At 45.8% G+C, this 57,671-nt stretch carries 41 protein-coding genes (1 of these 41 running past the window's edge); 29 read left to right on the top strand and 12 right to left on the bottom strand.

The window, feature by feature from the left end; genetic code table 11:
- The 11 genes from MH215_RS26870 to dnaI form a co-directional block, all read left to right on the top strand.
- On the top strand, positions 1-1,257 hold the 3' portion of the coding sequence (locus MH215_RS26870; protein ID WP_481857491.1) for a sensor histidine kinase. 573 nt of this gene lie to the left of the window's left edge; the window shows 1,257 of its 1,830 coding nt (coding positions 574-1,830); its start codon lies off the left edge, out of view; it ends in the stop codon at positions 1,255-1,257.
- A gap of 1 nt (position 1,258) precedes the next feature.
- A complete protein-coding gene (locus MH215_RS26865; protein WP_239294037.1) occupies positions 1,259-2,779 on the top strand; it encodes a response regulator transcription factor in 1,521 nt (506 codons plus the stop codon).
- 272 nt (positions 2,780-3,051) lie between these two features.
- Positions 3,052-4,524 carry an ABC transporter substrate-binding protein gene (locus MH215_RS26860; RefSeq protein WP_239294036.1) on the top strand — a complete coding sequence of 491 codons (1,473 nt, stop codon included), beginning with the start codon at positions 3,052-3,054 and terminating at the stop codon, positions 4,522-4,524.
- Positions 4,525-4,602: 78 nt separating this feature from the next.
- On the top strand, positions 4,603-5,532 hold the full coding sequence (locus MH215_RS26855; RefSeq protein WP_239294035.1) for an ABC transporter permease: 930 nt from the start codon (positions 4,603-4,605) through the stop codon (positions 5,530-5,532).
- A gap of 23 nt (positions 5,533-5,555) precedes the next feature.
- Positions 5,556-6,476, top strand: a complete 921-nt coding sequence (locus MH215_RS26850) for a carbohydrate ABC transporter permease (RefSeq protein ID WP_239294034.1) — start codon at positions 5,556-5,558, stop codon at positions 6,474-6,476.
- Positions 6,477-6,522: 46 nt separating this feature from the next.
- Entirely contained in the window at positions 6,523-8,925 is a 2,403-nt protein-coding gene (locus MH215_RS26845) for a glycoside hydrolase family 3 N-terminal domain-containing protein (protein ID WP_239294033.1), read from the top strand.
- A gap of 3 nt (positions 8,926-8,928) precedes the next feature.
- Entirely contained in the window at positions 8,929-12,036 is a 3,108-nt protein-coding gene (locus MH215_RS26840) for an alpha-mannosidase (RefSeq protein ID WP_239294032.1), read from the top strand.
- Between the two features lie 82 nt (positions 12,037-12,118).
- The gene (locus tag MH215_RS26835; protein ID WP_239294031.1) at positions 12,119-13,438 is read left to right on the top strand and encodes a glycoside hydrolase family 125 protein; all 1,320 of its coding nucleotides are present in this window, start codon (positions 12,119-12,121) and stop codon (positions 13,436-13,438) included.
- A gap of 11 nt (positions 13,439-13,449) precedes the next feature.
- Positions 13,450-16,608 carry an alpha-amylase family protein gene (locus MH215_RS26830; protein WP_239294030.1) on the top strand — a complete coding sequence of 1,053 codons (3,159 nt, stop codon included), beginning with the start codon at positions 13,450-13,452 and terminating at the stop codon, positions 16,606-16,608.
- 4 nt (positions 16,609-16,612) lie between these two features.
- Complete coding sequence (locus tag MH215_RS26825) at positions 16,613-19,477, top strand: alpha-mannosidase (RefSeq protein ID WP_239294029.1); 2,865 nt, start codon at positions 16,613-16,615, stop codon at positions 19,475-19,477.
- Positions 19,478-19,709: 232 nt separating this feature from the next.
- Complete coding sequence (dnaI, locus tag MH215_RS26820; protein WP_056702437.1) at positions 19,710-20,660, top strand: primosomal protein DnaI; 951 nt, start codon at positions 19,710-19,712, stop codon at positions 20,658-20,660.
- Between the two features lie 149 nt (positions 20,661-20,809).
- On the opposite strand, the gene MH215_RS26815 is transcribed toward dnaI, so the two are convergent.
- Both MH215_RS26815 and MH215_RS26810 read right to left on the bottom strand, forming a co-directional pair.
- Positions 20,810-22,474 carry a fibronectin type III domain-containing protein gene (locus tag MH215_RS26815; protein WP_239294028.1) on the bottom strand — a complete coding sequence of 555 codons (1,665 nt, stop codon included), beginning with the start codon at positions 22,472-22,474 and terminating at the stop codon, positions 20,810-20,812.
- A 205-nt stretch (positions 22,475-22,679) separates the two neighbouring features.
- Entirely contained in the window at positions 22,680-22,835 is a 156-nt protein-coding gene (locus tag MH215_RS26810; protein ID WP_095292061.1) for a YqzM family protein, read from the bottom strand.
- Positions 22,836-23,086: 251 nt separating this feature from the next.
- Between MH215_RS26810 and trxA the strand changes: the two genes are divergently transcribed.
- Entirely contained in the window at positions 23,087-23,404 is a 318-nt protein-coding gene (gene trxA, locus MH215_RS26805) for a thioredoxin (protein WP_056702439.1), read from the top strand.
- Positions 23,405-23,757: 353 nt separating this feature from the next.
- Positions 23,758-25,866, top strand: coding sequence for an excinuclease ABC subunit UvrC (uvrC, locus tag MH215_RS26800; RefSeq protein WP_239294045.1), 2,109 nt, complete (start codon positions 23,758-23,760; stop codon positions 25,864-25,866).
- On the opposite strand, the gene MH215_RS26795 is transcribed toward uvrC, so the two are convergent.
- Complete coding sequence (locus tag MH215_RS26795) at positions 25,835-27,532, bottom strand: CPBP family intramembrane glutamic endopeptidase (RefSeq protein WP_239294027.1); 1,698 nt, start codon at positions 27,530-27,532, stop codon at positions 25,835-25,837. The two genes, uvrC and MH215_RS26795, sit on opposite strands and share 32 nt — an antisense overlap.
- A gap of 398 nt (positions 27,533-27,930) precedes the next feature.
- On the opposite strand from MH215_RS26795, the gene MH215_RS26790 reads away from it, so the two are divergent.
- Together MH215_RS26790 and MH215_RS26785 are read left to right on the top strand one after the other, a co-directional pair.
- Positions 27,931-29,271 (top strand): TrkH family potassium uptake protein, encoded by a 1,341-nt coding sequence (locus MH215_RS26790; RefSeq protein ID WP_239294026.1) that lies wholly within the window; start codon positions 27,931-27,933, stop codon positions 29,269-29,271.
- Between the two features lie 17 nt (positions 29,272-29,288).
- Positions 29,289-29,960, top strand: a complete 672-nt coding sequence (locus tag MH215_RS26785; RefSeq protein WP_056702450.1) for a potassium channel family protein — start codon at positions 29,289-29,291, stop codon at positions 29,958-29,960.
- A gap of 160 nt (positions 29,961-30,120) precedes the next feature.
- Here the strand turns inward: MH215_RS26785 and MH215_RS26780 are convergent, their stop codons facing one another.
- The gene (locus MH215_RS26780; RefSeq protein WP_239294025.1) at positions 30,121-31,044 is read right to left on the bottom strand and encodes a LysR family transcriptional regulator; all 924 of its coding nucleotides are present in this window, start codon (positions 31,042-31,044) and stop codon (positions 30,121-30,123) included.
- Positions 31,045-31,398: 354 nt separating this feature from the next.
- Between MH215_RS26780 and MH215_RS26775 the strand changes: the two genes are divergently transcribed.
- The 6 genes from MH215_RS26775 to MH215_RS26750 all read left to right on the top strand — a co-directional run bounded on the left by MH215_RS26775 (position 31,399) and on the right by MH215_RS26750 (position 37,669).
- Complete coding sequence (locus MH215_RS26775; RefSeq protein WP_239294024.1) at positions 31,399-32,067, top strand: succinate dehydrogenase cytochrome b558 subunit; 669 nt, start codon at positions 31,399-31,401, stop codon at positions 32,065-32,067.
- A 42-nt stretch (positions 32,068-32,109) separates the two neighbouring features.
- Positions 32,110-33,852, top strand: a complete 1,743-nt coding sequence (gene sdhA, locus MH215_RS26770; protein ID WP_128103414.1) for a succinate dehydrogenase flavoprotein subunit — start codon at positions 32,110-32,112, stop codon at positions 33,850-33,852.
- A 336-nt stretch (positions 33,853-34,188) separates the two neighbouring features.
- Positions 34,189-34,953: a succinate dehydrogenase iron-sulfur subunit gene (sdhB, locus tag MH215_RS26765; protein ID WP_056702459.1), complete on the top strand. Its 765-nt coding sequence runs from the start codon at positions 34,189-34,191 to the stop codon at positions 34,951-34,953.
- Positions 34,954-35,125: 172 nt separating this feature from the next.
- Positions 35,126-36,073, top strand: coding sequence for a metallophosphoesterase (locus tag MH215_RS26760; RefSeq protein WP_239294023.1), 948 nt, complete (start codon positions 35,126-35,128; stop codon positions 36,071-36,073).
- 43 nt (positions 36,074-36,116) lie between these two features.
- Positions 36,117-36,866, top strand: coding sequence for a metallophosphoesterase family protein (locus MH215_RS26755; RefSeq protein WP_239294022.1), 750 nt, complete (start codon positions 36,117-36,119; stop codon positions 36,864-36,866).
- A gap of 161 nt (positions 36,867-37,027) precedes the next feature.
- Positions 37,028-37,669 carry a GNAT family N-acetyltransferase gene (locus MH215_RS26750; protein WP_239294021.1) on the top strand — a complete coding sequence of 214 codons (642 nt, stop codon included), beginning with the start codon at positions 37,028-37,030 and terminating at the stop codon, positions 37,667-37,669.
- Positions 37,670-37,932: 263 nt separating this feature from the next.
- Here MH215_RS26750 and MH215_RS26745 read toward each other — a convergent pair whose 3' ends face one another.
- The 3 genes from MH215_RS26745 to MH215_RS26735 all read right to left on the bottom strand — a co-directional run bounded on the left by MH215_RS26745 (position 37,933) and on the right by MH215_RS26735 (position 40,312).
- Positions 37,933-38,742, bottom strand: a complete 810-nt coding sequence (locus MH215_RS26745) for a histidinol-phosphatase (protein ID WP_239294020.1) — start codon at positions 38,740-38,742, stop codon at positions 37,933-37,935.
- A gap of 31 nt (positions 38,743-38,773) precedes the next feature.
- Positions 38,774-39,676, bottom strand: coding sequence for a LysR family transcriptional regulator (locus MH215_RS26740; RefSeq protein WP_056702477.1), 903 nt, complete (start codon positions 39,674-39,676; stop codon positions 38,774-38,776).
- Positions 39,677-39,931: 255 nt separating this feature from the next.
- Positions 39,932-40,312, bottom strand: a complete 381-nt coding sequence (locus MH215_RS26735) for a VOC family protein (RefSeq protein ID WP_239294019.1) — start codon at positions 40,310-40,312, stop codon at positions 39,932-39,934.
- A gap of 511 nt (positions 40,313-40,823) precedes the next feature.
- Between MH215_RS26735 and MH215_RS26730 the strand changes: the two genes are divergently transcribed.
- The 5 genes from MH215_RS26730 to MH215_RS26710 all read left to right on the top strand — a co-directional run bounded on the left by MH215_RS26730 (position 40,824) and on the right by MH215_RS26710 (position 45,694).
- Positions 40,824-41,282, top strand: coding sequence for a chemotaxis protein CheX (locus tag MH215_RS26730; RefSeq protein ID WP_056702483.1), 459 nt, complete (start codon positions 40,824-40,826; stop codon positions 41,280-41,282).
- Positions 41,283-41,338: 56 nt separating this feature from the next.
- On the top strand, positions 41,339-42,112 hold the full coding sequence (locus tag MH215_RS26725) for an SDR family NAD(P)-dependent oxidoreductase (RefSeq protein WP_056702486.1): 774 nt from the start codon (positions 41,339-41,341) through the stop codon (positions 42,110-42,112).
- 211 nt (positions 42,113-42,323) lie between these two features.
- On the top strand, positions 42,324-43,694 hold the full coding sequence (locus tag MH215_RS26720) for a DEAD/DEAH box helicase (protein ID WP_239294018.1): 1,371 nt from the start codon (positions 42,324-42,326) through the stop codon (positions 43,692-43,694).
- A 27-nt stretch (positions 43,695-43,721) separates the two neighbouring features.
- Complete coding sequence (locus MH215_RS26715; RefSeq protein ID WP_056702492.1) at positions 43,722-44,474, top strand: ABC transporter ATP-binding protein; 753 nt, start codon at positions 43,722-43,724, stop codon at positions 44,472-44,474.
- Positions 44,475-44,476: 2 nt separating this feature from the next.
- The gene (locus MH215_RS26710) at positions 44,477-45,694 is read left to right on the top strand and encodes an ABC transporter permease (protein ID WP_239294017.1); all 1,218 of its coding nucleotides are present in this window, start codon (positions 44,477-44,479) and stop codon (positions 45,692-45,694) included.
- A gap of 507 nt (positions 45,695-46,201) precedes the next feature.
- Here the strand turns inward: MH215_RS26710 and MH215_RS26705 are convergent.
- From MH215_RS26705 to MH215_RS26695, 3 genes are all read right to left on the bottom strand, one after another.
- A complete protein-coding gene (locus MH215_RS26705; RefSeq protein WP_217363759.1) occupies positions 46,202-46,324 on the bottom strand; it encodes a YjcZ family sporulation protein in 123 nt (40 codons plus the stop codon).
- Positions 46,325-46,662: 338 nt separating this feature from the next.
- Entirely contained in the window at positions 46,663-47,961 is a 1,299-nt protein-coding gene (locus MH215_RS26700) for an aminotransferase class I/II-fold pyridoxal phosphate-dependent enzyme (RefSeq protein ID WP_056702498.1), read from the bottom strand.
- 136 nt (positions 47,962-48,097) lie between these two features.
- On the bottom strand, positions 48,098-48,712 hold the full coding sequence (locus MH215_RS26695; RefSeq protein WP_239294016.1) for a pyridoxamine 5'-phosphate oxidase family protein: 615 nt from the start codon (positions 48,710-48,712) through the stop codon (positions 48,098-48,100).
- Positions 48,713-48,854: 142 nt separating this feature from the next.
- On the opposite strand from MH215_RS26695, the gene pdxR reads away from it, so the two are divergent.
- Both pdxR and MH215_RS26685 read left to right on the top strand, forming a co-directional pair.
- On the top strand, positions 48,855-50,309 hold the full coding sequence (pdxR, locus tag MH215_RS26690) for a MocR-like pyridoxine biosynthesis transcription factor PdxR (protein WP_343224617.1): 1,455 nt from the start codon (positions 48,855-48,857) through the stop codon (positions 50,307-50,309).
- 200 nt (positions 50,310-50,509) lie between these two features.
- Complete coding sequence (locus tag MH215_RS26685) at positions 50,510-51,295, top strand: helix-turn-helix domain-containing protein (protein WP_056702506.1); 786 nt, start codon at positions 50,510-50,512, stop codon at positions 51,293-51,295.
- Positions 51,296-51,849: 554 nt separating this feature from the next.
- Here MH215_RS26685 and asd read toward each other — a convergent pair.
- Complete coding sequence (gene asd / locus MH215_RS26680; RefSeq protein ID WP_128103402.1) at positions 51,850-52,641, bottom strand: archaetidylserine decarboxylase; 792 nt, start codon at positions 52,639-52,641, stop codon at positions 51,850-51,852.
- A gap of 86 nt (positions 52,642-52,727) precedes the next feature.
- On the bottom strand, positions 52,728-53,858 hold the full coding sequence (locus tag MH215_RS26675; protein ID WP_239294015.1) for a YheC/YheD family endospore coat-associated protein: 1,131 nt from the start codon (positions 53,856-53,858) through the stop codon (positions 52,728-52,730).
- A 278-nt stretch (positions 53,859-54,136) separates the two neighbouring features.
- On the opposite strand from MH215_RS26675, the gene MH215_RS26670 reads away from it, so the two are divergent.
- Positions 54,137-57,671 (top strand): hypothetical protein (locus MH215_RS26670; RefSeq protein ID WP_239294014.1); only part of this gene is annotated, 3,535 nt, incomplete at its 3' end.

Here is a 57,671-nt window from a genome sequence, read left to right as displayed (position 1 = left end):
TGGGACCCTGCTCTGTATGCCATTCGTGTTCCGATTAATGACTCGCATACGCTTCGCAATCTTGGGCAGTTTCTTGTGTTCTTTGATTCAAAAGGAATCGGTAATGCGCTCGATAATTATGACAGCAATCTAAAGGGAGACATCGTGGTGCTATCAGCCAAAGGCACAGTGTTATTTGACTCCAACAATAATTATTACGGAAAGAAGTACCCTTATGTGAATATGGCTGATTCACTGTTTGACCAGACAGATATGGATGAAATGAAAAAAGAGCAGAACATGTATGTCAATAAGTTCGTCTCGGCAGATCAGGGTTATGTCGTTATTGGCACGGTTCCTGTGGAAGAAATGGCTGAAGCCTATGCGGGTATTCGAAATACCATCTTCTCCATTAGTGTCGTATGTCTTTTGTTCGCTGTACTCGTTCCCGCATTTTTCATTATCAACTTTGCGAAGCGTACCCGGCGGATTATTCGCTTCACCCAAAAAGTGAAATACGGGAATTTGCAAGCACGTATTGTTGATGCAAGGGATGATGAGCTTGGGCAAATTTCGCATAGCTTCAACGATATGTTGGACGAGCTCAACCTATACATTGAACGAGTGTACAAAGCGGAGATCAAACAGAAGGAGACAGAGCTCGTCGCGCTACAGGCACGTATTAATCCGCATTTTCTCTATAATACGCTTGAAGTTATTCGAATGAGGGCCATATCTCAGGGGGCTAGAGATGTGGGTGAGATGATCTACAGTCTATCTGTACTGTTCAAGAGCTTGGTACAACAGAAGAAAAATTACACATTGAAAGATGAGATGGAGGCTTGCCGTTTATATTTGGAGTTATTTCGTATCCGCTACAAGGATATATTCATCTATACAATCCAGATGGATTCTATTTTTTATCAGTATCCCGTGGTCAAGCTTTCTCTACAGCCGATTATTGAAAATTATGTCGTTCATGGAATTCGCACAGAACGCTCGGACAATCGGTTATCCATCATTGTGCAAGAGAAGGGCGATATCGTACAGGTAGAGGTTAGAGACAACGGAAAGGGCATTGAGCCTTCACGTTTGACAGAGATTTTGGAAGAGTTAGAACGTCCTGAAGAGTCAGGTCAGATGTTTGGTCTGCGAAGTGTCCATAGTCGGTTGCGCTACTTATATGGGCCCGAGTTCGGAATTACGATAGAGAGCACTTTAGGAGAAGGGACACGAATCACGGTGCGTTATCCACATACAGAAAGGAAGGGTGTGTAACATGTATAAAGTATTTATTGTAGATGATGAGCCATTCATCATTGAAGGGTTATACGATATTGTGGACTGGTCTTCATTTGGGTTAGAGATCGTGAATCATGCGGGTAATGGGCAAGCAGCCCTCGAAGCACTATCTTCTCAATCTGTGGATATTCTCATTACGGATATATCGATGCCCATGATGAATGGCTTAGATCTAATTCGCGAAGCAAGACGACTGCAACCTGAGGTTAAAGTGATTATTCTAAGTGGTTTCAATGAATTCGAATACTTAAAAGAAGGCATGAAACTTGGCATTGAGAATTATCTACTTAAACCGATTAATGTGGAAGAATTGGAATCGACGCTGGCCAATACGGCTTCCAAACTAGATCGTGCCGTTTCACCTAAATTAAATAATGACGCCTATGGTATCCAGATTCTGAAGGACAATATTCTGCACCGCTGGTTAACAGGACAGATTGCAGATACTGAATTTGAGGAACGTGCTCGGTTTATGAACATTTCGCTAGGAGCGTCATATGTTGCCGTTGCCATCCTGCGCAATAAGGATCAAGAGCCCACCTCAGACGTCGTATTTGAACAAGTGGAGCAGTTGCTAAGGAACAAGCCTAATTTCAGCGTGTTTCATGATATCGATGGAGATATTGTCATTGTTGCCAATGTTGATGGAGATGATGAACAGAGGTTGATGGAGAGGATAAAGGGATTATATGAAGCAATCTCGGTAACACATCCTGCACTGCGGATCGGGATGGGACGATTGATGCAAGGATTATATCATGCACCGTCCAGTTATGCAGATGCCAAGACAGCACTTCAGTATGTCATGATCTATCCCGATCTGAAAATTATTGATTATGCCGTGTTAGACAAATGTGGAAATCAGGCAGCTACGTTCTTTATTGATTGGAGGGATTATGCCAAGCTTATTCTGTCCCGCAATGGCGAACAGCTTGCTAACCGCATTCGCACAGATTTTGAACAACACCGTGATGGACTCACGCCAGGGGAGCTTCAGAATACCGCACTGGAAGTTGTTATTCGTTTCAAAATGGAGCTAGAAGCGATTAAACATTCGGATGAAACGGCGATGTATCAAGAGGGGCTTCGTCTTGTATTAGATAGCATTACCTTTGATGAACTGGTGTTAGCCATTCAGCAGGTTGGTCTAAAGACCATTCAATCCTTGTTACAGGATTTGAAAAATCCGATCGTGAATCAGGTGCTTCAGCATATCGACAAACATTACGCAGACGAGCTCTCCCTGAAGCTGCTAGGAGCCCATTATCATTTGCATCCAGTATATCTAGGGCAATTATTTCATAAGGAGACAGGTGAGACTTTTGCTGAATACCTCAATAAATACCGGATTGAACGTGCGAAGGAGCAGTTACGCAATTCCAATCTGAAGGTTCATGAGATCGCCCGGAATGTAGGGTATTGGGAGACCGGATATTTCTACAAACAATTCCGCAAGTATGTGGGTATTTCGCCGACTGATTTTAAAGTGTTTGGATGATGTAGGATTGAAGAGCGAAGTGACAGAATAAAAAAGACATTCAGATAAACAGTGGCATGAAAAGAATTAGGTGCCATATGTTACCTGGCATGTCTCTTTTTTTGTAAGCGTTTTATTAAAAAAAGAAAAAATTGAATGATATAGTCTGTTTCTCTTTAATTTGTACCTCGAAACCTTAAGTTTATCTTCTTTTTGTAAATGCTTTCATTCGATAAGGTTAATGTAGTTAGTTTGTAATGCTGAAGGGAACACGAAAAGGGAGGGTCATAAAAATGAGTAAATCAAAAAAACGTTTCTCACTCGTTCTTGCATTGTTAATGGCTGTTACGCTTGTTCTTAGTGCATGCGGGGGGAGCAACGAGACATCAGAATCCGGAGGAGCGGGAGATGACTCGGTCGAGTTGATCTGGTACACCATTGGTACACCGCAAAAGGATGTTAATAAAGTGATGGAGGAAGTTAGCAAGTACACCAAAGAAAAGATTAATGCCACAGTGACAATGAAGATGGTTGACTGGGGTGATTATCCACAGAAGATGCAGGTTAACGTAGCGTCTGGTGAACCAATGGATATCTTGTTTACTGCTTCTGGCGGATTCGATTATGTCCTAAATGCGAGAAAAGGTGCGTTCATGGAACTAGATGAACTGCTTCCTGAATTCGGTAAGGAGCTTACGGATACAATCGATCCAGCCTTCCTTAGTGGCTCCAAGGTAGACGGACACAATTACGGTATTCCAGCCAACAAAGAGCTGCCGCAGCAAGAGGTATGGCGTTTCAACAAAACGCTGTTAGATAAATACAAGCTGGATATGTCCGGTATTCGTACGTTAGACAGTTTAGAGCCTCTGCTCAAAACGATTAAGGAAAATGAGCCAAGTGTTACACCGTTTGGCATGGATAAGAACTACGTTCCATATGTGCCATATGATTATGTTATTCAGAACCTTCCAATGGCAATCAAACTGGATACAACCGACTACAAACTTGTGAATATCTTAGAAACACCTGAGATGCAAGAGGCACTTACTACCATGAATAAATATTATAAGGCAGGTTATGTATCGCCAGAAGCGGCAACAACTGGCTCCACGAACGACCTTACCACATCAGGCAACTGGTTCCTAGATCGTGCACAGACACAACCGATGGCAGATAATCAATGGTCTGCAAGCTATGGATATCCGGTTGTTTCCACACCAGCAAGTGATGCAATTATTACGAATACATCGGTACAAGGATCGATTATGGCCATCTCAGCGAACTCGGAATATCCAGAGAAAGCAATGGAATTCTTGAACCTGCTGAATACAGATCCGGTTCTCCGCAATATGGTTGACTCCGGGATTGAGGGCACTCATTACAAAAAAGTAGATGACACCCACATGGAGAATCTGCCTGAATCGAAAAACTACGATATGCCTTCATACTCCCTCGGGAATAACATGCTGCTGTATCTGAACAGCAATGACCCGGATAACAAATGGGATGAGTTCAAAAAGTTTAATGCTGAAGGTGTGAATTCTCCAATCCTCAGCTTCAACTTTGATGCAAGCAATGTATCCGCCGAACTTACGGCTGTACAGAACGTGAAAGAGCAATATTGGGCAGCTTTGATGACAGGCACACTAGACCCGGCAACCAATCTAGATCAGGTGATTGAGAAATTCAATCAAGCCGGACTGGAGAAGGTAATGGCTGAAGCCCAAAGCCAACTGGATGCCTGGAGAGCGGAAAACAAGTAAACGTAATTCGTAAGGATCGGGCGGCTGCTAATTGCGTCCGATCTTTTTTTATTCAGAGCTTGAAGGAGGATATCCACAATGACTACATTTTTAAAAAATCTGATTAAAAACCGAGTCATGCTGTTCATGGTACTGCCTGGTGCCATCTGGTTTTTCTTCTTCTCTTATCTGCCACTCGTGGGCACGGTGGCTGCTTTCAAGGAATATCGAGTCAGTCGCGAAGGCTTCTGGGCAAGTCTGATGAAGAGTGAATGGGTAGGCTGGGACAATTTCAAATTTCTATTCAGTACAAATGACGCATGGCTGATTACGCGAAATACCCTCTTTTATAATATCGCCATTATTTTTTTAGGGCTGGTTTTTGCAGTAGGGTTAGCCATTCTACTCTCGGAGCTCGTTAACAAACGGTTAGCTAAGTTATATCAAACAGGGATGTTCCTTCCCTACTTTTTGTCCTGGGTTATCGTTGGTTACTTCGTCTTCAGCTTCCTGAGCATGGATCGAGGCATGTTGAATCAGATTATTGGTTGGTTTGGCATGGAGCCGATTCAGTGGTACTCCGAGGCGAAGTATTGGCCGTATATTCTGGTTTTTGTCGCATTATGGAAAACCATTGGTTACAACAGCATCGTGTATCTGGCATCTATTCTGGGGATTGATCGTTCGCTGTATGAAGCAGCCATGATTGATGGAGCGAACAAATGGCAGCAGATTCGCAACATTACGATCCCATTGCTGTCACCGATCATTACCATTATGACCTTGCTGGCCGTAGGTCGCATCTTCTATGCCGACTTTGGACTGTTCTATCAGGTGCCAAGGGACTCGGGTACACTCTTCTCGGTTACGAATGTTATTGATACGTATGTCTATCGCGGCTTGAAAACAAGCGGAGAGATTGGAATGAGTACAGCAGCGGGATTGTATCAGTCGGTTGTGGGCTTTGTGCTTGTCATCATCTCCAACTATGTCGTTCGCAAAATCGATAAAGACAGCAGTTTATTCTAGGACGAGGAAAGGAGTGAACCATTATGGCTCAAGCTCAACTTGTAAAAAAACGCGACTTCCACCATGTATCCAGTGGCTGGAACGTGATGATGAACCTCATTGCCGGTCTATTCGCTCTGATCTGTGTATTTCCATTTATTTTTGTCGTTATTATCTCGTTTACGGACGAGAAGGTGCTGGCTCGTGACGGGTATCGACTGATTCCTGCAGAATGGAGCCTTGCGGCCTATCAGTTTGTCTGGCAGAGTGGCGACACATTGCTACGTGCTTATGGTGTGACTATTTTGGTGACCGTGCTTGGTACGATCATCAGTCTAATTCTCATGTCTCTGTACGCTTATGCGATCTCACGTAAGAGCTTCCGTTATCGGAGATTCTTCTCCATTTTTGCTATTCTGACGATGTTGTTTAACGGCGGGATGATCCCGACCTATATGGTTGTATCCCAATTGCTTGGACTAAAGGATACCGTATGGGCACTTATACTGCCGCTTGCGATGAATGCCTTCTATATTATGATTCTTCGTACATTCTACTCTACGAGTGTGCCGGATGCCGTTATTGAGTCAGCACGAATTGATGGTGCTGGTGAATTCTATACGTTTTTGAAAATTGTTATCCCGTTATCCTTGCCAGGTCTGGCGACCATTGGACTGTTTAGTACACTGGGCTACTGGAACGATTGGTTTAATGCGCTCTTATACATTGATAACCCCAATCTGGTTCCTCTGCAATCGATGCTGATGCGGATTGAATCAAGCATTCAGTTTATCCAGCAAAACTCGGCCAACAGTTCAATGAGTCTAGCGGCGATGCAGTCTATTCCACAGGATACGTCGCGGATGGCGATGGTTGTGCTTGCAACGTTGCCGATTATATTCGCTTATCCATTCTTCCAGCGTTATTTCGTGCAAGGATTGACGGTGGGAGCAGTCAAAGAGTAGTCAAAACAGTAGTTGAATGACTCGATTGGATTGGAGAGATTACAGAATGATGATATATAAGGATACCAGCAAATCTGCAGCTGAACGGGTAGAGCACTTACTAAGCATAATGACGATTGAGGAAAAGGTAGGACAGCTTGTTCAACCCTTCGGCTGGCAGACCTACACGAATAATGAGGGAAACATCGAGCTGACTGAGTCATTCAAAAAGCAAGTGAAACAAGGGGGCATTGGTTCCCTTTATGGTGTACTTCGAGCAGACCCGTGGACTGGCGTGACCCTAGAGAACGGATTATCTGCGAAAGAAGGAGCAGAAGCGGTTAATCTGATTCAACGTTATGCTATCGAGCAATCTAGACTAGGCATTCCCATCCTCATCGGTGAAGAATGCTCCCATGGGCATATGGCGATTGATGGAACCGTTTATCCCGTTCCTCTTCTGCTGGGGAGCACTTGGAACGTAGATCTGTATCGAGAGATGTGCCGTGCAGTGGCACGAGAGACTCGTGCTCAGGGTGGTGCAGTCACGTACTCACCGGTACTGGATGTCGTGCGTGATCCACGCTGGGGACGAACTGAGGAATGTTTCGGTGAAGATCCGTATCTCATCGGGGAATTGGCCGTTGCTTCGGTACAGGGGCTTCAGGGTGAGAGCCTTGCCCGCGAAGATGCGGTAGCTGCGACGTTGAAGCATTTTGTTGGTTATGGTAGCTCAGAAGGCGGGCGTAATGCAGGACCTGTGCATATGGGCTGGCGCGAGCTGCTGGAAGTCGATCTGTATCCTTTTCGTAAAGCGGTGGAGGCTGGTGCGGCCTCTATTATGCCTGCTTACAACGAAATTGATGGTATACCTTGTACGGTAAATAGCGAATTACTCGATCGCATATTGCGTAGAGATTGGGGCTTTGAGGGTCTGGTCATTACAGACTGTGGGGCAATTAACATGCTGGCAAGTGGGCATGATGTTGCGTCCGACGGATTGCATGCATCGGTTCAAGCGATTGAGGCTGGCATTGATATGGAAATGTCTGGCGAGATGTTTGGACAGTATCTGGTGCAGGCTGTGACCGAAGGGAAGCTTGAAGTAAACGTTCTGAATCAGGCTGTACGTCGTGTACTGGCACTGAAGTTCAGATTAGGACTGTTTGAGCAGCCTTATGTGGATGCGGATCAAGCGGCTGAAGTGATTGGAAATGAGCAGCATATCAAGCTTGCTCGTCAATTAGCCGCGGAAGGGGTTGTATTACTCAAAAATGAAGCCGCTACACTCCCGTTATCTACAGCAACGGTGGGACGGATTGCCGTTATTGGACCCAATGCGGATCAAGCATACAATCAGCTTGGCGATTACACATCGCCCCAACCGAAGTCCAAAGTGGCGACGGTGTTGGATGGTATTCGGAGTAAGCTAAGTGGCAGAGCGAACAACTCCGGCGAAACAGACGTCAAGGGACATATGCATACTCAACAGAAGCTAGCGCAACATGCCGTGCGCTCGAACGCTTTGCAAGATACGGATACAGAGCAAGTGCTCTATGCACCAGGGTGCCGTATTCGAGGGGATTCAAGAGAAGGATTTGAACGAGCAATCGCAGTGGCAAGTGAAGCAGATACGGTCATTATGGTCGTGGGTGGATCGAGCGCTCGTGATTTTGGAGAGGGCACGATAGACCTGAAGACAGGCGCTTCGAAGGTGTCTGATAACACATGGAATGATATGGAGTGCGGCGAAGGCATTGACCGTATGACTTTAGGGCTTGCCGGTGTACAACTGGAACTCATTCAGGAGATCCATAAGCTTGGCAAAACACTGGTTGTGGTCTACATCAATGGTCGCCCGATCGCAGAGCCGTGGGTTGATGAACATGCCGATGCCATACTGGAGGCTTGGTACCCAGGCCAAGAGGGAGGACATGCAATTGCTGACATTCTGTTTGGTGACGTGAATCCTTCAGGTCGTTTGACAATCTCTATCCCCAAGCATGTAGGTCAGCTTCCGGTCTATTATAACGGTAAACGGTCTCGTGGCAAGCGTTATCTAGAAGAGGATTTGCAGCCACGTTACTCCTTCGGATATGGCCTCAGCTACACGACCTTTGAATACAGCGAGCCGCAGCTTAGTGCGAAGTCAATGACTACGGGTGAATCAGTTACTGTATCGGTGCATGTGACCAACACAGGCAATTATGCAGGAGCCGAGGTAGTCCAACTGTACATTTCCGATGTCATAAGCTCCATTACCCGGCCAGCGAAGGAACTTAAGGGGTTTGTCAAAGTGAATTTGAAGCCGAGTGAGACACGAAATATTGAATTTTCTATCGAGGCAGAGCAGCTTCAATATATTGGACGCGAGCTGAAGCATGTTGTTGAAGCGGGACAATTCCACATTCATATCGGTCGCAACGTAAACGATACCCAGATGGTCGAGCTGACCGTAGAGGAGGCGTAAATCTTGGAACGTATCAGACGATTTATTCGTGAGTTATCCGAACAGCAGTGGCTGGAGCAATTGCAGTTGCGCAGTTGGGACATTCACCGTGCTTATTATAATGTACCGGGGGACTACAAGGATCAGGGTGTGTATCTGGAAGGGCAGGATTTCGAACGGTTTCCGAGCAAGCAGGGAACAACCTATTTCTTCAGAACACGTATAGAGATTCCTAACTCTTGGCGGGATGCGCCGTACGGACTGGTCTTTGAAACTGGAGGAGAAGGTTTGTTACGGGTAAATGGACGCTCATATCAAGGGCTGGATCGCAATCATACCTACGTTACGCTTGATCCGTCCCAAGTCGGAATCTCCCCTGAACTGGAAATTGAGATGTTCGATCCAGTTCCTGAACCTGTAGATCCCTTGAATCAACAGGCAGTCATTCAACCACCGATAACTTCGATTACCAGCTTGCTGGTGAGACCGAATGAAGCGGTTCGTAGTCTGATGTACACAGTCACTATTGTACGTGATTCGGCTACATTGCTGCCGGAGAGTGACTTTCGACGGGTACGGTTGCTGGAAGCATTGTATCAGTCCATGGATCAATTCGTTGGTTTGACGGATGAAGAGATTAGACAGGGAGAACACATTCGTGAGATTGAGAAGAACTTGAGGCATCAAGTTCATCAGATCGGCGGTAATGCGGAAGGGCTGGAGCATATGGTGGGACAGTCACACATTGATATCGCTTGGCTGTGGCCTGTACGCGAGACGGTACGCAAAACAAGTCGGACCTTCTCCACTGTGGATGCACTAATGAATGAATACCCTGGATATGTCTATTCCCAGAGTCAGCCTTTGCTGTATGCCTTCCTGAAAGAGCATGACCCTGAACTATATGAACGGGTGAAGCAGCGGATTGCGGAGGATCGGTGGGAGTTAGTTGGTGGCATGTGGGTTGAGCCGGATCTGAACATTCCAAGCGGTGAATCATTGATTCGTCAGATGTTATATGGTCAACGTTTTTATATGGAGGAGTTTGGCAAGACATCGAATATTGAGTGGCTGCCGGATACGTTTGGATACTGTGCTTCTCTTCCCCAGATTCTGAAGCATGGGAATGTCAATTATTTCATGACCACGAAGCTGGGCTGGAACGACACGAATGTATTCCCCTATGATCTCTTTCACTGGGTTGGTATAGACGGTACAGCGATTTTGTCCTACCTCAATCATGGAGTTAATGAACATACCTTGCCGAAGGATATCCACGACCACTGGCAGTCATACCGGGAGAAAGCAGCACATCCCGAGCAAATGCTCTTATACGGACATGGTGATGGTGGTGGCGGGGTAACACGCGAGATGCTGGAGTACGTGGATCGTGCGAGTCTTATGGTAGGCCAACCTGCAAGTCGATATAGCACAGCCGGAGCCTTTTTTGCTGGGATTGAACAGGAACAGCCCGTTCTTCCAAAGTGGCATGGCGACCTGTATTTGGAGCTGCACCGAGGAACTTATACGACCCATGCACGCAACAAACGTAATAACCGCAAAGCAGAAGTGCTGTATCGTGAAGCCGAGTTATGGAGCACTCTCGCTTTCCCGGATATGAGTGCAGACACGGAAGCTGAGATGCGTTCGACACTACATGATGGCTGGAAGCTAATATTGCTGAATCAATTCCACGATATTATTCCAGGCTCGGCCATTACAGAATCTTATGTCACCTCAGATGAGGAATACAGGCAAGTATTTGAACTAGGTACGACTGCTCTACATCAAGGTATCACAGCATTGATGAAAAGAATGGACACACAAGGGCCAGCTGGCTCTGCAGCCTACGTTGTGTTTAACAGTCTCGGGTGGAAACGCAATGCGATCGTTCGTCTTCCATTCCATGATGGCTTTGATCGATATGCCATAGATGGAGAAGGTCAGCGTTTGCAATCAGATCTGGAAGAGAATGGAATATCCATTTTTGTGACAGATATCCCGGCGTTTGGATATAAGACGATCTGGCTGGTACCGGAAAATACAAGGGATACCCATGTACGAGAACTGGCGAATCATGCTGGGCAACCGAGTTTTAACGATACATGGGAAACGGCGTTTTACCATGTACAGTTTAACGAACGAGGAGAGATCACTCGTTTATGGGATAAGCACGCAGAGCGAGAGATACTGAAACCAGGTGAACGAGGCAACCAATTTCATTTTTTCCATGACCGTCCGACACTCTGGGATGCTTGGGATATTGATAACCGTTATGAAGATCAGATCGCTGGTGAAGTGCAGCTGTTGGAGAAAAAGCTCGTGCTGGCGGGAACGACGAAGGATGTACTGCGCTTTCAATGGAAGCTTCACCAATCGGTGATTACGCAGGATGTTGTCTTTTATCACGACTCACCTCAGATCGATTTCGAGACCCATGTGGACTGGAATGAAGAACATAAGCTGCTGAAAGTGAGCTTCCCAATTGATGTAGTAACGTCCAAGGCTACATTTGAAATTCCGTTTGGCGCATTGGAACGACCAACCCATCGTAACACGAGTTGGCAGCAAGCCCAGTATGAAGTCTGTGGACATCGCTTCGCAGATGTATCGGAATACGGTTATGGCGTGAGCCTGCTTAATGATTGCAAATACGGCTATGACGTGCAGGGTAGCACGATGCGTTTATCTCTGCTGCGTGCTCCGAAATGGCCTGACCGAACAGCTGACCTTGGAGAGCATACATTCACATATTCACTGTACCCGCATGAAGGAGATTGGCAGCAAGCACATATCGTCCGTCAAGCAGCCGAACTGAATCATGAACTAACTGTCCAGCATACAGAACAGAGTGAAGGTGATCTTCCGGCAAGAGGAAGCTGGATCCAATTGGATAGTCATCATGTCGTGCTGGATACCGTTAAACCGGCAGAGGACGGCTACGGACAGGTGCTTCGTTTCTATGAATCTTCAGGTACCCGGGAACGTGTAACTCTGCAATGGTCGCATGGGTTGGAGCAAGCCTGTCTCTCCAATGCTTTGGAGGAGGTTGGCGAGCCATTAGATATCACCAATGGTCAGATCACTTTGACCTTTGCCCCTTACGAGATTAAAACGGTGCTATTGCGCTAAACGTTTTTCAACTTTTTATAGGAGAACGATTTTTCTCTTTTTATATACATCATTCAATTTATTTAAAGGAGTGCATTCATCTATGGAACAATTCAGATTACCGAAAATACCGATGCCACCTGTTGCTGTGCCACAATCCATTCAGGCGGTACTGGAAGAGGCGGAACAGAAGCTGGCTCACCGACCGAAGCTGCTTCAGTTATTCAAGAACTGTTTTCCCAATACCATTGAGACAACAACGAAGTTAATGGAGGATGGTACCACATTTGTTATTACTGGGGATATTCCAGCTTCCTGGCTGCGTGATTCCGTGGAACAGGTGATACACTATCTTCCGTTTGCGAAGGAAGACGAGGATCTGCAACGCATTATTGGCGGGCTGATTAAGCGTCACATCCAATATGTTCACATTGATCCGTATGCGAATGCCTTCAACGAAACAGCTAATGACTGGCACTGGAATACAACGGACGAGACGGACATGTCTCCATGGGTGTGGGAACGCAAATTTGAGATTGATTCACTATGCTTCGTTGTGAGATTGGCGTATTTATATTGGAAGGAAACCGAACTGACGGATATTTTTGATTCCAGCTTCAAAGCAGCGATGCGTAAAATTGTTGATTTGTTCAAAGTAGAACAGCATCATATGGAGCAATCACCGTATCGTTTCACCCGTAATAATGGCATCCCAACAGACTCTCTGCGTAATCATGGTAAAGGTATGCCTGTTAATTATACGGGGATGATCTGGTCAGGCTTCCGTTCCAGTGACGATGCGTGTGATTTTCACTACAACATTCCAGGCAATATGTTTGCGGTTGTTGCTTTGCGTCAAATGCAGGAGTTTGCAGAATGGGTGTTCAGAGATATGGCATTGTTGCAGGAGCTTAAGGATCTGGAACAGGATGTGGATCATGGTATTCAATTGTACGGTATTTATCGACATCCTGAATTTGGACCTATCTATGCGTACGAGACAGATGGTTATGGGAACTACTGTCTGATGGACGATGCGGGTACACCTGGACTCATGTCTATTCCATATCTCGGTTACGTCACAGCGGATGATCCAATTTATCAAAATACTCGCCGGTTTGCTCTAAGTAAAGAGAATCCTTTCTATTATGAAGGCAAAGTTGCCAAAGGAATCGGCAGCCCGCACACACCACCGAATTACATCTGGCATATGGGCTTGTCGATGCAAGGATTGACTGCACAATCAGACGAGGAAAAGCTGGAGATCATTCGTATGCTTGAAGCGACGGATGCGGATACCGGTTATATGCATGAAGGCTTTCATGCGGATGATCCAACCATTTTTACACGAAAATGGTTTGCATGGTCGAACAGCCTGTTCTCCCAGTTAATTTATAAATCGATGAAGGCTGGTCTGCTATGAGTAATGCACAGATGAATAGACCAACATTAATCCTTTTTGCTGATCCTAATTTTCCGGTAGAAAGTGCTCTACCTTCTCAGCAGGCTTTAAATACATGGCAAGCGACACAAGAGATTGTTGTTGTAGATGCGCATCAACTAGCTGAGCTGCTAAATTCCACCGCAGGTGAAGGCTGTCTAGTGAATCTGCACGCACCCTATTTCCCCAAATCAGCATGGACAGCCATTATCGCTTACCTGCAGCAGGGGGGAAGTCTGATCAGTGTCGGAGGTGCGCCGTTTAAGCGACCTGTGCGAGATGAGTCCGGAGTATGGATCGTGGAATCGGAGCAAACGGCATATCATCAAGAACTGTACATCCATGAGGCATTAAGTGTATCTTCAGCCAAAGTTCAAACGATCACTGCCACAGAACAAATTCCTCTTCTTGCTGACAAAGAGGGACTGTTTCAGATCGCTGACACATGGAATCTAGTTCCGCATACGACCAAAAACAGCGATCTACCTCACCAGATGGGCTCGGCTGGAACGATGAGTACACAGATCTACCCGCTGCTGTGTGGATGGAGTAAGGACGAACGTAAAATCTCAGCTCCTGTTGTGTTATGGGAAAATTCACGCAGTACGTTTAGTGGTTCACGCTGGATGTTTGTCCATGTGCCACTTACGACCTCCTTCTGGGAGCAAGATGGTGCGACGGAGATTGTGAGATGGGCACAGTTCTGTGCCAAAGGAGTAACGGAGCTGTCTCTCAAACCGAATTATGCTACTTATGAGCTTGGTGAAAGACCAACCTTGACTCTCCAAGGTCAAGTATTACAGCGTACAGGGCAGAGATATATGTCGAGGGAATCTTGGACATTTGATGTAACAATTGAACGGGAGAATCGCACGAAACGCACATCTGAGAATGTATGGAGTCACCAGATTGAGATGGAGCTGTCCAGTGAACAGCAATTCATTCGCCTGCCCCTTCCAATAAACGTGGAACCTGGACTGTATCGAATTGTATGCCGTGCAGAGGCAACGGACGGAGAAGTTCGAATTCTGCGCCAAGGCTTCTGGGGACAGGATACTCCATTGCTAGAAGAGGGGGAAGTCATCGCTCGTAGTAGAGATTACTTTGCAAAAGACGGTCGACCGTTGCCTGTAGTAGGCATGACCTATATGACCTCTGATGTAGCACGTAAATTCCTGTTCTTGCCGAATGCAGACGTATGGGATCGGGATATGGCACAGATGGCGAAAGCGGGGATTAACTGGATTCGGACGGGAATCTGGACAGCCTATCGCAATATGATGCAGGTGGATGGTCATATGGCAGAGGATGTGCTTCGTGCGATTGATGCCTTCCTGTTAACGGCTAAGCGTCACGGCCTGCAGGTAACCTTCACTTTCTTCTCCTTCACACCAGAGACATGGGAAGGAACGAATCCATATTTGGATCCGCAAAGTGTTGAGGCACAGAAGCGTTTCATCCGCAGTATCGTCAGTCGGCATAGAAATACCACACATGTGGATTGGGATCTGATTAACGAGCCATCGATGTTTGACCCGGTACGTATTTTCTCAGATGGTCCGCGCTCGGCTAGGGATTCCCATGAACAGCAGGCTTTTGTGGAGTGGCTGCAACAGCGGCATGAATCGATTGAAATGCTTCAGGAGGCATGGAACATGTCACCTCAGCAGCTTCCCCATTTTGCAGCCGCGGTCATTCCAGAGCCGGAAGACATTAATTTTGACGTACAGGATATGCACAAGGCGAAGAAAGGAACGCGCTGGCTTGATTATTGTCTCTTTTCTATGGAGATGCACAATGCATGGGTTCAAGAACTTGTTCATGCAATTAAGGATATGGTACCCCACCATTTGGTCACCGTTGGACAGGATGAAGCTCTTGGCGCACAGCGTCCTTCTCCATTCTTTTATGAGCGTGAGGTGGACTACACAACGGTACATTCTTGGTGGCTGAACGATGATCTGATCTGGGATGGCATTTTTACCAAAACGCCACATAAGCCCAATCTCATCCAGGAGACGGGCATCATGTATGTGGAAACACCGGACGGAAGAGCCAAACGCACAGAGGCAGAACTCCATAACATTCTTGAACGCAAATACGCTTATGCATTTGCTACAGGGGGTGCAGGAGCGGTGCAATGGATCTGGAATACCAACTTTTATATGGATAATGCGAATGAGTCCCATATCGGAGCACTTCGCGCAGATGGTACGGAGAAACCAGAGGCGAATGTATCGTACGCTTATGGACAATTTATCCATGAGGTTCGTGATCTCTTCGAGGATCGGGAGCTTGAGGAGATTGCAGTAGTGTTCCCCTATTCGAACGACTTTTCGAACCGTTCCCTTGCTTATGATGCTACAACCAAGCTCACTCGTGTGATGTCCTATGATCTCAATCTACCATTCCGCGCCGTATCGGAGTATCACCTCGAAGCGTTGGAGCAGCAACCACCGAAGCTAGTGATTGTACCGAGTCCACACAATATGGATCGTGATGCATTACGTCAATTGTTTGCGTATACGGAGCAAAAAGGAATAAGTCTGCTTATCACTGGGCCACTTGGGTTGGATGCCTACTGGAAGCCAAATGACTTTGCAGATCATATCGTGGGTAAACGCACATTGGGTAACGTACAGCGGGAAGAAATGTTAAGTCTTAGTGGAGTAAATCACCGTGTGACTTATGGACGGCGTCGCATTGCTGAAGTGGTGAAGGAGACGTTATCTGGTCGGGATTATGGCAAGCCGGATGAGGTAACCGTTAAGACCTGGGGAAAAGGTAAGTTGATCTGGACGCCGCTACCGCTGGAATTAAACGGACGGGATGAGCCACTGGCAGCATTGTATCGTTATGCAATTGATATTGCCAGTGTGCACACGGAACTGGAATGGAGTGCTGGGGGAGACATTGCGGGGATTTACGGTCGGAAGCTGAGTTTTCCAAAAGGGAATGTATTTGTGTTTGTATCAGAGTCTTCAATGAATCATCAAGTACAAGTAAGAGACAAACGTTCTGGTGTTTCATATACGTTCCAACTGGAGAAAGACCGTTCCGTGCTGTTTGCCACAGACTCAGATGGCAAGTTGCTTGCAGTATATCGTCCTGATGAGGTTGAGATTATACAACAAGACGGAGAGGTAGGATAACACGATGACCCAACACCATACAGATTCAGCCACACAAGCAGACCAAGATTTAACTACGGGATCAGGAAGTAGACCTCGAAAGTCGAAGACAGCACATATTATCTCACATACGCACTGGGATCGTGAGTGGTACCTGCCGTATGAAAAGCATCATATGCGTTTAGTGCAACTGGTAGATTCGCTGTTGGATCAATTGGATGAGGGACTGGATTACAAAAGCTTTTATCTGGATGGACAGACCATTATTATTGAGGATTATCTTCAGGTTCGTCCAGAACAGAAGGAACGACTGGAGAAACATATCCGTAACGGAAGAATTGTCATTGGTCCTTGGTACATTTTGCAGGATGCATTCCTAACGAGTGGGGAAGCCAATGTGCGTAATATGCAAGTTGGGCATCAGGATGCCAAGCGTTATGGCACACCCTCGAAGATCGGTTATTTTCCTGATACGTTTGGACTGGTTGGACAGACCCCGCAGCTCATGCTGCAATCGGGGATTGATAATGTCTTCTTTGGTCGTGGCGTTAAACCTACAGGTTTTAACAATACGGTATCGGATGAAGGATATGAATCCAGTTTCTCCGAGCTGATGTGGGAAGGACCGGATGGATCGAAAGTGCTAGGGGTTTTGTTTGCTAACTGGTACTCGAACGGGAATGAGGTTCCGGTGGATGAGGCGTCAGCTCGGAAGTTTTGGGAAACCAAGCTTGCAGACGCCGAGAAATATGCTTCGACCAATGAGTTGTTGTACATGAACGGTTGTGATCATCAGCCGATCCAGCGGGATCTGCCAGAAGCCATTCGGATGGCGGAACAGTTATACCCGAATATCGAGTTTGTTCACTCCAATTTTCCAGATTATCTAGAAGCACTGAAAGGAAATGCTGAACATGAGCTATCCACGGTAAAAGGCGAACTGCGTAGCCAGCGTACCGATGGCTGGGGAACCCTTGTGAATACAGCCTCTGCTCGTGTGTATCTCAAACAAATGAATCAATTGGGGCAAGCGATGCTGGAAAAAGTGGCTGAGCCACTGGCGTCCTATGCGTATCTGCTTGGACGTGCCTATCCGCATGATCAACTGACATATGCTTGGAAAACGTTAATGCAAAATCATCCCCATGATAGTATCTGTGGATGCAGTGTGGACGAGGTACATCGCGAGATGGTCACACGATTCGATAAAAGTCGTCATGTAGCCGAAGCCTTGGTTGAAGAGAGCAGTAGCCAGATTGCTAACTCAGTAGACACTTCAATCTTTAGCAACTATGGAGCGGAAGCATGCCCACTCATTACCTTCAATACGACAGGTTGGGAGCGTAGTGGTGTGGTACAGATGGAGCTGGATGCTGCCCGTAGATACTTCCGTGATGGCTATTCCTTGGAAGAGATGGCTCTTCAGATGAACGAAATCGATCTATCCAATCGTATTCTAGTTGATGAACATGGGGCATCCATCCCGTGCACAGTAGAGGATCTTGGTCTGCAATTCGGTTATGATCTACCAGATGATCGCTTTCGCCAGCCATACAGTTGCCGACGGGTCAGAATCACTTTCGAAGCCGAGAAGGTGCCTGCACTTGGCTTGAAGACATATGCCTGGGTTCGCAGTGAAGGGATATCTAATGAAGAAGTTCATGATGGACAACTTTCAAATGAAGCCACATTACAGCATAAAGAGCATGGTATGGAAAATGAACATCTATCAGTAGTCATTGCAGACAACGGTTCGTTCTCGATCACAGATAAACGGACAGGTCGCACATATCATGACCTTGGTATATACGAGGATGTTGGCGATATCGGGAATGAGTACATGTTCAAACAGCCAGAAAACGAAGTGGCTAGAACCACACAAGATCTTGTGGCGGAGATTCGAGTCATTGAGAATACAGTCTATCGTATCTCCTACGAAATGGTTCATCATTGGGAGGTTCCTGAGTCAGCAGATGAATTATTGGATCGTGAGCAGCGGGAATTGATCTATTATCCATACCGCAAATCAAAGCGTTCGGTAAGCATGATTCCGTTTAAGATTCGTACCGTTGTATCGCTCAGTCGAAGTGGAAAAGGAATTCACATGGAAACGACTTTTAACAATCAAGCGAAGGATCATCGGGTGCGGGCTCTTTTTCCAACAGATCTGAAGACGGCTGTTCACCATGCGGATTCCATGTTCGAGATCGCTACAAGGGATAATATGCCTGCACCAGAGTGGCAAAATCCTAGCAATACGCAGCATCAACAGAGCTTTGTAGATGTGAGTGAAGACCAGGCAGGATTAGTCGTTGCCAACCTGGGTCTGAACGAGTATGAAGTCCTTCAGGATGGACGCAATACGATTGCCGTTACCTTACTGCGAGCTGTCGGTGAACTCGGAGACTGGGGATTGTTCCCGACACCAGAAGCCCAATGTCTGGGAGAGCATTCGTTTCAACTGGAGATCATCCCGCATCATGGACGTGCTGCAGCCGCAGATGCATACATCGAGGCCTATCAGTTCCAAGTTCCGTGGACACGGATACAAACTGAAGTACATCCGGGTGATCTCACACCTAGTCATTCCCTACTTGCGTGGCAAGGAGAAGGATTGGCATTCTCATCCCTCAAGGTCAATGTGGATTCAGGCGACCTGATGCTTCGCTGGTACAACATGACAACAGAAGCGACTACACTGAGACTGGCTGTAACTTCTACAAGCTCGCTTCCATGGGAAGCCATGTATAAGAGCAATGTACTGGAGGAAGAGGGAGAGACGTATGAGGCTAGCCAGATTGAAGGGGCTTCATCTGTATCCTTTGCCAGCAAGGAATGGATCATGCAGACGGGAGCATGTGAAATTGTAACCGTGGGTCTTCGTCGCTGAAAGTCGCTGACAAATAAAAGCTTCATAGTATATAGATATTAATTAGTATCGTGAAAAGGGGTTATGTTGTTTTCCAGAGGTATCCGTTCAGTTTCAGTTGAGTTATTGGTTGCTTTTCTATAGAATGAACAGTAGAATTACAAAGCGAAAGAAGGTTACTGTGCCATCGTATTGGTATAAGTAACGCTTCATTGTTTATTCTATACAGATACCATTAAGGGGGCTTGAAGCCATGGAATCCTTGGGAGGACTGCTTCAGCAGCTTAACCCTTCCTTTCGTGAGCAGTCTCGGCGAATTGCGGCAGAATTGATGGATGATCCATACGTGCGTGAGTTCCGTGCGAGTCATCCTGAACTGAAAGATACACAGATGATGACTGATCTGAGCAAGCTGTTTCAGTATGCCAAAGATTCTAAGAACTGTGCGAACTGTCCGGGATTGGACAACTGTCCTAACGATTTTCAGGGTCATTTTTGCAAGCTGGAAGTAGAACATTTTAACGGCAAACCCGAAATTATAGATAAAAAAGCACCTTGTTCCAAGCATATTGCTCGGCAGAATGAACATCTGATTAAACAAAGAATACGTAGTTTCTATGTGGATGAGCGTGCCCTAAATGCGGGTTATGATGATGTGGAAATTATGGGCAAGGATCGGATGCGTGCACCGGCGGTAAATCGTGTTCTGCGTTATATTAATGAGACCAAGGAGAACGGATTGTCTCCTCAAGGGCTGTTCCTGGAAGGATCATTTGGAACAGGCAAGACGTTTCTCATGTGTTATTTGTTGCACGAACTGGCAGTCGCCGGTCATACAGGTGTTATCATTTATATGCCTGATTTTGTAGAGGATCTCAAATCTATGATTACGGATGGACAGAAGGTTAAGGAAACGACAGATATTCTGAAGAGCTGTGACCTGCTGATCTTTGATGATATTGGAGCTGAGAATCTGAATCCATGGGTTCGTGACCATGTGATGGGTTCCATACTGAACTACCGTATGAATCGCAAGCCTACGTTCTACACGTCGAATTACAACTTGGAGGGGCTAGAGAAACATCTGAGCTTCACGAGCAAAGACGGCGAGGAAATGAATAAGGGTCAGCGTTTGATGGATCGAATTCGTCCATTTGTAGATGTTGTATCTGTTCGTGGGGAGAATCAGCGGGGTAAACGTTGAGATTGCGAGGAATATATTTATAACCTGGTCTGTAACTGAAAAGTAAGCCCTTGTGAATTCCAGTATGGAAGTACAAGGGCTTATTTTTATACTCATTGTTAACTTATAGTGACATGTTCTTTCAAATGTGTTTAAAATCGAAATATATATTACTCGTTATTCTCAACTTCATACTCATCAACGTCAAAGGATAAAACTTTATCGAATATTATATACTCGGTTCTAGTTTTGAATGAACCCTTGTTCCAATTCTTACTGAATTTATACGTAGATGAGCCTGTGCCAGCTTCTTTCTTTTCATACCAATCGATAAAAGCTTGGGATTCTACCATTGTTAGATCATACTCCTTGATCTGTCCTCCGGATACATATATGGTTAGAAGTGCTCTAGTTTTATCAGATGCTTGCGGTGTAATATGGACCGTTTCACTTTTACCATATTCGTTTCCGGATGCATCAACGCCTGTTACATTAAAAGCATAGGTCTGTCCATTTGTTAAATTCAACACAGTGTACGTAGTTAAATAAACAGATGAAGAAATTAATTCATCGTTTTGATAAATATTATAAGAGACATTGTCGTTAGACAGAGCAGATGTCCAATTAAGAATTACTTGTTTATCTCCAGCGTTACCAGTTAAGTCAATAGGCATCACTGCTGTTTGAGGGATTAAGTTGACTTCGTTACTCTTATCGGATTCACTGTTATATGTATCAACTGCAGTGATTGTAAAATTGTAACTCGTGCCATTAGTTAAATTGCTTACAACATATGTTGTTGTAGGTGCGTCCACTTTGGCTAGAAAAACGCCATTCTGATAAATATTATAATAGGCTAGATCCGTATTTGTATTCTCTATCCATGTTAGTGTTACGAGTGAGTCACCTGCTGTGCCAACTAAACCTGCTGGTGTGTTAGGTGGATTAGTCCCTATTATTGTGCCAGTTACAGCTGTAGATCTCCCAGATTCATTACCGGTTGTATCAACTGCGCTGATTCGATATGAATAAGTGATACCAATCTCTCTTTCAATATCTACAAAATAACTACTAGTTAAAAGTTCTGTATTAATTTTTATGCCGTCTCTATAAATATTATAGCCAGCCAGATCAGCTTCCGTATTATCAGACCAATCAATTTCTATCTGTCTGTTCCCAGGGACTAAAACTACATTTTTAGGCACAGCAGGAGCTACATTATCTATGGGAGTTTGGGAAATGGTTGTTTTTGCACTTTCTTTACGACTATTCACTGATGTAACACTGAATTTATAAGATGTACCATTATTCAAATTATTCACGACGTAGCGACCAGATGTTATTGGAGTCGTATTTTGTTTAACGTTGTTTAGGTACACATTATATCCAGTTACTTCTGAGCTTGTGGAGGTGCTCCAACTAAGGCTTACTTTTTTATCACTAGCAACACCAGAGAGTTTTGTTGGAGTAGGAAGTGGTATGGGGCTTACACTAACAATATTGTTTATTGGTATGTCTGCTGTTCTGTCAACTCCATAGTAGGCATTAGTAACTGTCCCAACTTCAGTGAACTTCACATATCTGGCGGTTTTATCACTTCCTAATAATACTGTATGTCCATCACCTAAATTTTGAATAAATCCGCCGACTCGTTCTCCTTTATCATTAAAAATTTCAAATGATGATACTCCTGAACCTATAAATCTTAAACTTCCTAATGATACATTACTTCCAATATCTATGTACTTAGTTCCTGCAGCAGAAACGAATCCTGCTGGAGTGAGACATAGAACGACCAAAATCATGACTAACAAAGTTACAATCCTTTTTCTCATAAAATATTCCTCCATTACTTGTGAATAGGAGTATTATACCAAATAACAATTAGAAGTATAGTCTTAAAGAATCAATTATAGGAATTAATGGTTTATCTTTTTCTAATAATTATATGTGATATATATATATATATGTGTAAAAAAAGCCCGGTTTTCGCAATGCGAAAGCCAGGCTTTTTTGGATCTTGCGTGTGACTGTCGTGTTCTATTCGGTTAGGAATTTGAAGATAACCATACCGAAAAAGATCACTGTCATTAGGCCACCCATGCCAGCTACACCCGCAATTAGATCAAATAGATCGTTACGGGGTTCTTCGTTGACATGTTCACGCGGGTCACTGATCCGCACATTTGCATCCATGTGATTACCTCCCTTGGGGATAAACAGCTAAGGCTGAAACCCGGAGTAAGTTTAGTATACTTGGAAAAGAAAGCGTTTGTAAAGATTTTGCATTTACACCTTAAATCAATAATTATGAAGATTTGATGTTCGATAGATGAACATTGTTCCGTTCATTTCACAAGTCAAGAGTACATGTGTTATACTGGAAGTGTCGTTCACGACGTTACAGGTTATAATAACCGTAAGCATATATAAGGAGGACAATTATCATGGCTATTGTTAACGTATCCGATCAATCCTTTAACACTGAAGTCGAAGGAGAAGGAACGGTTCTTGTTGATTTCTGGGCGCCTTGGTGCGGTCCTTGTAAAATGCTCGCTCCAATCCTGGAAGAGCTGTCCACTGAAGTTGGCGATGCAGTGAAAATTGCAAAAGTCAATGTGGACGAAAATCCGGAATCTGCTTCTCGCTTTGGCGTAATGAGCATTCCAACATTGATCTTCTTCAAAGACGGTCAACCCGTTGATAAAGTGGTTGGTCTGAACTCTAAAGATGCACTCAAAGGAATTATTGAGAAACACCAATAAGACATTAGGCTTAACGTTCGCCTCCGGTTATATGCCGGGGGCGTTTTGCGTCGAATGCTATCATATAGGACAATATAAAGTATACTATTCATTATAAGTGCGTGTTCAAAAAGGGTGGTTTTCAGTACCAAGAAGATGGGATGAAGATAGAAATGGAGTAGCGGAGCGTAGGCAAGACTACATGAGCAACTACATGTTTCCGAAGGAAACAAGCTGCGTAAGCATCCACTTATTTCGGCTGAATTCCATATTCGACGCTGATCATGCCGTTAGGCATGCTTCGTAATCAAAAGCGGACTTTTTGAACAACCTCTATTAAAGGTACTTTTCGGGGAAGGAGGACTGACGGAGTGATGGACGGATTTATGACGGATTTACAAGAGCAAGAAAAAGCACTAGAGCAGATACGTCACAAGCTGGCGTTGTTGCCAGATATGTCTGGCTGTTATCTGATGAAGAACAAAGAAGGTACGATTATTTATGTAGGTAAAGCGAAGGTTCTGAAGAACCGGGTTAAGTCTTATTTTATGGGTAGTCATAATGGTAAAACGCAGCGTCTTGTATCTGAAATTCGCGATTTTGAATACATCGTAACTGGCAGTAACATGGAAGCACTTATTCTAGAATGTAATCTAATCAAGAAGCATATGCCGCGATATAACGTATTGCTTAAAGATGATAAGACCTTTCCCTACCTCAAAATTACGAATGAAAAGCATCCACGGCTTGAAGTAACACGACGGGTGCTCAAAGATAAAGCCAAATATTTTGGGCCGTATCCCAACTCGTATGCGGCACACCAAACGAAAAAACTGCTGGATCGGATGTATCCATTACGTAAATGCGGAGTGATGCCGAAGGAGGTCTGTCTCTATTTTCACATGGGTCAATGTCTTGCACCTTGTGTGGAGGAAGTTGGCAAAGAGCAGTATGATCAGATCTCGCAGGAGATTGGTTCCTTCCTAAGTGGTGGACATGAAGAGATTAAGAAGGATCTACAGCGCAAAATGCAGGAGGCAGCTGAGGATCTGTATTTTGAACGGGCTAAAGAGCTGCGTGATCAGGTTATTGCCATTGATGCAATTATGGAAAAACAGAAGATCACCATGGCGGACGCCAGAGACCGTGATGTATTTGGTTTCGCTATTGATAAAGGCTGGATGTGTGTCCAAATTCTATATATGCGTCAGGGTAAAATGATCGAACGTCACGTATCCACTTTTCCGTTCTACGGTGAAGCGTACGGTGATTTCATGTCCTACGTGACTCAGTATTACAGCGATAACCCGGCATTGCCGCAAGAGATTTTATTGCCTGACATGCCTAAAGACCTGGAAGTGGCTGACAATGTTCAGAGCGAGGCTGGCTCAGAAGCGGTTAGCTCTGCGGCAGTAACCACGGAGATGACGGAGGAGAGCATGCAGTGGCAGGTGAAAACCGACGAACCTCTTGTGGCAGAAACGTCTGCAACTTATGAAACTAATCTGGAGCCAGCACAGAATCAGTCAGCACCAGAGGAATCAACAGATCCTACGGAAGATTCCGAGCATAACGAATTGGAGTCAAATTCCTCAACGCGTGAATTGCAGCCCGCAGGTTTGGAAGAGCCAGCTCAGGCAGCTGCTGCGTTACAAGAATGGCTCGAGATCAAGGTTCACATTCCGCAACGCGGATTGAAACGGCAGATGATTACGATGGCTGTGGATAATGCACGCGTGGCGTTAGAAGAGAAATTCAGATTAATCGAACGTAACGAAGAACGGACATCCAAAGCTTCAGAAGGCCTAGGGCGCTGGATCGGGCTGGATCAGTTACGCCGAATTGAAGCGTTTGATAACTCGAACATTCAAGGCACCAGTCCGGTCTCTGCTATGATTGTGTTTACAGATGGCAAACCGGATAAGAAGGAATACCGTAAGTACAAGGTTCGTTCGGTTGAAGGTCCTGATGATTATGAGACGATGAGAGAGGTTATTCGTCGTAGATACGAACGGGTATTGAAAGAGAACCTGACTCAGCCTGATCTGATCGTAGTGGACGGAGGTAAAGGACAGATCTCTGCCGCAGTGGATGTGCTGGAGAACGAATTAGGGTTATTCATTCCGGTATGCGGTCTGGTGAAGGATGCCAAACACAAAACATCACAACTGATGATTGGCAATCCACCGGAGGTTATTTCATTACCGCGAGATAGCCAAGAATTTTATTTGCTGCAACGTATTCAAGAAGAGGTTCACCGATTCGCCATCTCGTTCCACCGAGAGCAACGTGGCAAATCAATGGTAACTTCACGTCTGGATTCCATTCCGGGCATTGGAGAGAAAAGACGTAAGCTTTTACTCAAGCACTTCGGCTCTTTACGCAAAATAAAAGAGGCCAGCGTCGAAGACTTCCGGCCTCTATCTATTGGTGACAAACTGGCAAATCAGATTATTGCAGCACTTCGTGATGAGGAGTCGTGACATACGGCTTCTCTTTTTTGTTTGGATTACATTTATAGATGATATAACCCACGATTGCAGGAAGTACAATCCAGAAGATACCTGCCGAAACATTGAATGCATCGCCCATGAAGACAAGGCTTAGACCCATCAAGAGGCTGTTGAATATCACATGGCTGAAGACAACCGCGATAAAGCCGTGACGTAGCATAATGAAACTGAACAGGAGTCCAATAACAGTTAATTCAATTGGACGTGTAATAACCGGATAGATCGGATACAAGGTATGTCCGAGCGCCCAGATAATGGTCGGAATGAGACAAGCGATAAAGGTGTTGCGCACGATCTTCTGCATCATGCGGATACCGAATAAACGATAGACGGTCTCTTCTCCGATCCCTGCCATCCAAGCCATGATTGGGAAGAGCCATGCATAGCTCATATTGTATGTGGATTGATCAGCAGATGTGGTTGACCAGGTTCCAATACTCCGCTCTAAGATGAAGAAGAGAATGGACTGCACGCCAAGCAAGATCAGTGCCCAGAGATAACCTGTATACATACTGTGAAGTACATATTTACCATATCCCGGTTCTTTGGCGCGAGGCCAAGGGTTCAGCCCGATTTTTCTCCACATTCCATCACCCGCAACGAGCGATAGATAGATCGTGGCACTCATGACGAGTGTGATTCCAATCTGAAAGATCATGAGGAAGCTGAGCATAAAGCTGTTTAATCCTTGAGATTTTAAGAGTGGCAGCATGTTCAACGTACCAATGACGGAAGCTGCAAAGTAAATCAAGGATAAGATAATGCCTCTCTTAAATGAAGTGTGTGCTCTTGTTAGAATACTGTAGATGATCGCCAGTACGCCGAGTACGAACGTCAAAAATGCATAACCACCATACGTCATGTAGTTAGCCTGACGCGTCTGATCTTTTACATACTCGGTATGGGACTCAGGAACAGAGAACACAGCTTCAAAGGAACGAACCGCGCCACTTTCAAACGTAAAGTTTAACTCTAGATTGGAATCCCCGATTTGTTTATCTAAGTCCGTATATTTAAGTCCACCGTCTCCGTTCTGTGTGTCTAACTGGAGCTTGGGAATTTCATATCCGAATTCGGTGAGTATACCTGATGCAAGACGTTCTTTCTGTTCTAAAGATATATTTCCTTCAGCCACACGAATGGTCGCATTGCGTTTCTGTTGATCTTCTTCAACATTAGCCGAAGCGTAGAGGGAAGAAGGAAGCTCGCGGGTAAATCCGACCACTTTGCCAGTCTTCATATGTACGTCGACATTTAAGTAACCGCCTCGATCGTTATCTACCAAACGTACGCGGTATACATCATAAGGGTAGGTAGTCTCCCATTGCTTATTGTAAGCATCTAATTGCTTCGTTTTGGTCATATACCCGTATATATCCGAATGGGTCTGGTACGTTACCAGAGGCTCTTCCTCACTGCTAGGAAGGGTATAATCGGCTACGGAAGCTGCAAATGACCTTGCTGATTGAGTTGCTTGTTCCTTGCTTATAACGGGTGTGGACGTGATGTCTGTCGTTTGAGATGAGGTAGCTGGAAAAATCTGAAAAACGAAAAACAGAATCAGGCCGATCGCCGCAAGCAACCCTAAACGCTTAAAGTTCGCTTTGAGTTCTAAAGGCTGCCCTAAGGGATTCATTTCGTATATTTCCTCCTTTATTAATATGGATATTAAAGTAAAGATATCACAGGCGAAGCCTTGAACGCCAATAAGGAAACGAGAAGCTGTGTAAATCATTGAAAATGAATGAAAATGATCGAAATAATCAGATCAATCCATCCCGATATCTGAGTTTTTCCCTTTTTGGCGAAATTCGATGCTATTTACTCAAAAATCGTTTTGTTTGCAAACGTCCGAGCGATTATAATTTTTGAAGCAAATGTGTAACAATCCGCATGTCTGCAACGTATTAAGGGAACGAATACAATATAGTTCAACATCTATGTATACGTTAAATCCGTAAAAATCATACCGTTTAGGTTGAAACTCCACATGGTGGAGTTGTTTTCATTTTAGAAGAGGTGGATGATCCATAAGTGAAATTAAATGTTCAATGGCTGAACCTATCCCCGCCTCGAATTCTGGTGCTCGGCTTCGCCGGGATCATTCTGCTAGGAACATTACTGTTGATGCTTCCAGCATCGAGTCAGAGCGGGGAAAGCCTTCCTTTTATTGATGCACTATTCACCGCAACATCAGCCGTATGTGTGACTGGGCTGGTAGTTGTAGACACAGGCACTCATTTCTCCGTGCTTGGGCAAGTCATTATAGCTTTGTTGATTCAGATCGGTGGACTCGGCTTCATGACGATGGCTACACTCGTAGCAATTGCATTTAAACGTAGAATTTCTTTGCGAGAACGGCTCATTTTACAAGAAGCAATGAACCAGAACACGATGGAAGGTATTGTAAGGCTTATTCGTAAAGTCGTGGCATATTCTCTCATTATTGAAGTGGTATGCGGTACATTATTCGCGATTCGTTGGTCATTTGGTATGCCGCTGGGTCAAGCCATGTATTACGGATACTGGCATGCGATATCGATGTTTAATAACGCAGGCTTTGATATGTTTGGTGATTTTAGCAGTTTGACGAGTTATGTCTACGATCCATTGGTAAACTTTACGGCAATGTTCCTCATTATTTCAGGGGGAATTGGCTTTGTGGTATTGTCCGACCTGATTGATTATCATAAAACCCGTAAGATCTCGCTGCACTCCAAGGTTGTACTGTTAACGACGGGTCTACTTATTATTTTGGGAGCTTTAGTGATCTTTGTCTTCGAATTTAACAATCCGCGAACACTTGGTGGACTGAATTGGGGTGGCAAAATTCTCGGTTCGTTCTTTCAATCGGTCACACCTCGAACAGCTGGTGCTAATACGGTGGATATTGCCGGCTTGAGGCAGGCTACGCAATTTTTCATGATTATATTAATGTTTATTGGGGCATCCCCTGGTTCAACAGGGGGTGGAATTAAGACGACTACGTTCATGATTATGATCGGTGCGGTTATTGCCATGATGCGTGGTCGGGAGGATATCGTCTTCTTTAGATACAGGCTAGTGCAGGAGCGGATCTTCAAAGCACTCACGATCACACTGCTTGCGCTGCTACTCATTATAACGGTAACGATGATACTGAGCACAACAGAGGATAGTAGTTTCTTAATGATTTTATTTGAGACAACATCGGCCTTTGGCACCGTAGGTTTATCCATGGGACTTACACTGAAGCTGACCACATTTGGCAAGCTATTAATTTGTTTTACCATGTTTGCAGGCCGACTCGGGCCGATTACGCTAGCGTATGCACTTGGACAGAAAAAGGGTAAGGAGTTATACAGGTACCCGGAAGGCAAAATGATTATTGGATAAGGGGTTCGTGAAGAACGATGAAAAAACAGCAGTTTGCAGTGATTGGGCTTGGACGGTTTGGCTCCAGCTTGGCACAGGAATTAATGGAACTTGGTTATGAGGTTCTGGGTATTGACAAAAACGAAGAGGTTGTCGAAGATATCAGTGAATTGGTCACGCATGCCGTTGTAGCTGATGCAACAGATGAGGAAGTGTTGCGCTCCCTCGGAATCCGGAATTTCGACTGCGGTATCGTAGCCATTGGGGACGATATTCAGACAAGTATCCTGACTGCGATTTTGTTAAAAGAGCTGGGTGTAAAAACGGTGGTGGCAAAAGCTATTTCTGTTCTTCATGGCCGTGCGCTGGATAAACTCGGCATCGACCGTGTCGTGTATCCTGAACGGGATATGGGAGTGCGGGTTGCCCATCAGCTGGTTACTCCGAATCTGCTGGATTACATCGAGCTATCCAATAACTACAGCATTGTTGAAATGAAAGTTCCTGACTGTCTGCATAATAAGACGCTGTCCTCACTGAATGCGCGTGTGCGCTTTGGATGCAGCATTGTTGCGTTGCAGAAGGAGGCGGGCGTTATAATCGCTCCTACGGCGCTAGACTCCCTCCACACTGGAGACATTATGGTTATTATCGGTACGAACGACAATATCGAGCGCTTTGAAGAAGAGGTAATTAGCCAGGAGGATTAAGGTTACCTCATGGCTGTGATTTAACTTATTGGATGTAACTAAGTATCCTAACGATTGAAACGTAAAATAAAGCGAATGCCTTGGTCGTTGGAGATGTTAAAAGAATGATTAGGTTTGGTAAATGGCTTTCGTGATTAAAGTGAAATAGGATACATGGAAACTAAGGCGTCGTTGTTCTCTTAGAGGATAGCGGCGTCTTTGCTGTAAACAGCGCAGCTGTTTCTTTTACCCACTGTCTGGATGTCTTGCTGAGATCTTCCTTGTGTCCATAAATCATGCTCGTGGTTCGCCTAGTCTGCTGCAACTCAGGCAGATAAACAGATACCAGGTCGTTGTCCGCAAGCAGTTGGGGACGAAGATATGATTTGGGTAGAAGAGCAGCCGCTTTGCATGTAGGTAATAGACGCACGATTGCTTCGAAGGAATCGATCTCCATGCGAATATCAGGCATAACAGCACAGCGATGGAACAGATCGTCTGTTAGTTTACGATACCATGTACCTTTAGAGAAGGTGATCATCGGTAGCTCGTGTAAGTTCTTCATCTCTGCTTCACGCCCAGACAACGGATGAGTTAGCGGCACAACAAGCTCTAGATGGTCGTCAAAGAGCGGAATGCAGTTTAACCCAGTTTCATTAATGGAAGAAGCAACAATACCAACATCGGCTTTTTTATCACGGACAAAAGAGACAACCTCATGGGTTTTACCTGTTAACAGCTTAAGCTCTGCGTTTGGATGTTTCTCCATAAATGCATTGACCAGAGGGGGTAACGTCGTTTGAAGTGTGGTTAGGCTGGCTCCTAGAGTGATGGTGCTCTGTTCCTCGTCTTTGTACTGGGCAAGCATGTTTAGAAACTTCTGTTGTTGCTGTTTCTGCTCAACGGCAAAAGTATAGGCGAGCTGCCCCACGCTAGTTAATTCAAGCCGTTTACCCCGACGATGAAAGAGAGCTACTCCGAGTTCATCCTCTAATTTAGCAATTTTACGAGATAAGGCAGGCTGTGATAGGTTCAACAGCTTGGATGCACGGTTTAGACTCGATTGTTCCACGACCGCTGCAAAGGCGTTTAAGTCCTCAAACATAGACGCTAACCTCGCTTCCATTTCAGATGTCTTTACGTCTGATTTCTTGTGCATATTGAAGGTAAGATCTGTCTTTGCGATTAAGCGTGATGCATATCCTTGAAAAAAGATTTTCGATGATGTATATGATACTCGTCCAATGTTTCAATGCTTATACCTATAGGTTATAACAATTAATAATTATATTGCAATTCCCTTATAAGAAAAAAAAGAGTAACATGAATTGTGACACAAGTTGTTCACACCTGACGAAAACGGAACAATTTGTCGAACCTTTCCCACAGGAAAGGTTTGTGTGTGATAGTGAACTAATTTATGAAAACGTTGTATTTAGCGAAAGGGGATCGACATTTTATGAAAGGGTTTTACTCCAGAAAGCTGCACTCCTTGCTCGGCGTCATTCCGCTCAGTTTGTTTTTTCTTGAGCATTTGGTGACAAACTTCACAGCAGTTGAAGGCGGCACAGAAGGGTTTTACAAAGCTGTTGCATTTCTGAATGGCTTGCCTCTTGTTATTGTTATTGAGGCTACACTCATTTGGCTGCCGTTGTTCTTTCACGGTGTTTACGGTCTTTATATTGCCTATCAGGCCAAACCTAATGTGGGTAGGTACGGCAATGAACGTAACTGGCGCTACACGTTGCAGCGGGTCAGTGGTGTCATTACGTTTGTATTCGTTATCTGGCACGTATGGGAGACGCGTGTACAAATTGCGCTGGGGAACGTAACGCATGAAGAGATCGGCGGTGTCATTCATGATGCTGTGACGAACCCGATAACCTTTGCTATATATATGATCAGCGTGGTTGCGGCGTCATATCACTTTGCCAATGGCCTTTGGTCGTTCCTCGTTAGTTGGGGGATTACAGTTGGCCCGCGTGCGCAACGTGTATCCTCTTACGTATGCATGAGCTTGTTCGGTATTGTTTCTATCATGTTTATTGCTTCATTATTTGCTTTCCGTAGCATTGATTTCCAAGTTGCAACTTCAATGATTGACGCAGTTAAATCAGTTCTAATCTAAGCATTTAGCTATACTTGCTGACTTATAAAGGAGTGAACAACAATGGCATCATCTAATGTAATTATTGTGGGCGGCGGTCTCGCAGGTTTGATGGCGGCGATCAAATCGGCTGAAGCCGGAGTTCATGTTCATTTATTTTCACTAGTACCCGTTAAAAGATCTCACTCCGTGTGTGCCCAGGGCGGCATCAACGGTGCGGTAAATACCAAAGGTGAGGGAGATTCTCCTTGGGTACACTTTGACGATACGGTATACGGCGGCGACTTCCTCGCGAACCAGCCACCAGTTAAGGCGATGTGTGAAGCAGCGCCAGGCATTATCCACTTGATGGACAGAATGGGCGTTATGTTTAACCGCACACCGGAAGGTTTGCTTGATTTCCGTCGTTTCGGAGGTACGAAGCATCACCGTACAGCATTCGCAGGAGCAACGACAGGACAACAGTTGCTGTATGCTCTAGACGAACAGGTGCGTCGCTGGGAAGCAGCGGGGCTAGTTACGAAGTATGAAAACTGGGAATTCCTACAGGCTGTTGTCGATGATGAAGGTGTGTGCCGAGGCATTGTAGCACAAGACTTGAAAACGATGAAGGTTCAGACGTTCCCGGCCGAAGCAGTTATTCTTGCGAGCGGTGGCCCAGGTATCATTTTCGGAAAAACAACCAACTCCGTAATTAACACAGGTACAGCGGCAAGTGCCGTGTATCAACAAGGCGTAAATTACGCAAACGGTGAGTTCATTCAGATTCACCCAACAGCTATTCCGGGTGATGACAAGCTCCGTCTTATGTCAGAATCTGCACGTGGTGAAGGTGGACGGATCTGGACATACAAAGACGGTAAGCCATGGTACTTCCTAGAAGAGAAGTATCCATCCTATGGTAACCTTGTACCGCGTGACATCGCGACTCGTGAGATCTTCAGCGTCTGCGTAGATATGGGTCTTGGAGTCAACGGCGAGAACATGGTATACCTCGATCTGTCTCATAAAGATCCCAAAGAGCTGGATGTGAAGCTCGGTGGAATTATCGAGATCTATGAGAAGTTCATGGGTGACGATCCACGTAAAATCCCAATGAAAATCTTCCCGGCAGTCCACTATTCCATGGGCGGTATGTGGGTAGATTACAACCAAATGACGAACATTCCGGGACTGTTTGCAGCCGGTGAGTGTGAGTATCAATACCACGGAGCGAACCGACTTGGTGCGAACTCTTTGGTGTCGGCCATTTACGGTGGTATGGTTGCTGGACCAAAAGCGGCAGAATATATCAAAGGACTCAAAAAATCGTCTGCTGATATTTCTTCCTCCGTCTTCGATAACTATACGAAACAACAAACGGATAAATACGAAGGCATCATGAAGATGCAAGGTAATGAGAATGCCTACGTTATTCATAAAGAGCTTGGCGAGTGGATGACAGCCAACATGACGGTTGTGCGTTACAATGACAAGCTTGAAGCAACCATTGGCAAGATCAAGGAATTGAAAGAACGTTATGGCAAAATCAATATGTATGACACTTCAGGTTGGAACAACCCTGGTGCGGCATTTACCCGTCAGTTGTGGAACATGCTTGAATTGGCTGAAGCCATGACGTTGGGCGCATTGCTGCGTAACGAAAGCCGCGGCGCACATTACAAACCTGAGTTCACGGAACGTAACGATGAGGAATTCCTCAAAACGACCATCGCAAGTTGGTCGAAGGAAGGTCCACAAATCTCGTACGAGCCGGTAGACGTGTCCCTGATCCCACCACGGATTCGCGACTACTCCAAAGACTAATCGTGGTAGGTTCAGAAACTACCTTTTGATAACCGAAGGATGACTGACACAGCGTCAGCACTTCAGCATTAATCAAATTAATTATAATCCAGCATGATTGGATTATCGTTTTAGGAAAGTGACGCACGTGCACGACGTAGCGGAGGGAGCGGAAATGACCTAGAGAAGCGAAGCGTCCGCCTTTGCTCCCCCATTTTATTCGATAAAATTTCATTCAGTAAAAATGGGGGAGCAACAGCGGTCGGCAGGACATTCCGCACCCGAAGCGTCACCTGTGAACGAAGCACTTTGCTTATCTTGCAATACAATCATCGTCACCAAGGAGGGGACTACGATATGGCGGAACCAGCAACAGCGAACAAAACCGTCAAGTTTATCATCACACGTCAGGATAGCCCAGAATCAGCTTCGTATAACGAAGAGTTCGAACTTCCGTACCGTCCCAATATGAATGTGATCAGCGCCCTGATGGAGATTCAGCGGAACCCTGTTAATACAGAGGGCAAGTCGATTGCTCCAGTATGTTGGGAATCAAACTGTCTGGAAGAGGTTTGTGGAGCATGCTCCATGGTGATCAACGGTAAACCGCGTCAAGCGTGTGCTGCATTGATCGATAAGTTGGAGCAACCGGTTCGTATCGAACCAATGAAAACATTCCCGGTGGTGCGTGACCTTGTCATTGACCGTAACCGGATGTTTAACGCCCTGAAACGGGTAAAAGCATGGATTCCAATTGACGGTACCTATGACCTTGGTCCAGGTCCGCGTATGCCAGAGAAGAAGCGTCAGTGGGCATATGAATTATCCAAATGTATGACATGCGGTGTTTGTTTGGAAGCTTGTCCTAACGTGAATGAAAAGACAGACTTTATCGGACCAGCAGCACTTTCACAAGTGCGTCTGTTCAATGCTCACCCAACAGGTGAGATGAACGCCGAGGATCGTCTGGAAGCGTTGATGGAGGATGGAGGAATCGAGGGCTGCGGTAACTCGCAGAACTGTGTGCAATCCTGTCCTAAGGGCATTCCATTGACAACTTCTATTGCGGAAATGAACAAACAAACAACGAAGCATATGTTCAAACGTTGGTTGGGCGTATAATCGTAACTAATTCAGCTTTCAACCGAATATGAATAGATAAGAAGTCGTGTTCTCCGATCTTGGTTGTTTGGGGACATGGCTTCTTTTTGTAATGGGGCGAAGGAACCGAGCTTATGATGCAGAATATGCTATAATGAGGGGATGGATTGCGTGCGGAAGGAGGAGAGGGAACATGGCAAGGGTGCCGTATAAGAGCAATAAGGAAACGCCAATGAGGCGTGGAGTCGATAAGAATGAGACAGAGCAGCCCCTTTTTCCTGGTCAGGAAAAGGATCATGATCCCTCCCGGCGAAGTACAAGGTTACGGACAATTCTAATGACAGCTATCGCAACTGTGTTTACAGGTGGGTATGCGCTATGGGAGCCGCGACGTGTGGAAGTAAAGCAGGTGCAATTGAATCTCCCTAAACTTCCCAGTGCCTTTGATGGGTTGCGACTAATTCAGTTTAGTGATGCTCATATCGGGTTCCATACTGGCGTGAAGCAGATCGAGAAGCTGGCGGTTATGATTCAAGAACAGCAGCCGGATCTGATATGTTTTACGGGAGATATTGTGGAGCGAGATGCAGAACCTATGCGGGAGTGTATTCCGGCTCTGTCTTCCATGCATGCTAAGTTTGGAAAGTTTGCAATATTCGGTAATCATGATTACCGGGGGAAGCAGCAAGAAGAAGTGGAGAAGATGTTTGAGCAGGCAGGCTTTACCTTACTTCGGAATGCTCATGTAGTTATCCAACATCATGAGGATCAAATAGCTATCGTAGGATTAGATGATGCATTAACGGGCAAGCCTAATTTGGCTACAGCTACGGAAGGTCTGGATAAAGACATCTGGAAAGTGTTACTCATGCATGAACCCGACTATGCGGATAGAGCAGCTACAAATGGTTTTGGGTTGCAGTTGTCTGGGCACAGCCACGGCGGTCAGGTTCGTTTTCCGTGGATTGGGGCATTATCTGCTCCTCGCGGTGCACAGAAATTTGTGCAGGGATTGTATTATGTCGGTTGGACAAAAATGCCAGTGTATGTGAATCGAGGGTTCGGAATGACCCACCTCCCAATTCGATTTTTGTGCAGACCCGAAGTCACTGTATTTCATTTGCAGAGTCATCAAACATAATAGACTACATGAATATGCAAGTTATGAATGGAGGTTAGCCAGGATGGAACGAATTGCGATTGTATCCGATATTCACGGCAATATGACGGCATGGGAAGCAGTATTGAACGATATTCGGAGTCGCGGGCTGAAGCGAATCTTTTGTCTTGGCGACCTCGTAGGCAAAGGGCCTGATCCGATTCAGGTGGTTGATCAGGTGAGAGAAACATGTGAACAAGTCGTTCGGGGTAACTGGGATGAGCTGGTTGCCGTGAATCGGGATAATGAGAACTTTACTTGGCAAGCAGACAAGCTTGGGCAGGAACGACTGGACTACTTAGCGAATCTTCCATTTAGCCATCAATTTGAGTTAAGTGGTCGTACGATTCGATTGGTACACGCTTCACCACAAAGCGTATATCACCGCGTACAACCATGGGATGAAATGGACAAACGTATAGCGATGTTTGATGCCCCGGCGAATGAGCCTGAACTCGGACAGGCGGATATCGTAGGTTATGGCGACGTACACAATGCGTATCTACAGCACTTGAATGGGAAAGTTCTGTTCAATGTAGGGAGTGTGGGCAACCCACTGGATATTCCTCAGGCATCGTATTGTATTCTTGAGGGAGAGAGCAACGGAGATATAAACCAAACCATTAATATTCAATTTGTCCGTGTTCCCTATGATATTGAGCAGGAAGTTCAAGTTGCACAACAAGCAGGGGTGCCAGCACTTGAGTTATACATTCGAGAGATTCGAACAGGTGTTTATCGTGGTTTACAGGAGAAAAGTATGACAGAGGAATAACAGCTTATCGCGTGTTGGCATAATAACGTAAGACGTGTAGGATCAACACGATATGTAGTCGTCCTTTTTGAATTGGATAGCAATTATTATACTTCCGGATCATCTCCAGAGCATGCTTGTCTTACCGGACTCAAACCCGATAGGCAAAAGGAGCGATTGTCATGCTGACCCGAAAAATGCTAAGTCAGGGATTGCCTGTACTATGGACAGAACGCCTTGTGCTTCGATCGTTACGTCAGAATGATTTTGGCACATTGTCGGAATTGTTTTCCGATCCACAGATCATCCGCTATGTGAACAGGGGGAACCAGCCAACACCGGTTCGTGCCCGGAGATTATTGAATCAGATTCGTAGTAGTAGTGCGAAGCTTGAATCGCTACATTACGGGATATGTTGGAAAGGTAGAGAACCGCTCATTGGGATCATTTCGTTTCAGCATTGGAATGAACAGCAGGGTACAGCGCAGATTGGATACATCGTGAGCAGATCTTGTTGGGGCTTAGGGATAGCTACGGAGGCGCTGCGACGGATGATTGAATTTGGTTTTGCGGAGCTAGACTTGTCGAAAGTGGAAGCACGTTGTTACGAAGCTAACGTATCATCTGAGCGTGTATTACACAAAAGTGGTATGACTTATGAACGGACGTTGCCTTCTTTTGGTTCAGTGGAGAATGACGCCACCAGTGAAAGTGATACGTTGATGGACGTTAAAGTATACAGCATGTACAGAGAGCAACAGGTTCAAGTCATTATGGAGGATAACTTCCAGACCGTGGTCTTCGACAAGCCTCAGGTGACATAGAATAAGATAGTTGAAACATCTAATTTGTACTTCAAATAATTTGTTACACAAATGAAATATAGCTGCAATTGAACTCTAACAGACAGCGGGTAAACTTATCTCATGACCCCCTTTTTGATAAATATATTATGCTGTTGGAACCCGTGCGAACGGGTTCATTTTTTTTTGCTCTCATATAAAATCGATCACAACGAAAACACAGAACCCCACTATGGAATGAGCTTCCATGTGGGGTCTTGGCATGCTGTAAGCGGACTGTGCCATTATAAAGGAACAATCTGCATCTGTTTTTGTTTGAAATATACCCATTCTGTAAATCCAATCTCCAGCAAGCGAGTACGCACTTCTTCCAGCTCGTCCCCTACACGCTGAGGTTTGTGAGCATCTGATCCAAACGTTACTTTCACACCGTAGTGCTGGGCACGTTCGAGAATGGCATCTGAAGGGTACCAGCCTCCGCTAAGCTTTGTTTTGCCTGACGTATTAATCTCAATCGCTACGTTCGAAGCAGCAATCACCTGTAACGTCTCATCAATGGCCTCATCTGCAATAATATCGGAGAAGGAAGGGTAGTTGCCCTTCATTGCATCGATGTGACCTAAGATCTGAAACATTCCACTTTGAGCAGACTCCCGAATCAAGGAATAATAACTCGTTTTCACTTCAACTTTGCGTGCGTCGCTAAGTCCTTTCCACCGCGTCTTATTGAAGATACTGACATCCTCGGTATGATGGACAGATCCAATAATATAGTCAAAAGGGTACTGCCCAAGGGTGTCGCGATACAGCTCCGCATGGATAGGGAAATAATCGGATTCAATGCCGAGTAACACGTCAATCTTGCCCGCATATTCTTGTTTCAGTGACAGGACTTCTTCGACATAGTTACGTAATTCCGATTTTGCCATTGCAATGCGCGGAAACGCCTGCTCCTCTTCACTACCAAAGTACGGCGTATGGTCGGAGATACCGATGGCTTGAAGTCCAGCCTCAATACCTGCATCAATATAGTCACGAATGTTACCGTCTGCATGACCACAACGAAAATGATGTGTATGAAGATCAAATTTCATTAGAAATCCTTCCTTTCTCATAGCTCATTTGTCATTCAGAACTGATGAACTGCGTCTCAGGCATACCTTTTAGATCACTTAGAAATTGCTGCATGGCAGAGTTGAGGTACCGGCTAGATTTGTAAATGACGCCGACGGGATGACTGACCTCTAATTCACTTAGTGGGATCATTCGCAGCGTACCTTGCCGCAGCTCATGCGCGACAGATTGCTTAGATATCACAGCCGCTCCCAGATTGATCTCAACCATACGTTTGACTTCTTCACTACTCGATAACTCCATAACAATATTGGGTTGAATATCATACTTTTTGAATACAGCTTCTGTAAAACGTCGCCCCACAGTATCAGGGGACAATAGAATCAGCGGGGTGTTACGCAATACGTCCACGGCAGCGTGCTTTTGCTTTGCCAGGGGATGGGCAGGAGAAACGACGAGTTCAAACGTATCGTAATACAACACAGCGGTATTCAGATTCGGATTACGTTCCGTAAGATAACCGATACCGATGTCGACCAAACCATTTTCGACCTGAGTATAAATTTGTGAGGACGGTAGGGACTGAATGCTCGTTTTGATTAGAGGGAACTGATCCTGAAAGTAGGACAATACCCTTGGTAAAATTTGAATGGCGATGGATGTCGTTGTAGCGAGTACAATCCTTCCCTGCGGTGTTTCATCCAGATCGGACAGCTTCTGTTTCAATTCATCCACAATATCCAGCATGCGCTCAGCATGCTCCAGAAATACTTGGCCACGGTCAGTGAGTGTGACAGGTTGATTACGATCTACAAGAACGGTGTTGAATTCATCCTCCAGACTTTTGATCTGGGCAGAGACGGCAGGCTGAGTGAGATTCAGTAATTCTCCCGCTTTGCGGAAACTCATCGTTTTGGATATCGTAATCAGCGTCTCCAGTTGGCTGATATTCATGTATTTCCTCCTAGCGGGCAAAGTATCGACTACATATTAAGCTTGTGAGTGGAATCCGTAACGTTTCATAGTTCCGTTATCTTAAATTATAGGTGATTCAAGGGAACAGGGCAATAAATCTAACATCACGAAGTTTTCAGAACATATGAATTTATAAAATGAGTTGTTCAAATAAGAAAAGCGACTGACTAAGCGTCAGCCGCCTGAAGATCATTCCGATATCAATGTCATGATCTGTTAAGTGGTAAACCTATGTTACTTGCGTTCCATAACGGCAAAATAATTTTCTTCATCATCGGCAAAGTTAAATACTCTTCCAAAAGGCAAATCCACTAATTCGCCAACGGTAATCTCTTTATCTTTGAAATCCTGATAGAGCTGATCAATGTTCGGGGTGAAAAACATAAGAGAAGGTGTGCCTAGATTAACGCCGGGCGACATTTTGGCAACGACCTGCTTGTCTTGAAGAACAAGGCTCGTTTCAGCATCCGGGGTTGCGGCAATTTCATACCATTTCATTTCCGGGCTGAGGCTCTCTTCTGCGATGACATGGAAACCTGCCTTTTCTGTCCAAAACTGTAGAGCCTGTTCCTGGTTGTTGACATACAGCATGATTTGACCGACTTGATTAATCATTTAATGATTCACTCCCTAGTTAAATGATGGCATGGCTTATGAGGAACTTATTTATAAGAACCTCGCTATAGACCGACGATCTGGAGAGCAAAAAACAACCTGAGAAAGGATTAAAATCTCTCCTATTCTTCTATACCATAGCAGGCGGTAGAAGTCATGTTTTTTTCATGATGAAAGGCTTCTGATCTGATCTTCCCGAAAATAATGCTTAAGAACTTATTTCCGATTTATAACATTTTATTTTTTAGTCTTTTCAATAAAACAGTAAAATAGTCCTAAATCCCTTTGCATGGGCTTAGTAAGTAAAAAATTACCTGAATAATATACAAAAAACCCTGTTGTTTCGCTAAAATTAGCTATAAACATTTGCCACATAGATGACGATAAATTATAGTACACATTCATTGATGAATTCATGATGTATTCTTGTACGTGATAAAGTATAATAAATTTATAGAATATGGGACTTTTGGTGTGTGACCAATAACCCAGTGCGAGGGGGACATAAACAGTGAAAGCGGAAGTGATTAATCCTTTCCTGGAATCAGCACGCAACGTATTTGAACAGCTCATCCAGGTTTCGCCTTCCACCGGAAGTCTTGGCGTGAAAAATGTAGAGTACATTGCTGACCATGTCTGGATCGTCATTGGAATGACTGGACAAATGAGCGGAAATATTGTATTTGGCATTCAAGAGTCGGTTGCTTTGAAAATTGTTTCAGCCATGATGGGCGGTTTTGTTATCACGGAAATGGACGATATGAGTAAAAGTGCAATCTCCGAGCTAGGTAATATGATCAGTGGTAACGCAAGTACCATTTTGTCCAATCAAGGTGTGGTTGTGGATATTACACCTCCACAAGTCATGAAATCGGAACATTTGACTGCATTTAGTGCAACGAAAGCATTGAGCATTCCATTGTTGATGGATGGCATTGGTGAGATGGATATTCAGGTGATGATCTCGTAGAATAGAATCATAGGCCTCAAGGGGCAATATGTGTTCACTACGGGAGGACATCAGATATGCTGAAAGATCAGGTTGTATTCATCACTGGCGCGTCGAGTGGGATTGGCGCACTCTGTGCTCAGATGCTGATAGAAGAAGGAGCCATTCCTATCTTGGCTGCCCGTTCGCGGGACAAGCTTGAAGAGATTGGTGCTTCGCTGAATGGGCAACATGAACTCCTTACGCTGGATGTCACCAATGACGAGCAGGTACAGGCAGCGATAAGTAACATGTTAGAGAAGTATGGACGAATCGATATATTGTTGAACAATGCGGGATATGGAAAGTTTGCTGCAATGACGGATATGACCGTGCAGGAATTCGATGAAATGATGGACGTGAACTACATGGGCATTGTTCGTTGCACGAAGGCTGTGTTGCCGCACATGCTGAAGCGTGGCACAGGACAGATTGTGAATGTAGCCTCCATGGCTGGCAAAATCGGAACGGCAAAGTCAGCTTCCTATACAGCAACCAAACATGCTGTACTCGGGTTCAGTAACGCTCTACGTCAGGAGTTGCGTAAAACGGGAGTAAAGGTGACCACCATTAATCCTGGGCCGATTGATACACCGTTCTTCCATCGTGCAGATCCATCTGGCAATTATGTCAACAATGTACGCTGGATGATGTTGAAACCTGAGGATGTTGCAAGACATATGGTTCAGGCGATGAAAAAGCGTAAAGAAGAAGTGAATTTGCCTCGAATGGCATCTGCCGGGATATGGCTGTATCAGTTGTTCCCACGTCTTGCGGATCGCTTGTCACATGGTTTCATGAATCAGAAGTGAGCGACGGATACGAACCATCGAGTGACAGCGTGTTCAAGTATAATATAGTAATGGACATCACGGTTGAATTATGGGAAGCTCCGCCGAGGAGCTTTTCTTTTTTTTGGTTAAGATTTGGTTCATAGCTGCTTTTCGCATATAATGAAAGTTAATGTGATGAGAGGCTTATCCCACGGAAAAATAAAAGAATAAAATTAAAGGATGGACATACATGACGAATACATTTGCTTCAATTGGCGTAGCAGAGGATCTTGAGAAAGTACTTGCCGGACATGGCATTAATGAACCTTCTCCTGTGCAGGCGCAGACCATACCAGTGATTTTGGAAGGGCGAGATGTCGTAGCTAAATCCCAGACGGGAACAGGCAAAACACTTGCTTATTTGTTGCCTCTTCTGCAAACGATCAAAAGTGATGTAAAGGGCACACAGAAACTTATTATCGCCCCTACACAAGAATTGGCTATGCAGATTGTACGTGAAGCACAGCGTTATGGAGAAGAACGTAAAATTGGTGTTCTAGGCTTAATTGGAGGCGCAGCGGTGAAACGTCAGATTGAGAAGCTGCGTGAGCATCCAGCACTTGTTGTGGGAACACCGGGACGATTGAAAGAATTGATTACATTGAAAAAGTTGAAAATGCATAACGTCTCCACAATTGTCATTGATGAGGCAGACCAAGTATTCCAGCTTGGTGGTGTGAGTGACGTTGATTTTGTTCTACGCAGTGCACTCCGCGATCGTCAGCTTATTTTCTTATCAGCAACGATTGATGAACATACGGCTGGTCTTGCCAAGCGAGAGATGAAGGAGCCTGTTCATATCGGAATTGAACCAGAGCGTGCAACCGCAGCAGGGCTTGAGCATTTTTATTTTGTCGAGGAAACACGGAACAAAATTGATATGCTGCGTCGTCTCGTTAGACAGTACAATCCGGATCGTGCTATTGTCTTCGTGAATGCTACGGAAGATATCGGTGAAGTTGAAGCCAAAATGAATCATTTGGGTCTATCCGCAGCCGCGCTATATGGGGATGCTGATAAGGTTACACGGAGCAATGTCTTGTCCGCGTTCCGTAACGGTAAAATCCAATTGTTGATTGCGAGTGAGGTTGCCGCGAGAGGATTGGATATCGAAGGATTGCCGATGGTTATCAATTATGATCCTGCGTTTGATTCAGAGTATTATGTTCACCGCGCAGGTCGTACTGGACGTATGGGACGAAGTGGTATTGTGCTGTCCATTGTAGATGAAACACAGATCTTTATTATGCGTAAATTTGCACGTGAGCTGGGGATTGAGCTTACAGAGCGTGTGTTGTTCGGTGGTAAAGTGTTAGAAGCAGATCCACGTCCTGACACGCGACCAGAAGGGCATTCCTTCAGTCGGAAGCCAGGCTCCGCAAAAGGTCGCAAACCGGGACAGGCAACACGTAATGGTGGTGCAAGAGCAGTGATATCGAATCAACGTGATGTTGGTAACAAACCAGCCGGTAATACAGGAAGAACGGATCGCAACCAGGATCGCAAGAACAAGGGAGCGCCAAAATGGAGCAAGGGGAACACACCGCGTTCCGAAGAATAAAACCTGACGAAAGAGGTGCAGGGATTCATGAGTAATGTTCAATCCCCGGTATTGGAAATCAGCGGGTTAAGTGGAGGATACAGTGCCAAGCGGCCTGTCCTCCACGGCATTGATCTGAAAGTTGGACGCGGAGAAATGGTCGGACTGATCGGATTAAATGGCGCTGGTAAAAGTACAACGATGAAACATATCTTAGGTTTGATGACCCCACAACAGGGTGAAGTCCGCGTAATGGGTAAGACGAGGGAAGAGGATGCTCAGATCTACCAATCCGCGATGGCTTTTGTTCCAGAGTCACCAGAATTGTACGACGAGATGACAGTCATGGAGCACTTGGAATTCACAGCAAGAGCGTATGGCGTCTCGGAAGCCGATTTCAAGCAACGTACGGAAAAACTGCTAGATTTATTCCGTATGCGGGAGAAAAGTACCAGTCTGTCAACTCACTTGTCCAAAGGAATGCGGCAGAAGGTTATGATTATGTGTGCATTTGTAGCAGGGCCACCACTCTATATCATTGATGAACCTTTCTTGGGGCTCGATCCACTTGGGATTCGTTCATTGCTGGATTTCATGCTGGAGATGAAAGCATCCGGATCATCCATCCTGCTCAGCTCGCATATTCTCTCGACCATAGAGAACTATTGTGATCGGTTCATTGTTCTGCATCGTGGACAGGTCATCGCTCATGGAACTCTGGAGGAGCTGCGTTCTCAATACGGAGAGTCGAATACAACGCTTGAGCATATGTTCTATTCCCTCGTACAAGGCAGGGATTGAGTATGGATCTGAGGCTGTTATGGAAGCAAAGACGCACGGGCTTTTGGAATAAAATTCTGCCTTATCTGGGATATGTCATTCAGAGCGGGGTAGCGATGGTATTTCTATTTCTTATCATTGCCTTCTCCGCTTGGTACACCTCATTTGTACAGAACATACCTGCGGGCTTTCCGATTCGCTGGATTACATTGCTTCTGCTTACCCCTTTGGTGTTATATAGCGGATATCGTACATATCTTCATCCAGCAGATATCGTATTTTTACGTCCCCAGGAACATCGGATGCATGAATATTTGAAGAACAGCTTTGCCCGTGGCGTAATCTACAAAACGTTGGGTATGCTGCTCATCTTCTTTACGCTGTGGCCACTCTATGTAAGGGCAGATCAGGACGCTAAACCTTTCACCTGGTTTCTCCTGCTCTTACTCGTGTGGAAGGGACTATCAAGCTACGGTGCATGGCAAGAGCTACGTATGGTTCAGGTGGGGGCATCCAGGGCATTTCGTTTGCTTCGCTGGGCAACCGCCATTCTTGCTGTGGCCGCTTGGGTATGGCAGCCACCAGCGCGCAGTATTTGGTTTTTGCTGTTGCTGGCTGCGGTCTATCTAGTAGCTCTGCGCATACCTGTGAAGCATCGGGTGGCTTGGGAACGTCTGATTCAGGTTGAGCAAGGTCAAGCAGGCCGAGTGATGCGAACGTTGGGGTGGTTCGTAGACGTACCTTCCTCAGGACAAAGGGTCAGCTCGAGGCGCTGGCTTAGCAAATGGGGAAGTGGACTTGCGTGGAGTGCAGGAAAAGCGTACCGCTACCTTATTACGAAGACGTTCATTCGCACAGAGGTATTCTCCATTGTTGTACGTTTAATTGTGCTCGGCATGCTGTTGTCTTGGTGGACGGCAGGTACTTATTTTGGCATCGGCGCATACCTAGTGTTCCTATTGCTGGTTGGTGTGCAGTTGGGGGCACTTCGTCGTAGTCACGCTGAATCATTCTGGATTATGATCTATCCGATCTCGGGTGAGAGCCGCCGTTCACAAGTGCTGGGCTTCATTTCGAATCTGCATGCGTTGTCTGCTCTGCTGATGTGGTTGCCGATGCTATCGAGTGGGATCGGTGGATTCACGATAGCGGGAGCAGGGTTGATTTTGGGCGTGCTGGTTATTGTGTTGATGCGACGTTCGCAAAGTAAGAAGTGGCTGAAGGAAGAAGAAGAGGAGTAGACTGCACTCTTATGCATTCCTGACTTTGACGAGCAATAATGATGTGTAAGGCTCAATGTCAGTAGTTAGAATGCGTAGTAGTATTGCCAACGGCATTTACTAGGTGATTTGCTTGCATCGTATAGTTTGTATTAAAGTAAGCCTCTTACGGTGGTTGCCGTAAGGGGCTTTTTTGCATGCTTACGATACCTATCGTGTATACCTACCTTATTTTTTGAATACCGCGATGTCTTAAATGGATGTATATCCAGTACGGTTACGAAGAAAAAGCCCGTAAAGGTAGGGGGTTCTGACATCCCTACGCAGTGCGGGCGGCTAGAATTACAGATCAACATGGACAATGTCGCATATTGATCGTACATAAACTGTGGTGTGAGAGGTCGGCTACCCACGAATGGATAGCCGCCTACTGACGTGTTGTCTGACATATCCCTATGCCTCTAACAACACGGACAGATCGTGTGTAAGGTTGAATTCATCGTGCAGAATGAATACAACAGATCGGGACTAGTAGAGGAACGACTTAGTGATGATTACAAGCAGGATGAACAATACAAGAATCGCACCTGTGTTTGTAAATCCTCCGAATCCGTATCCATAACCGCCTCTTGTTTCTTCAACTCCAGACATGGTCATTCCCCTTTCAGTTCGTTGTTGGCACGCCCTTGCGTACACCGTATATTATGTGACTTGGGTGTTGGCTGATTGGGCCTTTGCCTTGTATTCCTGAGGAAATAACCATTTTGGGCGGTGTATGCTAAGAAGATAACCGATAATATTGAGTAAAAGCGGTAGGGACGGTAGGGGATCTAACGGTTCGATCTGCTATCAATCTTTACACAGATAACATGCCAAATACCCCTCTAAATGATGAATACATCACCAAGAGGGGGGGGGGCTTGTAGGAAGGTTAGGTTCATAATGAACCTAACCTATTTATATTAGTCACATCGCAATAACATACTAAGTTAAGTGGCTTGTAATTCCTGAACTCCACGGTAAATGGTATCGAAGAGATCTTCCAAGTTGGATTCTTCAATACAGGAGAACGCGATTCGCAGATCAGTCTCACCCAGCGCAATTGTCCCGACGCCGTATTGTTGTAACAAATGGGTACGGAGTGCCTCAGCGCTGACTTCTTTCAGCTTCAGACACATGAAGTAACCGGAGTTGAACGGATAATACTCCCATACATCTCCATACTTGCCGCTATCGAGAAGAGCCTTCACCTTGTTGGCACGGCCTTTCATAATTTCAAACTTCTCCTGCTTCTGAGCTTCGAACTCTGGTGCTTTCAATGCATCGAGTACAAATGTCTGAGAAGGGTGCGGCCCACTGGAGATGGTCGCCCGGATAATACCGAGAGTCTTTTGTTCCATGGCATGCAGCACAGCAGCATCTTCGTGGGCATACGTGATAAAGCCTACGCGGAAGCCCCATACGAATTCCTCTTTCGTTGCGCCATCGATTTTGATAGTCAGCACACGAGGGTGGATGCCTGCGAGTTTGCCAAACAAGGACTCGTGAATCGAATTTTCAAAGAAAAGTCCGAAGTAAGCATCATCTGTTACAACGACTACATTGACACCTGCTTCAGCTGCTTGATGAATCGTATTCACAATCGCATCTGCTTCTTCTGGGCCTGGCGTGTAACCTGTTGGATTGTTCGGGAAGTTGAGTAATACGATTGCTTTGCCCTTGTCTTTCTGAGCAAGCAACGCTTCGAGCAACCCCGCACTGTTGAAGTTTAACTGATCATCAAACAGTGGATAATGAACCAACTGAGCATGACGGCGAATTCCGAAAGTCAGCTCATAATTTTCCCAGTTTTTGTCTGGATATATAACAGCGTCGCCTTCATCTGCGAACAAATCGGCTACAATACTGAGTCCATGAGTTAATGCATTCGTTACAATTGGGTTGCCGAAAGACTTACCTGCCAATGAAGGGGTCTCTTTCAACATCTTCTCTTTCCAAACACTCCGCAATTCAGGCTTGCCTGCAGGAGGAGCATATGGGTATAGGTCCTTTGGTTGGAATGCGGACAGCTTCTCCTGAATCACCGGTAGATGCATAGGCACTCCGCCTTCTAGGGCGATACCAATCGTGGCATTATAGGTTTTGGCCAGACTTGCTGCTTCAGCAGACTGACTCAAGATACCTTCTTTCGGGAAATAAATTTCTTTGCCGAGCTGCGACAGCATCGAGTAGACGTGACTGCTGCCTGCCTGAATACTTTCGTTCAACTGTTCAGCCAGTGGATTCATTCTTTTCATCCTTCCAAGTCTTTGGGATTCAACTGCCTAACATTATAACACCTTGACATCCCCCCGTCACGGAAATTACGCATAATGACAGTTATAACACTTTACCGCGTTGTTGTGGTTTGAAAATAGGGGTTTATTACTGATGAAAAGGGCAGTATTTTCGCATCATTTCAGCGGTCTCTGTATCCCTTCCTTCGTTCCGAGCTTCCAGTTTACTACTGAGATCCTCGAACTCTTCAGACGAGAGATTTTGACCGAATTTGAACTTGGCGGTTAGACGCTCTGGCGTAATTTGCACAACGGCTACAGCTTTGAGTTGCCCAGTGTAACGTGAGTCCGCTGCATCGATAGGGACATAGCCACCTTGTGGCTGGAGTTTCTCCATGAATCGTTGTAGAACCCTACCTTTTATCTCTAAGTCTTTTACCGGCTCTGCTTGACCAAACGCCATGACGCTCTTGAAAAAGGAGGTTGCCGGACAAGCCAGCTCTGGATCAGTAAAATAGGAAGGAATCAGCGAAAACTCCTCGGCAACTGTAAAACTAACCGAAGTATTCTGCTTAATCTGTTTCATTTTCTCTCCAGCAAGGCTGCCATGAAAATAAAAACAGCCGTCCATATAAACAAAATTCAGTGGCGTCACCCGAGGCTGTCCATCTGGGCTGATCGTTCCCAGAAAACCAAAGGAGCATTGGTCTAGAAAGGTAATGATCTCTTGTTCTTCTTCTACTGTAAATTCTTTTCGTCTCATCGTTGTTCCCCCTGAATTGGTTTTTTAATCGAAAAGGTTGCTTTATCCTAACAATAGAGCGTACATTGACATATAAATAGATCCAATTTACATTCGAATTTATAGTCCAATTTAGTAAAGCTGAGAGATACAAAGGAGACGCATGATGGAACTCTGGTTACCGATGGATACATATGAGCAGCAGCACCGATACAAATATGTCGCACTATACCATGCATTGCGTGATGCTATACATGCAGGCACGTTGACCGGAGGAACAAGACTGCCCTCCACACGTGAACTCGCAGTTCAGTACAGTATGTCACGCGGTTCTGTAGCACAGGTGTATGATATGCTGCTTGCAGATGGTTACGTTGAGGCTTATCGAGGGAAAGGCACATTTGTGACAGACACATTAACGACAGCGACTAAAAAGGGTACGGAAGCCAAGATTGTCCTGTCTGCATGGGGAGAGCGAGTGGCAGCATTGGATACTCAAAAGGGAGATACGCCTGCCCTGGCACAAGGGAAATCCATCATTAACTTTCAGGTGCAGCGCATGCCAGCAGAGCATTTCCCGGAGTCAGAGTGGAAGAGTGCATTGGCGGCTGTTCATCGCAGCGATTGGCGTGAACATAGCAGTGCCGCAGGAGACCTAGAGCTGCGAGAAGCGATTGCCTCTCATCTTAGATGGACACGGGGCATAGATGCGGATGCCTCTCAGATCGTATTATTCAGCGGTTCCATGCAGGGAATTGTACTGCTAGCGCAGTTACTAATCTCAGAGGGAGAAGCAGCCGTATTAGAAAACCCAGGATACCAAGGCATAGCTCATGCAGTGAAATCTTGCGGCGGTGTTATTATTCCAACGGACATTGATGCTCAAGGCATTATTCCTAAAGACTGGCGAGCACAGGTGTTATTTGTAACACCTACCAGGCAATTTCCAACAGGCGCTGTTCTTGGTCTTGAACGACGTAAGGCATTACTTACGTGGGCAAGCAAACGAAATGCCGTCATTATTGAGGATGATTATGATAGTGAATTTCGATGGGGAGGAAGACCGATTGAACCACTCAAAGTGCTTGATCGGGAACAACGTGTTGTCTACGTAGGCTCTTTCTCACAAACGATGGTAGCTTCGTTCCGGCTTGGTTATGCAGTGCTGCCTCCAGCGCTCGTAGATCCCCTTCTCGCGGCTAAAGCGTTGTATGAACCTGTACCACCTGCATTGCTCGAACAGCGCGCACTCGCAAAGTGGATGATGCGGGGAGGGTATTTGCGGCATTTACGACGTTTAACCCGGTTGTATGGGGAGCGACATGCCTTTTTTGTTCGTGAGATGCAGCAGCAATTGCCCCAAGCATTTACCATGCAGCCAGGGGATGCAGGACTGCATATTTATGCGTCTTGGAATGGTGATCGCGAGCGTTATATCCGGTTCAAAACGTTAGCTCAGGAGGATGGTGTATTATTCCGTGATGCGGCACGTTATCAGCTCACACCAGGTCATCCTGCAGTCTGTTTTGGCTTCGCACATTTGGAGGAGGATGAGATTGCGGAGGGCATTAACCGAATGCGAATCGCTTGGGAGAAGAGTACATTTTCGTTTCGATGAATTCCGCTGTATAATAGAATAAGACATTTTGCTCCCATAGGGGCAGAGAATATATATATGAGTATATTGCATCATTTCAACGGGGTTTGCGTACACGGATTGGGTAACCTGAGATGAACAATTCGTAAACCTATGCCCCAAACGATAGGAATGGGTACGATGCAATGGCTAGAGATTAACATTCAAGGGGGAGTGGCGACATGCTGCAGGCATCGCCGTCATCATTTGTTATTTTGCCCGCTGTCGCCAAAATAGTCTGCGAACCGGGATGGAAGTGGCAGAAGCGGGAAAAACCGATGCAGAATTATGATTTATTTTATGTGTGGAGCGGTGAGGGGACTGTTGTGCTGAATGACCAGCCTTACGAGGTGGGTAAAGGAAGTTGTTTCCTATTTAGACCAGGAGATCATACAAGTGCTACACATAATAGACAGAAACCGCTTGTACTGACGTATATCCATTTTGATGTGGATGTGGACGTTACGGATGTGCCTCAGTCCTATCGTGAAGTCCAGGAGACGGTGGAGTTTGAACATTTGTTGGCACGGTATGTAAGATTGTTCCTATCCGACGTATACGGTCGCACCGAAGAGAGTCGGTTGATCTTGAAACAGTTGATGATTCATCTATTGCGTGCGGATACGGAAGCACCTGTCGAGAAAAAGGTGAGTAACCAGCTATCGGATGTGATTCAGGAAGTGGCGAATTATGTTCGTCAGCATCCGGGGATCACGCATCGTGTGGAGGATTTGGCTGCACGAGCTGGGCTGTCTCCGCGTTATTTCTCGATTAAGTTTAAAGAGTTAGTTGGTTCTTCCGTACAATCGTATATCATTCGTATGCGTATTGAGCGTGCTGAGCATCTGCTCGTGCATACAGGCATGAATGTCACCGAAGTGGCGGATGCTTTAGGTTATCGGGATATCTTCTTTTTCAGTCGTCAGTTCAAGCAGTATACAGGCAAAAGTCCTTCCGAGATTCGTTAGGGCGTGTTTGAAACTCTGAAGGATGCAAATTTTGCCGAATTTTTGTTCCAAGCAAGGAAGTTTTTCGCAGGCGTGCCGGGGCACGTCAAGGGAAAGTGACGCAGCAGGGGACGAAAAGGGGTAAAAGATGCACTTCAGTGAGTTTTCAGATACGTCCTAGGTCTTCATGCCAGGATGCAGCATAACGTTTCAAGTCTGGGAGTCAGGGGTAAGTAAAAAGCATTCCAGATGAACAAACGAAGGGGGGACTTAGGATGAACGGAAAACGGCGGATCCGCAACCGGGGATGCTCTACAAAAGGATGCTTTATTTTCCGGAACCGTCTGCGTCGATCGAAACCCGCAGATGAGTTGCAAGACGTATGGTTTTAAGGAGATATCAGTCGATCAATGATTACGGAGTGAGGCTTCGTAATGCTTGTATACATGAAGTGTAATGAATGTATCATGCTATCATGATACATAGACTAATCTAAAAAGGATGGCGGAGACCCTGATTACAGGTGTTCCGCCATCCTTTTTAATTGTGCATGAGATCGGCCTGTCTTATGAGTATCAGTGAATTGGTTTCAAGCGGCCGAGCAATGTTCCCATTTTGACGGAATCTCCCGGCTGTAAGCCAGGTGTAGGTTCGAATGTACCACTTTGCGTTAGGAGAACCACCGTAGAGCCGAATTCAAAATAGGCTAAATCATCACCCTGTGCCCATGTGCTGGTGTCTGCATCAGCATACTGAATACTGCTCACATTCATCGCACCGACCTTAACCACAGCTACTTCTCCATAATCATGGGCGATGTACGTAATCAGCCGTTCGTTGCGACTCAGCACGGATCTCATATGTGTCAGACCAAAATCATTCACGGGGTAAACTTTCCCCTTGATATGTTCGCTCTCAATCCTGCGTCCGCTAACAGGTGCATGAATGCGGTGATAGTCGCGAGGGCTGAGATACAGGACGAAGGCATAACCATGTTTGTACTTCTCCAGATGTGGTGAATGATTCAACAATTCAGCAAGTGTATAGTTTTGTCCCTTAACATTCAGGAGTGTTCCTGCGGATATTGGACCCGCTGCCGTAATTTTGGCATCTACTGGACTAATTAGCGCATGTTCCGAAAGGTCTAATGGGCGCATGCCTGGTTTTAATTTGCGAGTAAAAAAATCATTCAGTGAACGGTATTCCTTCCAGTCTTTCTCTGCTTCCTGAACAGGGATGTCGTAGGTCCGGACAAAATAAGGAATAAATGCCTTGCTTCCTCTGCTCTTGGAGAAGGCTCCCACAGTTCGCGAGATCCATTTGCGAGAAGAAAGCTCAGTCATTAACCGTAACAGCGTTTTTGCCATGAATATCCCCCTTAGGGTTAATGCGAACATCAAGGCCGGTAGGACCCGGCCGTTCTGCATAATATTGACACAGAATGCCACCGAAATCAATACGGGTACTTACGGTACGTCTGTGGTTGTCTAGGGATACGTGAATTCTGCTCTAGTAGAAGACGGCCATATGCCATCGGTTCATGGTAACTTGCCCTCCATTGTTCCCCCAGACCGGCTTTACGGAAACCGTAACGCTGATCCCGTCCATTACATTCAATAAAATAAATCTGTCCGTCGCGGGCGATGCCTAAATCAAGACCTAGATCCGCAAGATGAGGAAGGCTTGCCGCCAGCGTTTTGGCGATACGCAGTGAGACTAAGCGGATTCTGGATTCCAGTTGTGCGAGCTCGAAGTTATTCACATCAGAGCCTAACACCTCATCCAGCGTCATGACCTTACCGCCTTGTGCGATATTGGTGACAAAGGTATGTGTCGGAGCAGCTTTGGCGAATAGTCCAGTCACTCCCCATAGACCATCCATTCCACGTTGTACCGAAACACGCAGATCCACCGGTCTTCCTTCGTATCGGATGAGAGGAATACGCTCTTCAATAAGGTGTGCATACCGGAAAATTCGGCGCAGGATGGCTGAGGGTAGCTGCCCCTTGGTTAGTCGAAAGGTGGCCCAGCCTTTGCGAGAAGCTCTCGTTTCACGGGTTAATTTCCAATGCCCGTCTTGCTTGAATATTCGGATAATGCCATGCCCAATACTTCCGCTACATGGCTTAATGATCAAATCATTATAATGCTCCATCATATCCGTTAACGATTCAGGTGTGGCTCTCACGGCATGAGGCAGATGCTCTCTCAGTAATGGTTCCTGACGGAGCATGTCGTGAATGTGATCCTTACGGTAACGATTACGAACGTTATATACCTGAATACCTTGCAAAAGTAAGGTAGTAACTTGATGCTGTTCCGCTCGGCGGAGCTGAAGCGCACGGTTATGAATGACTGTGGGTAAGGGCATTTTTTGCCTGACGTATCCGTCTTCTTTTTTTACATAGGCTATACAGGTTTTTGTGTTGAAATCGATATCTTCGAGCCGCAAAAAACAAGGGATCAATCCGTGGCTGGCTGCTGCCTGCTCATAATTCGCGAGTGATTCCTGACCGGTTCTTCCGGCGGGTATCCCTCGGTACATGCGTGAATCGAACATAATGCCGATCGTCTCTTGTGGCATGACCGCTCCTCCTTCAAAGTTATCAAGGCACTGGTTCGTCCGTTCATGGCATACCCGTACTTATATGATATCGTATGACAGTTTTGCTCGGAGGGCATGGACAGCAGCCTTTTTCGATGTAACCGTACGCAGCCTATTTCACTTCATGGGGTTCATCTGATCCGTTCTTACTTGTACATGATGGCTCGCTATGGATAAAAGTCCGGATTAGAAGTGGCAGATGCCTAGATTGAAGCATATGATGCCGGAGACGAACGTGAGAGGAAGGAGCAAGCTGCATGAGTAAAAGAGGCAAAAAGAAGGTTCTTACGCCGAAACTGCGGCATGTGAGCCCGAAGTTTAAGGAATTGGAACTGACGGATCGCCGTATCGGCTCGATAAAATCGGATCCGTTCTTGCACAAGGAAGAACGGCTGGAGACATCTGTACCTGCTCCTAGAGCCATTCAAAATCAGACACCTGTAGAAACCTCGCCAGTATCAGCGGATCAAGCTGCAGATGGAACAAACGCAAAAGAAGTTAAGCCAGAAGTGGAAGCAGAAGCGAAATCAGAAGTAAAAGCAGAAGTAAAAGCAGAAGTAAAAGCAGAAGCAGTACAACCTGAACCCAAAGTGGCAAAGGAACCGGAGATACCAGCACCCGTAGAAGAAACCAAGCAAATTCAAGTTAGCAGTGTAGCGCCTAGTGTTCTAGAAGAATCGAAGGAAACGACAAGTCAGGATCGCCGATATATCTTGAATCAGAATCAGATGCCAGGCTCAACGGGGGCATACATCTATACGGATGACTTGAGTGAGTATGCGGTAACAGAGAGTAGACTTGCACCGTTCTCGGTAGATGCATCCAAGTTAAAACCTGGAGCTGTTGGCAGCGAGGCATTACAAGATTATGCAGTGACCAGTATTCATATCGCAGATGGTGCGATTGTATCTGCTAAACTTGCCGAGGCATCCGTATCAGAGGAACATTTAATTGATGGCTCGGTATCTGGTTACAAAATACGTAATGCTTCTGTTGGCGGAGAGAAAATAAGAGATGGCAGTATCACATCGCAAAAGCTGGGCAACCAGGTCATTGATGCGGCCAAAATTGCGGATGGTTCGATTGGCACTAGGCATCTTAGTCGCATGCTCGTCACGGAGGAGTTAATCAAAAACCAAGCCGTTACTGGAGATAAAATTGCCATCAGCGGTGTAGATACTCGCCACCTGACAGGCGGAGCGGTGCATACATCCAAGTTAGCGGACGAAGCAGTGACAACAGCTAAAATTCGTGAGGGAGCGGTCACTAGCAGCAAGATCGAAGAACAATCGGTGGAATCTCGTCATATTCAGTCAGGTGCGATCAAGCAGACTCATCTGGCTGAAGGAGCAATCAATCGTTCCCAGCTCGCGGCAGGTAGTATTGGAAGTGAGCAGATTGAAGACGGTGCAATTGAAGCAAGACATCTGGCTGAAGGCTCGCTGAGCGGAAGACATCTGGTGGATGGCGCAATTGGATCCAATCAGCTTCGGACTGCTGCTGTAGGTAGGGAACAGATCGGTACGGGCGAAGTGACCAATGAACATCTGGTGGATGGTGCCGTGACCAGCAGTAAATTGGCAGATCAATCTGTAGGGACAGCCAAACTGCTGGAACAGTCCATTACAGCTTCTAAGATTGCGGATCAGAGTATCGTTGCTTCCAAAATTGCCGATGAGGCAGTGCATGGGAAGCATATCGCAAAAGGCTCTATTCGTGCAGAGCATATTGCCAACCGGGGGATCTCACCTGTGCATGTGGATAATGCAGCGATCCATTCCATCCATATTGCGAGTGGAAGTATTGAGGCTACGCATTTAGCCACAGACAGTGTGTCTGCGGATGCGATTGCACCCGGGGCTGTCTCCACATCGCATCTGACGGAGTCTGCGGTAGGTACGTATGAGCTGCAGGATGGAGCGGTAACCGACGCAAAGCTTGCGGATGAAAGTATAACGGAAGAAAAATTAGGCTCGGCATCGATCAGCAGCAGAGCTATTGCGCCAGGAAGTGTGTCATCATCTCATCTTGCTCACGGCGGAGTGACGGGTGCTCATCTTGCGCCAGGTAGCGTGGGTTCCGATGCTCTTCGACCATATGCAGTGAAAGCGGAGCATTTAACCGAGCATGCCGTAGGCGTACCTCATCTACAGCCAGGAAGTGTGCAAACGGATGCCATATCTCGTGGTGCGGTTACTACAGATAAATTGGCTCCAGGAAGCGTGACTTCCAGCCAGATTGCTGGAGGCAGCATCTTCCCACCACATCTCACAGATCATTCGGTTACTTCACCAAAATTATCACCTGAGAGCGTTGCTACAGATAAATTAGCAGATTTGGCTGTGACCTCAGCTAAGCTCGCAGATGGTAGCGTCACATCCAGTAAAATCATGGCTGAGAGTATTACGGCTAAGCATATTCCGGCGGGAACGATTCGTGGTTATCATCTGAAGCAACACTCGGTATCACTGGAGCATCTGGCAGATGAGATCCGGTCACCAGAATTATTTGCAGATGGAAGTATTACAGGCAATAAATTACGTCCTGGTTCAGTCAATGCAGAACATCTGGTTGCAGATTCCGTATCTTCGGACACATTACAACATGATTCAGTGAGCAGTGAGCATCTGCAGCCATCCGCAGTAACATCCATTCATCTGGCTGATGGCAGTATCAAGTCGGATCATCTGAGCAATCAGATCGTTCATTCACAACATCTGAAGGCAGATAGTGTTCATGGGGAACATATCAATGAGCAGGCCATTACATCCCATCATATTCTACCCGGGTCCGTTCAGACGGATCATCTGGCACCGTTATCGGTAACAGAAGCGCACCTGCAACCAGGCTTGATTAGTGGTTTGCACCTCAAGGCCGATTCAATTAGCACCGTTCAGCTTCAGCAAGACGCAGTACAATCACGCCATATTCATGATGGAGCTATTTTTGCCCATCATATCCATGAACGGAGTATTGGCACAGCTCATCTGGAAGAAGAATCGGTCAGCACGATTATTTTGCAAGAGGAATCCGTGACTCGCTCTAAGCTGGCAAGTGGCAGTGTAGATGGCAGCAAATTGGTGCCAGGAGCCGTATCTGGTGTGCATTTGTTGGGAGAGAGCGTACAGTCGGCTCACATTCAGGACGGAGCCATTCGAACAGATCATATTCAAGCACAAAGTATTAATGCAGATCACATTCAGAGTGGTGCGGTTCAAGGAGATCACATTCAGGAGCAAAGCATCAGCGGAGAACACATTCAAGTACAGAGTATTGATGCTTCTCATCTGGAAGTGGGAAGTGTAACAACCGAGGCTTTGCAGAGCGGAGCCGTGACGTTGGATAAACTCGCTGAGGGCAGTGTAGATGGCAGCAAATTGACGCCAGGAGCAGTATCGGGTGAGCATCTGACGGAAGAGAGTGTGCAATCAGCTCATATTCAGGATGGAGCTATCCAAGCAGGTCATATCCAAACGGACAGCATCTACGGAGATCACATCCAGAGTGGTGCGGTTCAAGGAGACCACATCCAAGCACAAAGCATCAACGCAGGACACATTCAGAACGGAGCTGTTCAAGAAGAGCACATCCAAGAGCAGAGTATCCGTGCGGATCACATTCAAGAACAAAGCATTCGCGCGTCACATCTGGAAGTGGGGAGTGTAACAACAGAGGCTTTGGAGAGCGGAGCCGTGACGTTGGATAAACTTGCTGAGGGCAGTGTAGATGGCAGCAAATTGACGCCAGGAGCAGTGTCGGGTGAGCATCTGACGGAAGAGAGTGTGCAATCAG

It is taken from the genome of Paenibacillus sp. ACRSA (assembly GCF_022346845.1).
Classification (GTDB): Bacteria; Bacillota; Bacilli; order Paenibacillales; family Paenibacillaceae; genus Paenibacillus.
The sequence above is the reverse complement of the archived record's forward strand: the minus strand, read 5'-3'. Positions and strand labels throughout refer to the sequence as shown.

Bases quoted from the DNA above. Each gene is read 5' to 3' on its own strand.
- sdhB (WP_056702459.1), top strand. From the start codon at position 34,189: ATGGCGGAACCAGCAACAGCGAACAAAACCGTCAAGTTTATCATCACA.
- MH215_RS26860 (WP_239294036.1), top strand. From the start codon at position 3,052: ATGAGTAAATCAAAAAAACGTTTCTCACTCGTTCTTGCATTGTTAATG.
- MH215_RS26785 (WP_056702450.1), top strand. From the start codon at position 29,289: ATGAAAAAACAGCAGTTTGCAGTGATTGGGCTTGGACGGTTTGGCTCC.
- asd (WP_128103402.1), bottom strand. From the start codon at position 52,641: ATGGCAAAAACGCTGTTACGGTTAATGACTGAGCTTTCTTCTCGCAAA.
- MH215_RS26700 (WP_056702498.1), bottom strand. From the start codon at position 47,961: ATGAATCCACTGGCTGAACAGTTGAACGAAAGTATTCAGGCAGGCAGC.
- MH215_RS26740 (WP_056702477.1), bottom strand. From the start codon at position 39,676: ATGAATATCAGCCAACTGGAGACGCTGATTACGATATCCAAAACGATG.
- MH215_RS26695 (WP_239294016.1), bottom strand. From the start codon at position 48,712: ATGAGACGAAAAGAATTTACAGTAGAAGAAGAACAAGAGATCATTACC.
- MH215_RS26850 (WP_239294034.1), top strand. From the start codon at position 5,556: ATGGCTCAAGCTCAACTTGTAAAAAAACGCGACTTCCACCATGTATCC.
- MH215_RS26795 (WP_239294027.1), bottom strand. From the start codon at position 27,532: ATGAATCCCTTAGGGCAGCCTTTAGAACTCAAAGCGAACTTTAAGCGT.
- MH215_RS26775 (WP_239294024.1), top strand. From the start codon at position 31,399: ATGAAAGGGTTTTACTCCAGAAAGCTGCACTCCTTGCTCGGCGTCATT.
- MH215_RS26810 (WP_095292061.1), bottom strand. From the start codon at position 22,835: ATGGATGCAAATGTGCGGATCAGTGACCCGCGTGAACATGTCAACGAA.
- MH215_RS26855 (WP_239294035.1), top strand. From the start codon at position 4,603: ATGACTACATTTTTAAAAAATCTGATTAAAAACCGAGTCATGCTGTTC.
- dnaI (WP_056702437.1), top strand. From the start codon at position 19,710: ATGGAATCCTTGGGAGGACTGCTTCAGCAGCTTAACCCTTCCTTTCGT.
- MH215_RS26760 (WP_239294023.1), top strand. From the start codon at position 35,126: ATGGCAAGGGTGCCGTATAAGAGCAATAAGGAAACGCCAATGAGGCGT.
- MH215_RS26750 (WP_239294021.1), top strand. From the start codon at position 37,028: ATGCTGACCCGAAAAATGCTAAGTCAGGGATTGCCTGTACTATGGACA.
- MH215_RS26735 (WP_239294019.1), bottom strand. From the start codon at position 40,312: ATGATTAATCAAGTCGGTCAAATCATGCTGTATGTCAACAACCAGGAA.
- MH215_RS26830 (WP_239294030.1), top strand. From the start codon at position 13,450: ATGAATAGACCAACATTAATCCTTTTTGCTGATCCTAATTTTCCGGTA.
- MH215_RS26835 (WP_239294031.1), top strand. From the start codon at position 12,119: ATGGAACAATTCAGATTACCGAAAATACCGATGCCACCTGTTGCTGTG.
- MH215_RS26780 (WP_239294025.1), bottom strand. From the start codon at position 31,044: ATGTTTGAGGACTTAAACGCCTTTGCAGCGGTCGTGGAACAATCGAGT.
- trxA (WP_056702439.1), top strand. From the start codon at position 23,087: ATGGCTATTGTTAACGTATCCGATCAATCCTTTAACACTGAAGTCGAA.
- pdxR (WP_343224617.1), top strand. From the start codon at position 48,855: ATGATGGAACTCTGGTTACCGATGGATACATATGAGCAGCAGCACCGA.
- MH215_RS26720 (WP_239294018.1), top strand. From the start codon at position 42,324: ATGACGAATACATTTGCTTCAATTGGCGTAGCAGAGGATCTTGAGAAA.
- MH215_RS26745 (WP_239294020.1), bottom strand. From the start codon at position 38,742: ATGAAATTTGATCTTCATACACATCATTTTCGTTGTGGTCATGCAGAC.
- MH215_RS26715 (WP_056702492.1), top strand. From the start codon at position 43,722: ATGAGTAATGTTCAATCCCCGGTATTGGAAATCAGCGGGTTAAGTGGA.
- MH215_RS26815 (WP_239294028.1), bottom strand. From the start codon at position 22,474: ATGAGAAAAAGGATTGTAACTTTGTTAGTCATGATTTTGGTCGTTCTA.
- sdhA (WP_128103414.1), top strand. From the start codon at position 32,110: ATGGCATCATCTAATGTAATTATTGTGGGCGGCGGTCTCGCAGGTTTG.
- MH215_RS26825 (WP_239294029.1), top strand. From the start codon at position 16,613: ATGACCCAACACCATACAGATTCAGCCACACAAGCAGACCAAGATTTA.
- MH215_RS26725 (WP_056702486.1), top strand. From the start codon at position 41,339: ATGCTGAAAGATCAGGTTGTATTCATCACTGGCGCGTCGAGTGGGATT.
- MH215_RS26710 (WP_239294017.1), top strand. From the start codon at position 44,477: ATGGATCTGAGGCTGTTATGGAAGCAAAGACGCACGGGCTTTTGGAAT.
- MH215_RS26755 (WP_239294022.1), top strand. From the start codon at position 36,117: ATGGAACGAATTGCGATTGTATCCGATATTCACGGCAATATGACGGCA.
- MH215_RS26685 (WP_056702506.1), top strand. From the start codon at position 50,510: ATGCTGCAGGCATCGCCGTCATCATTTGTTATTTTGCCCGCTGTCGCC.
- uvrC (WP_239294045.1), top strand. From the start codon at position 23,758: ATGGACGGATTTATGACGGATTTACAAGAGCAAGAAAAAGCACTAGAG.
- MH215_RS26705 (WP_217363759.1), bottom strand. From the start codon at position 46,324: ATGTCTGGAGTTGAAGAAACAAGAGGCGGTTATGGATACGGATTCGGA.
- MH215_RS26845 (WP_239294033.1), top strand. From the start codon at position 6,523: ATGATGATATATAAGGATACCAGCAAATCTGCAGCTGAACGGGTAGAG.
- MH215_RS26675 (WP_239294015.1), bottom strand. From the start codon at position 53,858: ATGCCACAAGAGACGATCGGCATTATGTTCGATTCACGCATGTACCGA.
- MH215_RS26865 (WP_239294037.1), top strand. From the start codon at position 1,259: ATGTATAAAGTATTTATTGTAGATGATGAGCCATTCATCATTGAAGGG.